General features: G+C 71.3%; 49 protein-coding genes (2 of these 49 running past the window's edge). 42 read left to right on the top strand and 7 right to left on the bottom strand.

Annotated features, from left to right (window positions below):
- The 13 genes from CLT74_RS11435 to CLT74_RS11375 form a co-directional block, all read left to right on the top strand.
- Positions 1-1,275: the 3' portion of a glycosyl hydrolase gene (locus tag CLT74_RS11435; RefSeq protein ID WP_099846508.1), read on the top strand. The gene continues 438 nt to the left of window position 1, outside the view; only the last 1,275 of its 1,713 coding nucleotides appear in the window; its start codon lies off the left edge, out of view; it ends in the stop codon at positions 1,273-1,275.
- Positions 1,276-1,455: 180 nt separating this feature from the next.
- Complete coding sequence (locus tag CLT74_RS11430; RefSeq protein ID WP_486582246.1) at positions 1,456-3,456, top strand: hypothetical protein; 2,001 nt, start codon at positions 1,456-1,458, stop codon at positions 3,454-3,456.
- A 93-nt stretch (positions 3,457-3,549) separates the two neighbouring features.
- The gene (locus CLT74_RS11425) at positions 3,550-4,092 is read left to right on the top strand and encodes an acyltransferase (protein ID WP_099851789.1); all 543 of its coding nucleotides are present in this window, start codon (positions 3,550-3,552) and stop codon (positions 4,090-4,092) included.
- Positions 4,085-5,692: a lipopolysaccharide biosynthesis protein gene (locus CLT74_RS11420; RefSeq protein WP_099846506.1), complete on the top strand. Its 1,608-nt coding sequence runs from the start codon at positions 4,085-4,087 to the stop codon at positions 5,690-5,692. The genes CLT74_RS11425 and CLT74_RS11420 overlap by 8 nt, the downstream gene beginning before the upstream one ends.
- A 3-nt stretch (positions 5,693-5,695) precedes the next feature.
- Positions 5,696-7,042, top strand: coding sequence for an O-antigen ligase family protein (locus CLT74_RS11415; RefSeq protein WP_486582244.1), 1,347 nt, complete (start codon positions 5,696-5,698; stop codon positions 7,040-7,042).
- A complete protein-coding gene (locus CLT74_RS11410; RefSeq protein ID WP_099851784.1) occupies positions 7,039-8,622 on the top strand; it encodes a lipopolysaccharide biosynthesis protein in 1,584 nt (527 codons plus the stop codon). The genes CLT74_RS11415 and CLT74_RS11410 overlap by 4 nt, the downstream gene beginning before the upstream one ends.
- Before the next feature lie 7 nt (positions 8,623-8,629).
- A complete protein-coding gene (locus CLT74_RS11405; RefSeq protein WP_099851782.1) occupies positions 8,630-9,532 on the top strand; it encodes a sulfotransferase domain-containing protein in 903 nt (300 codons plus the stop codon).
- Complete coding sequence (locus tag CLT74_RS11400) at positions 9,529-10,779, top strand: hypothetical protein (protein WP_099846505.1); 1,251 nt, start codon at positions 9,529-9,531, stop codon at positions 10,777-10,779. The genes CLT74_RS11405 and CLT74_RS11400 overlap by 4 nt, the downstream gene beginning before the upstream one ends.
- A 44-nt stretch (positions 10,780-10,823) precedes the next feature.
- On the top strand, positions 10,824-11,294 hold the full coding sequence (locus CLT74_RS11395) for a UDP-N-acetylglucosamine--LPS N-acetylglucosamine transferase (RefSeq protein WP_099851779.1): 471 nt from the start codon (positions 10,824-10,826) through the stop codon (positions 11,292-11,294).
- Between the two features lie 38 nt (positions 11,295-11,332).
- On the top strand, positions 11,333-11,989 hold the full coding sequence (locus CLT74_RS11390; protein ID WP_099851777.1) for a glycosyltransferase: 657 nt from the start codon (positions 11,333-11,335) through the stop codon (positions 11,987-11,989).
- The gene (locus tag CLT74_RS11385; protein ID WP_099851774.1) at positions 11,986-12,906 is read left to right on the top strand and encodes a glycosyltransferase family 2 protein; all 921 of its coding nucleotides are present in this window, start codon (positions 11,986-11,988) and stop codon (positions 12,904-12,906) included. The genes CLT74_RS11390 and CLT74_RS11385 overlap by 4 nt, the downstream gene beginning before the upstream one ends.
- A 121-nt stretch (positions 12,907-13,027) precedes the next feature.
- Positions 13,028-14,206 (top strand): chorismate synthase, encoded by a 1,179-nt coding sequence (aroC, locus tag CLT74_RS11380; RefSeq protein WP_099851772.1) that lies wholly within the window; start codon positions 13,028-13,030, stop codon positions 14,204-14,206.
- On the top strand, positions 14,203-14,718 hold the full coding sequence (locus CLT74_RS11375) for a shikimate kinase (RefSeq protein WP_099846504.1): 516 nt from the start codon (positions 14,203-14,205) through the stop codon (positions 14,716-14,718). Before aroC ends, CLT74_RS11375 begins: the two co-directional genes overlap by 4 nt.
- A 46-nt stretch (positions 14,719-14,764) precedes the next feature.
- Here the strand turns inward: CLT74_RS11375 and CLT74_RS11370 are convergent, their stop codons facing one another.
- The gene (locus CLT74_RS11370) at positions 14,765-15,583 is read right to left on the bottom strand and encodes a cytochrome c oxidase assembly protein (protein ID WP_486582243.1); all 819 of its coding nucleotides are present in this window, start codon (positions 15,581-15,583) and stop codon (positions 14,765-14,767) included.
- A 4-nt stretch (positions 15,584-15,587) separates the two neighbouring features.
- Positions 15,588-16,136: a DUF2243 domain-containing protein gene (locus CLT74_RS11365; protein WP_099846503.1), complete on the bottom strand. Its 549-nt coding sequence runs from the start codon at positions 16,134-16,136 to the stop codon at positions 15,588-15,590.
- A 131-nt stretch (positions 16,137-16,267) separates the two neighbouring features.
- Between CLT74_RS11365 and aroB the strand changes: the two genes are divergently transcribed.
- The 4 genes from aroB to nusB all read left to right on the top strand — a co-directional run bounded on the left by aroB (position 16,268) and on the right by nusB (position 19,300).
- The gene (gene aroB / locus CLT74_RS11360) at positions 16,268-17,344 is read left to right on the top strand and encodes a 3-dehydroquinate synthase (RefSeq protein ID WP_099846502.1); all 1,077 of its coding nucleotides are present in this window, start codon (positions 16,268-16,270) and stop codon (positions 17,342-17,344) included.
- Positions 17,345-17,406: 62 nt separating this feature from the next.
- A complete protein-coding gene (gene aroQ, locus CLT74_RS11355) occupies positions 17,407-17,847 on the top strand; it encodes a type II 3-dehydroquinate dehydratase (protein WP_099851766.1) in 441 nt (146 codons plus the stop codon).
- A gap of 461 nt (positions 17,848-18,308) precedes the next feature.
- The gene (gene efp, locus CLT74_RS11350) at positions 18,309-18,866 is read left to right on the top strand and encodes an elongation factor P (protein ID WP_099846501.1); all 558 of its coding nucleotides are present in this window, start codon (positions 18,309-18,311) and stop codon (positions 18,864-18,866) included.
- Positions 18,867-18,889: 23 nt separating this feature from the next.
- Complete coding sequence (gene nusB / locus CLT74_RS11345; protein WP_199172361.1) at positions 18,890-19,300, top strand: transcription antitermination factor NusB; 411 nt, start codon at positions 18,890-18,892, stop codon at positions 19,298-19,300.
- 86 nt (positions 19,301-19,386) lie between these two features.
- On the opposite strand, the gene bldD is transcribed toward nusB, so the two are convergent.
- Entirely contained in the window at positions 19,387-19,875 is a 489-nt protein-coding gene (bldD, locus tag CLT74_RS11340) for a transcriptional regulator BldD (RefSeq protein ID WP_007458348.1), read from the bottom strand.
- 316 nt (positions 19,876-20,191) lie between these two features.
- Between bldD and pyrR the strand changes: the two genes are divergently transcribed.
- The 20 genes from pyrR (at position 20,192) to CLT74_RS11245 (ending at position 42,729) form a co-directional block, all read left to right on the top strand.
- Positions 20,192-20,776 (top strand): bifunctional pyr operon transcriptional regulator/uracil phosphoribosyltransferase PyrR, encoded by a 585-nt coding sequence (gene pyrR / locus CLT74_RS11335; protein WP_099846499.1) that lies wholly within the window; start codon positions 20,192-20,194, stop codon positions 20,774-20,776.
- 58 nt (positions 20,777-20,834) lie between these two features.
- On the top strand, positions 20,835-21,761 hold the full coding sequence (locus CLT74_RS11330) for an aspartate carbamoyltransferase catalytic subunit (RefSeq protein WP_099846498.1): 927 nt from the start codon (positions 20,835-20,837) through the stop codon (positions 21,759-21,761).
- The gene (locus CLT74_RS11325; RefSeq protein WP_099846497.1) at positions 21,758-23,035 is read left to right on the top strand and encodes a dihydroorotase; all 1,278 of its coding nucleotides are present in this window, start codon (positions 21,758-21,760) and stop codon (positions 23,033-23,035) included. Before CLT74_RS11330 ends, CLT74_RS11325 begins: the two co-directional genes overlap by 4 nt.
- Before the next feature lie 43 nt (positions 23,036-23,078).
- Complete coding sequence (gene carA / locus CLT74_RS11320; RefSeq protein ID WP_099846496.1) at positions 23,079-24,242, top strand: glutamine-hydrolyzing carbamoyl-phosphate synthase small subunit; 1,164 nt, start codon at positions 23,079-23,081, stop codon at positions 24,240-24,242.
- On the top strand, positions 24,235-27,579 hold the full coding sequence (gene carB / locus CLT74_RS11315) for a carbamoyl-phosphate synthase large subunit (protein ID WP_099846495.1): 3,345 nt from the start codon (positions 24,235-24,237) through the stop codon (positions 27,577-27,579). The genes carA and carB overlap by 8 nt, the downstream gene beginning before the upstream one ends.
- A gap of 20 nt (positions 27,580-27,599) precedes the next feature.
- Positions 27,600-27,746, top strand: a complete 147-nt coding sequence (locus CLT74_RS30450) for a hypothetical protein (RefSeq protein WP_158240241.1) — start codon at positions 27,600-27,602, stop codon at positions 27,744-27,746.
- Positions 27,743-28,759 (top strand): quinone-dependent dihydroorotate dehydrogenase, encoded by a 1,017-nt coding sequence (locus CLT74_RS11310; protein ID WP_099846494.1) that lies wholly within the window; start codon positions 27,743-27,745, stop codon positions 28,757-28,759. Before CLT74_RS30450 ends, CLT74_RS11310 begins: the two co-directional genes overlap by 4 nt.
- Before the next feature lie 106 nt (positions 28,760-28,865).
- Complete coding sequence (locus tag CLT74_RS11305) at positions 28,866-30,140, top strand: adenosylmethionine--8-amino-7-oxononanoate transaminase (protein ID WP_099846493.1); 1,275 nt, start codon at positions 28,866-28,868, stop codon at positions 30,138-30,140.
- A gap of 157 nt (positions 30,141-30,297) precedes the next feature.
- The gene (gene pyrF, locus CLT74_RS11300; protein WP_099846492.1) at positions 30,298-31,134 is read left to right on the top strand and encodes an orotidine-5'-phosphate decarboxylase; all 837 of its coding nucleotides are present in this window, start codon (positions 30,298-30,300) and stop codon (positions 31,132-31,134) included.
- Between the two features lie 171 nt (positions 31,135-31,305).
- Positions 31,306-31,623 carry an integration host factor, actinobacterial type gene (gene mihF, locus CLT74_RS11295; protein WP_007458370.1) on the top strand — a complete coding sequence of 106 codons (318 nt, stop codon included), beginning with the start codon at positions 31,306-31,308 and terminating at the stop codon, positions 31,621-31,623.
- Between the two features lie 25 nt (positions 31,624-31,648).
- Complete coding sequence (locus tag CLT74_RS11290; protein ID WP_099846491.1) at positions 31,649-32,182, top strand: hypothetical protein; 534 nt, start codon at positions 31,649-31,651, stop codon at positions 32,180-32,182.
- 53 nt (positions 32,183-32,235) lie between these two features.
- The gene (rpoZ, locus tag CLT74_RS11285) at positions 32,236-32,499 is read left to right on the top strand and encodes a DNA-directed RNA polymerase subunit omega (RefSeq protein ID WP_007075826.1); all 264 of its coding nucleotides are present in this window, start codon (positions 32,236-32,238) and stop codon (positions 32,497-32,499) included.
- 14 nt (positions 32,500-32,513) lie between these two features.
- Positions 32,514-33,725: a bifunctional phosphopantothenoylcysteine decarboxylase/phosphopantothenate--cysteine ligase CoaBC gene (coaBC, locus tag CLT74_RS11280; RefSeq protein WP_099846490.1), complete on the top strand. Its 1,212-nt coding sequence runs from the start codon at positions 32,514-32,516 to the stop codon at positions 33,723-33,725.
- A gap of 88 nt (positions 33,726-33,813) precedes the next feature.
- Complete coding sequence (gene metK, locus CLT74_RS11275; protein WP_099846489.1) at positions 33,814-35,007, top strand: methionine adenosyltransferase; 1,194 nt, start codon at positions 33,814-33,816, stop codon at positions 35,005-35,007.
- 65 nt (positions 35,008-35,072) lie between these two features.
- On the top strand, positions 35,073-37,145 hold the full coding sequence (locus tag CLT74_RS11270; protein ID WP_158240240.1) for a primosomal protein N': 2,073 nt from the start codon (positions 35,073-35,075) through the stop codon (positions 37,143-37,145).
- 268 nt (positions 37,146-37,413) lie between these two features.
- Positions 37,414-38,394, top strand: coding sequence for an AAA family ATPase (locus CLT74_RS11265; RefSeq protein WP_099851760.1), 981 nt, complete (start codon positions 37,414-37,416; stop codon positions 38,392-38,394).
- Between the two features lie 119 nt (positions 38,395-38,513).
- Positions 38,514-39,782, top strand: coding sequence for a cytochrome P450 (locus CLT74_RS11260; RefSeq protein ID WP_099846488.1), 1,269 nt, complete (start codon positions 38,514-38,516; stop codon positions 39,780-39,782).
- 43 nt (positions 39,783-39,825) lie between these two features.
- A complete protein-coding gene (def, locus tag CLT74_RS11255) occupies positions 39,826-40,386 on the top strand; it encodes a peptide deformylase (protein WP_099851758.1) in 561 nt (186 codons plus the stop codon).
- A 4-nt stretch (positions 40,387-40,390) separates the two neighbouring features.
- Positions 40,391-41,317 carry a methionyl-tRNA formyltransferase gene (fmt, locus tag CLT74_RS11250; RefSeq protein ID WP_099846487.1) on the top strand — a complete coding sequence of 309 codons (927 nt, stop codon included), beginning with the start codon at positions 40,391-40,393 and terminating at the stop codon, positions 41,315-41,317.
- A complete protein-coding gene (locus CLT74_RS11245) occupies positions 41,272-42,729 on the top strand; it encodes a transcription antitermination factor NusB (RefSeq protein ID WP_099846486.1) in 1,458 nt (485 codons plus the stop codon). The genes fmt and CLT74_RS11245 overlap by 46 nt, the downstream gene beginning before the upstream one ends.
- 86 nt (positions 42,730-42,815) lie before the next feature.
- Here CLT74_RS11245 and CLT74_RS11240 read toward each other — a convergent pair whose 3' ends face one another.
- Both CLT74_RS11240 and CLT74_RS11235 read right to left on the bottom strand, forming a co-directional pair.
- The gene (locus tag CLT74_RS11240; protein WP_099846485.1) at positions 42,816-46,397 is read right to left on the bottom strand and encodes a caspase, EACC1-associated type; all 3,582 of its coding nucleotides are present in this window, start codon (positions 46,395-46,397) and stop codon (positions 42,816-42,818) included.
- A complete protein-coding gene (locus tag CLT74_RS11235) occupies positions 46,397-46,777 on the bottom strand; it encodes a hypothetical protein (RefSeq protein ID WP_099846484.1) in 381 nt (126 codons plus the stop codon). Before CLT74_RS11235 ends, CLT74_RS11240 begins: the two co-directional genes overlap by 1 nt.
- A gap of 243 nt (positions 46,778-47,020) precedes the next feature.
- Between CLT74_RS11235 and drmD the strand changes: the two genes are divergently transcribed.
- The 3 genes from drmD to CLT74_RS11220 are packed head-to-tail and all read left to right on the top strand — an operon-like array spanning position 47,021 to position 54,368.
- Positions 47,021-50,209, top strand: a complete 3,189-nt coding sequence (drmD, locus tag CLT74_RS11230; RefSeq protein ID WP_199172166.1) for a DISARM system SNF2-like helicase DrmD — start codon at positions 47,021-47,023, stop codon at positions 50,207-50,209.
- Positions 50,209-52,038: a hypothetical protein gene (locus CLT74_RS11225; protein ID WP_099846483.1), complete on the top strand. Its 1,830-nt coding sequence runs from the start codon at positions 50,209-50,211 to the stop codon at positions 52,036-52,038. Before drmD ends, CLT74_RS11225 begins: the two co-directional genes overlap by 1 nt.
- Positions 52,035-54,368, top strand: a complete 2,334-nt coding sequence (locus CLT74_RS11220; RefSeq protein WP_143697139.1) for an Eco57I restriction-modification methylase domain-containing protein — start codon at positions 52,035-52,037, stop codon at positions 54,366-54,368. Before CLT74_RS11225 ends, CLT74_RS11220 begins: the two co-directional genes overlap by 4 nt.
- An 803-nt stretch (positions 54,369-55,171) precedes the next feature.
- On the opposite strand, the gene CLT74_RS11215 is transcribed toward CLT74_RS11220, so the two are convergent.
- Positions 55,172-55,366 carry a DUF397 domain-containing protein gene (locus CLT74_RS11215; RefSeq protein ID WP_099846481.1) on the bottom strand — a complete coding sequence of 65 codons (195 nt, stop codon included), beginning with the start codon at positions 55,364-55,366 and terminating at the stop codon, positions 55,172-55,174.
- Positions 55,366-56,265, bottom strand: coding sequence for a Scr1 family TA system antitoxin-like transcriptional regulator (locus CLT74_RS11210; protein WP_099846480.1), 900 nt, complete (start codon positions 56,263-56,265; stop codon positions 55,366-55,368). The genes CLT74_RS11215 and CLT74_RS11210 overlap by 1 nt, the downstream gene beginning before the upstream one ends.
- A 137-nt stretch (positions 56,266-56,402) precedes the next feature.
- Between CLT74_RS11210 and CLT74_RS11205 the strand changes: the two genes are divergently transcribed.
- Positions 56,403-56,765, top strand: a complete 363-nt coding sequence (locus tag CLT74_RS11205) for a hypothetical protein (RefSeq protein WP_099846479.1) — start codon at positions 56,403-56,405, stop codon at positions 56,763-56,765.
- Between the two features lie 16 nt (positions 56,766-56,781).
- Positions 56,782-57,671 carry the 5' portion of a DNA-processing protein DprA gene (locus CLT74_RS11200; protein ID WP_486582240.1) on the top strand. 109 nt of this gene lie beyond the right edge of the window, so 890 of the gene's 999 nt are visible here — the first part of the coding sequence; it begins with the start codon at positions 56,782-56,784; the stop codon falls past the right edge of the window.

The raw sequence follows: 57,671 nt of genomic DNA, 5'->3' as shown, positions 1-57,671 counted from the left end.
ACCGGGGTCGCCAAGGGATTCAACGAGTGGGACGTTTCGGGGCTGGTCACCGGCAACGGCATCTGGACCCTGTCGCTGTCCCAGGCCGGCCTGGGCAGCCGGATCTACTGGGCCTCCGGCGATAACCGCAGCGCCGATCTCCGTCCCCGCCTGTCGATCAGCTACGACGGCGTGGGTAGCCGACCGCCGTCGGCCTCGCCAAGCGTCGCACCGACGCCGACGCCGACGGCCACCGCCAGTCGTCCGCCGGCCTCGCCGACCGTCTCCCCGAGCGTGAGCCCGTCGCCCGCGCGGCCCAGCCCCACCGCCCCGCCACCGCCGGACTCCGGCAAGTGCGGCACGGTCTCGGCGAAACTGGTCCCCGGCTGCGGTGCCTGGTGGGGGATGTACTCGCCGACGAGCGCCGCCGCCGGATGGGATCACGGCAAGGCGGTGACCGACGTGGAGAAGCAGGTCGGGCGGAAGTTCGACATCGTCCACCGTTACCACGACTTCTCCAACACCGGCAGCAACGGCGCCTTCCCCGACGAGTTCCAGCAGCAGCAGATGCGCGACGGGCGGCTCATGTTCTTCGCCTGGGAGAGCCGGGTCTTCTCCTCGGGCACGGTGCTGACCTGGAAGGACGTCTACAGCGGTAGGTACGACTCGACAATCGACGCGGTTGCCGCCCGGATCCGGGCGATCGGCCAGCCGGTCTTCATCGGCTTCGACCACGAGCCGGAGGACGAGCCGGCCAAGGGCAGCGACGCCGACTTCGTCCGCGCCTGGCGGTACGTGCACGACAGGTTCGCCGACGCCAAGGCGGACAACGCGGTCTGGGTCTGGACGATGATGGGCTGGTCCGGGCACTACGACAGGTACGCCGGGCTCTATCCCGGTGACAGCTACGTCGACTGGGTGGCCTGGGACCCGTACAACTTCCACGTCTGCAACGGCAGCACCGTCTGGAAGAGCCCCAGCACCACGGTCGGGTCCTTCTACCGGTGGCTCGACGAGAACGGCATCGGCGCGGGCAAGCCCCGGATGCTCGCCGAGTTCGGCACCAACATGAACGCCGCCGACCCGAACGCGAAACGCCGCTGGTTCGAGGAGTTCCCGGCGGCGCTGAAGGCCCACCCGAAGATCAAGGCGGCGATCTACTTCAACTCGGCGGGCATGACGAAGACGACCAGCACCTGCAACATGCTGATGAACCAGGATGCGGCGGCAGTGGCCGGCTTCGCCGCCGCCGGCCGGGACAGCTACCTGCGGCAACCGACCGGAGGGAGCCGTTGAGCTGAGGTGACCTGAGGTGAGCTGAGGCGTGGGAAACGGGCCGCCGCAACGGCTGTCGGAAATCCGACTGTCGGCGAGGTTGTCCGTTTCCTGATCCACCGTCCGTCCAATCGGCGGATGCCGCCCTCCAGCGTGGACCGGGCACGCTACGTGCATTCTCGTCCACTCTGGAGGCGTAGCGTGCCCAGATTCTCCTTGTCGTGGCGTTCCACCCGTCGGCATCGAACCCGGGCCGCGACGGTCGCATTGGTGACCGTCGCGGCTGTACTGGCCGTGCCCACCGCGGCGTCCGCAGCCGTGGTGCCGGTACCCGAGCCGGCGACCCTGGTCTCGACCAACCCGGCCGGCCAGACCCCACACGCCCGCGACGGCGAGGCTCGGGCCTTCGCTGAGATCGGAAACACGGTCTTCGTCGGGGGCAGCTTCACCCAGATCCGTCAGACGGCCAGCTCAGCCTGGACCGCCCGTAGCTACCTCTTCGCGTACGACCGGACCAGCGGGACGATCTCGACGGCGTTCCTGCCGGTACTCGACGGCGCGGTCAACTCGCTCATAGCCGGCCCGGGCGGGACGCTCATCGTCGGCGGAGCCTTCAAGAACGTCAACGGTGTGTCCCGCCGGAACCTGGTGGCGCTCGAACCCTCCACCGGCATGATCATCGACAGTTGGGTCGGTCGCTCCGACGGCGGCACCGTGCGGGACCTGGTGCTGCACGGCAACTGGCTCTACGTGGCCGGGGCGTTCAACTGGCTCAACGGCACCGCACACGCCGGACTCGGCAGGTTGAACGCGACCACCGGCGCCATCGATCCGACCTTCAACATCAACACCAGCGTCGGTCGGCACGGCACCAACATGTACGCCTGGACCATCGACGTCTCCCCGGACGGCGGCACCCTCGTCGTCGGCGGCAACTTCCTCTACGTCAACGACCTGCCGCGTAACCAGATCGCGCTTGTCGACGTGACCGGCACACCGAGCGTCATCGACTGGAGCTCGGAGCGGTTCGTGGCGCCATGCGCGAACCCCGCAACATTCGTGCACTACGTCCAGGACGTGCGCTTCGGCGGTGACGGCACCTGGTTCGTCGTGGGCACCAACGGCGGTTCGGGCTGGCCGAGCGCCTACTGCGACGCGCTGGTCCGCTTCGAGACCGCCCACCGGGGGTCGGGTCAGGTCGCCACCTGGGTCAACTTCACGGGTAACGACACCATCACCTCGGTGGAGGTGGCCGACAACATCATCTACCTCGGCGGACACTTCCGCTGGCTGAACAACCCGAACGCCAGCGACCGGGCCGGCAACGGCGCCATCGACAGGTTGGGCATCGGCGCGGTGACCCCGGCCACCGGCATGCCGGTGAACTGGAACCCCCGCCGCAGCGGTGGCTCCGCGTTGCCCTCCGGCGCCAGTTCCTGGGGTTCCTCCGTGCCGGTGCTGTGGCGGGGCAGCGACGGCCTCTACTTCGGGCACAACTCCGACGGCATGGGCAACGAGTACCACGGTCGGCTCGGCATGTTTCCGCTCAGCGGCGGGCGCACCATCACCCCGAAGAACCCGCCCATGGAGAGCAGTGGCCACCTCTATCTGAACGTCGGCCCCGGTGAGGTGGCGAAGGTGCCCTTCGACGGCAGTGTCCTGGACACCGCCAACGCCGCAGTGGTCAGCCAGCCGAACTACACAAGCGCCGGCGCCTCGTGGCGGGTCGACGACCGGATCTTCTGGTCCCATTCGGTCGCCGGGACACTGACCGGCAGCCGCATCGACATCTCACTGTTCAACGGTGCGACGATCGGTGAGCCCTGGGAGGCGTCCGGGTACAACGACTGGTACAACCCGGCCCTGTTGACAGGCGGGTTCTATCTCGACGGTCGGCTGTACTACACCCGCAGCGGCGCCAACAACCTGTACTACCGCTACTTCGAGATCGACGGCGGCTACCTGGGTGCCACCGAGTTCGTCCTGCCGACCACGGGCGTGACCTGGTCCGCGGTACGCGGTATGGCCTGGGTGGACGGGCAGATCGTCTACGGGGCGACGAACGGTTCGCTGCGCAGCGTGCCGTTCGACCCGACCCTGGCGCCCACCGCCGCGGTGGACGGTGCCGCGTCGACGCTCATCGCCGAGCAGACGCCGGAGCTGACCTGGTCGACCGCGTCGATGTTCTTTTCAGTGCAGTAGCGTTCACCGTTCGTAACGAATCCTCGGTACTTTGTTCACCTCGGGTCGGCGTCGGGTTTCCCGTCGTCGACCCGAGGAAGGTGGGGAGTGTCCTTGACTGGCATCCGACGTGGACTCGTCGTGCGTACCGTCTTCGCGGTCAAGCGTGGCTGGTACCGGCTGCGCTACCCGCGCCTGCACCTGGGCGAGGGGGTGGAGATCCGGGGCCGGATCCGGCTGCGACGCGGCGTACGGGTCAGCATCGGCGAGCACACCCGGGTGAACAAGCTGGTCCGCTTCGCCGGGCCCGGTGAGGTACGCGTCGGCGCGAACTGCCTGCTCAACGCGACCTGGATCGGCACCTGGACCTCGGTGACCATCGGCGACCGGTGCCTGCTGTCGGACTGCGAACTGCTCGACAACGACTTCCACAACCTGGCCCCCGACCGCCGTCACGATCCGCCCACAGCGGCCACCCGCGCCCCGATAACCGTCGAGGACAACGTGTGGATCGGCGCGCACGCGCTGGTCATGAAGGGTGTGCGGATCGGTCGGGACAGCGTCGTGGGTGCCGCGACCGTGGTCCGTGCCGATGTGCCGCCGGGGGCCGTGGTGATCGGCAATCCACAACAGATAGCGAAGAAGTTCCATGACTGATGCCGCGCCCAGCGCTTGGACCGGCGACGGCCAGGTCGCCACCTCCTCCACCCGCAGCGTCACGATCACCGACATGGTGCGGGTGCCGCTGCACCGGATCCGGTTGGTCGCGGCGGCGGCCCTCTGCGGACTGCTCGCCGCGCTCGGCTACGTGCTGCTGGCACCGGCCGCGGTGACGGCGAACGCGGTGGTGGCGGTCCGGCCGGTGGTCACCGACGCCTTCACGCCCAGCGGCGCCGCCGCCGACCGGGCGGTGAACATGAACGTGGAGAGCGGAATCGCCACCGGCACCGAGGTCGTGGCGAAGCTCGCCGACGCGTTCGACTCGGACCAGCGGACGGTCCGGGACGCCCTGGAGGTCGAGGTGCCGGCGGGCGGTCAGATCCTGCGCTTCATCTACCAGGCCGGTGACGCCGACCGGGCGGTGGCCGGCGCCAACCTGGCGGCGCAGAGCTACCTGGACATCCGGCGCGGGATGTACGAGAAGCAACGCGAGGAGATGCTGCGGTCGTACGACGAGAGCATCGAGAAGATCGTCGCCCAGCGGAACACCGTGCAACGCAGGATCAACAACGCCCGGGACAGCTCCGCCGCCGACGCCGCGGTCGCCGAACTCGCCGGAATCAACAACCAGCTCACCCAGCTCAGCTCCGCCCGCACCGAGATCGCCGCGGTCGACGTCAACCCGGGCTGGGTCACCCGCAGCGCCGAGCGGGCGCTGGCCACCACGGCTGGCAGCTCGACGCTGCTGCTGGCCGGTGGGCTGCTCGGCGGGACGGTGATCGGGCTGGTGCTCGCCTTCCTGTGGGAGTCGGTGGACCGGCGTATCCGCAGCGTGGCCGATGCCCGGGACACCACCGGCCTGCCGCTGCTGGGCACCGTGCGTCGCACCGGGCTGCGCGGCCGGGCGGTCGACGCCGACGTGCGCTACGTCGCGATGGCCGTGGCCGAACGGGTGCGCCAACCCGCCCGGGTCGCCGTGGTGACCGCCCGGGAGGACGCCACCGCGATCACCGCCGGGCTCGCCGTCGCCCTCGCCGTGGCCGGCCGGGAGGTGTTCGTCGCCGACGACAGCGGCCGGGCCGACCGGCTGCGGGCCGCGGTGCTCGCCGACCGGGAACGGCTGCCGGCGGGCATCGACCCGACCCGGCCGGTCGTACCGAAGCCCCGCACCGCCCCCACCGACGTCGACGCCGACGACGGTCCCACCGAGGTCATCACCCGACGTCCATCCCCACATCCGGTCGGCGCGCGACCCTCGACCGACCCGGAGGCCACCCTCACCCTGCCCCGCGTCGCCAAGTCCGTCGGCCGTACCGAGAACGGCCGGGCGACCGGTGACGAACAGGTGGTGGTGGGCGCCGGCACGGTGCGGTTCGGCACCTGGCGGCAGGGCGCCGACCAGCGCCTCGTGCTGTACAACGCCCCGCCGGCCGAGGCCGACGAGCGGGGTGTGGCGGTGGCCCGGCAGGGCACCGCCGTGGTGGTGGTCGAACGCGACCGCACCCGTCAGGCCGACCTGCGCCGACTCGCGGAGCGGCTGCGCGCGGCCGGGGTCAACCCGCTGGGGTTCGTGCTGTGCCGCAGCGGGCGGAGCTGACGCGTGCCGGTCACCCGTGCCCCGGCGACCACCGAGCCGCCGCTACCGGACAGCGCCGCCACCCGGCCCGCGCCGGCCGTGCCGCCCCGACTGCCGCTGTGGCCGTTGGCGGCGATGTTCGGGCTCGTCCCACTCTGGTGGGTGGCCGGTGGCTTCTACCTCGGCTGGCCGCTGCTGGGCGCCCTGCTGTTCACCTTGCTGGCCACCCGTGGTCGGGTGTCGCTGCCGCCCGCCACCGGGATCTGGTTGCTGTTCCTGGCCCTCGCGGTGGTCAGCGCCAGCCGGCTGGTGTCAGCCACCTCACTGCCGACCTTCGTGCTGCGGCTGGCGTTCTACCTCACCGCACTCGTCGTCGCGGTCTACGTCTACACCGTCGCCCGGGAACGCCCCGACCAGGCAGTCGTGCTGGTGCCGCTGTGCGCGTTCTGGTTCGGACTCGTCGCACTCGGGTGGCTCGGCGTGCTGATCCCACGCTTCGAGATGACCACCCCGGTCGAGGTGCTGCTGCCGCCGGGTGTGTCCGGGGTGCCGTTCATCAGCGACATGATCCACCTGAACACCGCGGAGTACAGCGAGCGGTCGCTCAACCCGATCTACCGGCCGGCGGCACCGTACGCGTACACCAACAACTACGGCAGCGCGTACGCGATGACGTTGCCGTGCGTGGTCGCGTACACCATGCTGCGGCGGCGTGGCCTGCTGCGCTGGGCGTTGCTGGCGTCGCTGCCGGTGTCGCTGGTCCCGGCGTTCCTCACGCTCAACCGCGCGATGTTCCTCAGCCTCGGCGTCGGCCTGGCCGTGCTCGGGGTGCGCGCGGCGCTGCGCGGCAACATCAGGGTGGCCGGGTCCATCGCCGGGATGGTGGTGCTCGGCGGTGTCGCCAGCCTGTTCATCCCGGTCGCCGAGTTGATCGGCAATCGGGTCGAGTCCAGCGACACCAACACCGACCGGCTCTCGCTCTACAGCGAGGTGCTGCGCCGGGTGGGTGATTCGCCCTGGCTGGGGTACGGCGCGCCGATGGAGGTGGACACCGTCTCCGCCGACGCCCCGATCGGCACCCAGGGGCAGCTGTGGATGGTGTTGTTCAGCCACGGCGTGCCGGCGCTGCTGTGCTTCCTGGCCTGGTTCGTCGCCGCCGCGCTGATCTGCGCCCGGGGCCGATCGGCCGCCGGTCAGTGGCTGTCCGTGGTCCCGGTGATCTGCCTGGTGCAGGTGCCCTTCTACGGGATGGCCAACCAGAACCTCTCGGTGGCCTTCTTCGCGGTCGCCGTCGCGTTCGCCCTCTCCGAACGGGAACGCCGCACCACGCCCGGCGGGTTGTCGTGGCCGGCGGCGGTGATGCCGGCATGACGGCGATCACCAGCCCTCCGACGGGGGAGGGACCGGGGCGTACGCCTGGTGTGGCGGCGGACGACGGGGCCGAGACCCGGCGCAGCACCCGCAGCGGAGTGGCCGGGCTGCTCGGCGCGGCGACAAGCGGCCTGTTCGGCTTCGTGCTCGCGGTGGTCATCACCCGTGGCTACGGCACCACCGGGGCGGGCGCGTTCTTCGCCGCGATCGGCGTGGTGACAGTCGCCGCCGCGATCTGCACCCTCGGCGCGGAGACCGGCCTGATCTGGGCGCTGCCCCGGCGACGGGCCGGTGCCACCGGCGACGGCGCCCGGGTGCTACCGGTCGCCCTGATCCCACCGTTGCTGGTCGCCGTGCTGGTCGCGGTGGGCGGGGCGCTGGTCGCCGGGCCGCTCGCCGGCCGGTTGCTGGGCCCGGCGGGCGAGCCGCTGCTGGTGGTGACCTTCGCGGCGGTGCCCGTGGTGGTCGCGATGAACCTGCTGCTGGCCGCCGTACGCTGCGTACGCCCGATGCGGGCCTACGTCTCGGTGCAGTTCCTGCTGCTGCCGATCGCCCGGCCGCTGCTCGTCGGTGCGGCGGTGCTCGCCGGCGGCGGGCTGCTGGCGGGGATGACCGGCTGGCTGGTGCCCGCCGCCGTGGCGCTGCTGGTGTGCCTGATCCTGGTCGCCGGGCCGCTCGGGATCGGCGCCGGCGCCGAACTGCGTCCACAGCCCGGTGACTGGTCCACGTTCTGGCGGTTCGCGCTGCCCCGCGCCGCGTCGGCGGCGATCGACGCGGGCAGCATGTGGATCGGCGTGCTGCTCACCTCGGCCCTGGCCAGCCCGGCCGACGCCGGTGTCTTCGGTGCCGTCGGCCGCTACGTCCTCGCCGGTCAACTCGCGATGCAGGGGCTGCGGGTGGCCGTCTCCCCGCAACTGTCGCGGCTGCTCGGCCGAGGCGAGCGGGCCGCCGCGGCGGCCGTGCACCGGCGGCTGACCAGCTGGGGGCTGGTCCTGTCCTGGCCGGTGTACCTGCTGCTCGCCGTCTTCGCACCGGCCTTCCTGGCGCTGTTCGGCCCGGAGTTCACCACCGGCGCCGCCGCGATGACGGTGCTCGCCGTGGCGATGCTCGTCAACACCGGGGTCGGCAACGTGCAGAGCCTGCTGCTGATGGGTGGGCGCAGCGGGCTGCACCTGGCGGCGGCGCTGGCCGGGCTGCTGGTCACCGTCGGTGGTGGGCTGGCGCTGATCCCCGAGCACGGGGCGACCGGCGCGGCGGTGGCCTGGGCCGCCGGCATCGTGACCGAGAACCTCGGCGCGGCCACCTTCGCCCGACTGGTGGTGCGCCAATCCCTGGTGGACACCCGGATGCTGGCCTCGGCGGCGGTCACCGTGGCGGGGGTCGGGCTGGCGGCGGTGGCCGGGCTGGCGGTGGCCGGACGCGGCATCACGGGACTCGTGCTCGCGGTGGCGACGCTCGCCATCGTCTGCGTCGGCTTGTTGACGTTGTCCCGGGTGCGACGTGGCATCCGGGTGACCATGGTGCAGATCCGTGGCGGGTCGCCGGCCGGCGACCCGCCACGGACGTCGAAGGGCAGGTGAGTTCGTCGTGTCGTCCATTCGCGACCGGGTGAAGCAGTTGGTGCCCACCCAGGTGACGAACCGGGTACGGGAAAGCCTCGTCGACTACGGGGTACGCACCAGCGACCGTCGGCCGTTGCCGGACTTCCTCATCATCGGCACCAAACGCGGCGGCACCACCTCGCTGTGGAACTACCTGATCCAGCACCCGCTGGTGCCCCGGCTCTTCCCGGCCTGGAACACGAAGTCCTCGCACTACTTCGAGGAGCACTGGAGTCGCGGCGAGGCGTGGTACCGCTCGCACTTCCCGACCCTGCGGCAGCGGGAGACGCTGGAGAACCGCCACGGCGGCCCGGTCCGCGTCGGTGAGGCCGCCCCGCTGTACATGTTCCACCCGCTCGCCGCCGAGCGGGTCTGCGCGCTGATGCCCTCGGTACGGCTGATCGTGCTGCTGCGCGACCCGGTGGAGCGGGCCTACTCGCACTGGAAGGAGCGGCGGACCAACGGGGTCGAGCCGCTCGACTTCGCCGCCGCGCTGGCCGCCGAGGCGGAGCGCACGGCGGGGGAGCGGGAACGGCTGATCGCCGAGCCGAACCACTTCAGCGAGCCCTACGACTGGTACACCTACCGGGCCCGGGGCCGGTACCTGGAGCACCTGCAACCGTGGCTGGAACGCTTCGACCGCAGCCAGATCCTCTTCCTGCCCAGCGAGGAGCTGTACGCCGACGCGCGGGCGACCTACCAGCGCACCCTGGACTTCCTCGGTCTGCCCCCGTTTGACCTGCCCGACTTCAAGGTCTACAACGACAGGCGTTCGGCACCGCTGGAGCCGGCGCTGCGCGCCGAGCTGACGGCGTACTACCGCCCGCACAACGAGGCGTTGCGGCAGCGGCTGGGGTTGCGGCTCGACTGGCCGGATCAGGTCGCGTGACCGCCTCGGCGACCACCGCGGACGACCCTCGGTGCCGCGACGACGGGCTGGGCTGGGTCACCCGGGCGGTCTTCTCCGACTCCCGGGTCGCGGTGACCGTGAACGCCGATCCTCCGGCCGGGCACACGGTGGTGGCCCGGTACGCGGTGGTGCCGTCGGTGGCCCGGGCCCGTTTCCTGCTGCCGCTGGGCTGCCCCCGGGTCGCCGCGGCGGCGCTGCTGTCGTACAACGCCCTGCGTCCGGCGAAACTGCGGGCGGTGCGGGCGGTGCTCGGCGTGGCGGCCCGGGCCGGCGCGGTGGACCGGGCCCCCTTTCCGGTGCTGACCGTGGCGGTGCCGGTCGGGCTCGACCCGGCGGAGGTGCTGCTCGCCGAGCGGGTCGGTGCCGAACTCGGCGCACCCGTGCACGCGGCCTGCGGGGTACGCCCACCGGACCCGAACCACAAGCCGACGCTGCAACTGTTCGACGGCCGAGGTGAGCCGCGCGGGTACGCGAAGATCGGCTGGAACGACGCGACCCGGGCGCTTGTCGCCGCCGAGGCCGCGGCGCTGCGGGAGGTGGCCGGGCTGGCCGGGACGGCCGGACACCCCGGCACCACCCGGCTGCTCACCACGTTCGCGTGGTCCGGGCAGACGGTGGCGGTGGTCGAGCCGCTGCCGGCCCGGATCCGCGGCGTTCCCGTCGACACACCGCCCGACCTCGCGGCGCTGCTCGCGGTGGCCCGACGCGGTCACCCACCGAACCGGCCCCGGCCGCTTGCCGACTCACCGTTCCTGACCCGGCTGACCGCGCAGGCGCGGCGCGCCGCCGACACCGTCGGTGACCGTGCGTCGGCGGCCGTCGCCGGTCTGGCCCGCCGGCACGGCGACGTCGCCGTCGAGTTCGGCCACTGGCACGGCGACTGGGTGCCGTGGAACCTCGGCCGGCACGGCGGGGACCTGATCGCCTGGGACTGGGAACACAGCGCGCCGGACGTGCCCGTCGGGTTCGACCTGGCCCACGACGCGTTCCAGCGCGCGCTCGTGCTGCGCGGTGAACCGGCCGCCGAGGCGGCGCGGCAGGTCGACACCTGGCTGGACCGGCACGGCGGCGCGCTGGGACTGGACCGGGCACGGCAGCGGCTGGTGGCCGATGCCTACCTGGTGGAGATGTGGCTGCGGACCTGGCGACTGGCGGACGCCGGTGCCGGCTGGAATCCGGCGCTGCATCCCGCCCTGTTGGACACCATCGAGAAACGACACAGCTGACCGACACGTCAAGCGGACTTGTGGGGAGTCGCGTGGACAACACCATGGAGGGAGCCGACCAGCAGCCGGTGTTGCTGCTCGTCGGTTCGAGCGGAGGGCACCTGGCGCAGTTGCTGGCGCTGCGGCCCTGGTACGAAACCTGGCGACGATGCTGGGTCACCTTCGACACGCCGGAGGCGCTGTCGCTGCTCGCCGGGGAGGACGTCGTTCCGGCGTACCATCCCACCACCCGCAACCTGGGCAACCTGCTGCGCAACGCGTGGCTGGCCGCCCGGGTGCTGCGTCGGCGGCGGGTCGCCGCGGTGGTCACCACCGGCGCGGGCGTGGCGGTGCCGTTCGTGGTGCTCGCCCGGCTGCGCCGCATCCCGACCGTCTACATCGAGGTCTACGACCGGATAGACACACCGACGCTCACCGCCCGGCTGTGCCGTCCGTTCCTGTCGGCGATGCTCGTGCAGTGGGACGAGCAGCGCCGGCAGTACCCGGAGGCCACAGTCGTGGGGACGCTGCTGTGAGCGGCGACGCGCCCGGCGACGGGCACCGGGCCACGCCGGTGCGGCCCCGCCCGGCCCCCGACGAGTCGACGGTACGCGTACCGGAGCCGCGCGAGCCGCGCCCCGACGGCCGGCCGCAGGTGCTGGTGGCCGTCGGCACCGACAAGCATCCGTTCGACCGGCTGGTCAGCTGGCTGACCCAGTGGCACGGCACGGTCGGCGGTGAGGTCGTGCTGACCGTGCAGCACGGACACACCCGCGCCGACGACCTGCCCGACGCGGTGCCGTTCCTCGGCCACGCCGAGTTGCAGGCCGCGATGGCCCGCGCCGACCTGGTGGTCTGCCACGGTGGACCGGCCACCATCCTGGAGGCCCGCCGGCACGGGCACCTGCCGATCGTGGTACCTCGCGACCCGGCCCGTGGTGAGCATGTCGACGACCATCAGCTGTTGTTCGCCCGTCGGCTCGGCTCGGCCGGCCTGGTGGCGCTCTGCGAGTCCCGGCAGGAGCTGCTGGACAGCCTGACCGCCGGTCTCGCGGACCGAGCCCGGTTCACCGTGGCGGTGGACGCCGCTGCGGCCGACGGGCGACGTGCCGCGGTGCGGCGGGTGGGAGTGATCGTCGAGGACCTGGTGGCCGCCGCCGCGCAACGGCACCACCGACCCTGGTGGCGGCCGTGGCGCGGACCCGGCCCGAACGGAAGGCGGAAGCCGTGACCCCGTACCCGAGCGTGAGCGCCGTCGTGCCCACCCGCAACCGGCCGGAGCTGCTGCGGGCTGCGGTACGGGCCATCGTGGCGCAGGACTATCCGGGGCGGGTCGAGGTGGTCGTGGTGTACGACCAGTCCGAACCGGACCCGTCGCTCACCGAACTGTCCACCCCGGACCGGCGGGTGCGGGTGGTCACGAACCTCCGCACCCCGGGCCTGGCCGGCGCCCGCAACACGGGCACCCTGGCCGCCGCCGGTGAGCTGATCGCCTTCTGCGACGACGACGACGAGTGGCTGCCCGGCAAGCTGCGCGCCCAGGTCGACGCCCTGAACGCGGTGCCCGGTGCGGAGTTCGTCAGCTGCGGCATCCGGGTCAGCTACGACGGGCACACCGTCGAGCGGGTGCTGGACCGCGACTCGATCAGCCTGTCCGACCTGTTGCGGGACCGGATGACCGAACTGCACCCGTCGACCTTCGTCATCCGGGCGGCGGCGCTGCGCGACGGGTTCGGGCTCGTCGACGAGGAGATCCCGGGCAGCTACGCCGAGGACTACGAGTTCCTGCTCCGGGCCGCCCGCAGCGCCCCACTTGTCAACCTGCGCACCCCGTACGTGACGGTGCGCTGGCACAAGCGGTCGTACTTCGCCCAGCGGTGGGACACCATCTCGGAGGCGTTGCAGTGGCTGCTGGACCGCTATCCCGAGTTCGCCAGCCAACCGGCCGGGCAGGCCCGGGTCACCGGACAGATCGCCTTCGCCCACGCCGCGTCGGGGGACTCCCGGGGCGCGGTGCGCTGGGCGCGGCGGACCATCCGGCGCAACCCGCGCGAACCCCGGGCGTACCTGGCCCTGGCGGTTGCCGGGCGGGTGGTCCGCGCCGACACGGTGCTGCGCACCCTGCACCGGCGCGGCCGGGGCATCTGACCGCCGCTCGCCCGGTTCCGGCCCGTGCCCGCTCGGGTCCGGGCCGGGTCGGCGCGTCCGTAGGGCGGGACGGGGCGGGCGGTGCGGGGTGGCCGACACCGGGCGTGACAGACTCATGGCTGTGTTGCGCTGGTTGACCGCAGGGGAATCACACGGGCCCGCTCTCGTCGCGTTGCTGGAGGGGGTGCCGGCCGGTGTCGAGGTGACCTCCACCGAGATCGCCGGGGAGTTGGCCCGCCGCCGGCTCGGCTACGGCCGGGGGGCCCGGATGGCCTTCGAGCAGGACGAGATCGAGATCATCGGTGGCCTGCGGCACGGGGTGACGCTGGGCAGCCCGGTCGCCGTCCGGGTCGGCAACTCCGAGTGGCCCAAGTGGCGCACCGTGATGGCCGCCGACCCGGTCGACCCCGACGAGTTGGCTCAGCAGGCCCGCAACGCGCCGCTGACCCGGCCCCGGCCCGGCCACGCCGACCTGGCCGGCATGCAGAAGTACGGCCACACCGACGCCCGGCCGATCCTGGAGCGGGCCAGCGCGCGGGAGACCGCCGCCCGGGTCGCCGTCGGCACGGTGGCCAAGGCGTTGGTGAAGCAGGCCCTCGGCATCGAGATCGTCTCGCACGTGGTGGAGCTGGGCCCGGTCGCCGTGAAACCAGGGCTGCGGCCACAGCCGGAGGACGCGGCGCGCATCGACGCCGACCCGCTGCGCTGCCTGGACCCGGAGGCCAGCGCCCGGATGGTCGCCGAGGTCGACGCCGCGAAGAAGGCCGCCGACACCCTCGGTGGCGTGGTCGAGGTGCTGGCGTACGGCGTACCGCCGGGTCTGGGCAGCCACGTGCAGTGGGACCGCAAGCTCGACGCCCGGCTGGCCACCGCGCTGATGTCGATTCAGGCGATCAAGGGTGTGGAGATCGGCGACGGCTGGCAGCAGGCCCGGTCCCGGGGGTCCGAGGCGCACGACGAGATCATGCCCACCGCCACCGGCGTCCGCCGGGTCACCGACCGGGCCGGCGGCCTGGAGGGTGGCATCACCACGGGTGAGCCGCTGCGGGTGAAGGCGGCGATGAAGCCGATCTCCTCGTTGAACCGGGCGCTGGCCACGGTGGACGTGACGACCGGCGAGCCGGCCACCGCCATCAACCAGCGCTCGGACGTCTGCGCGGTGCCGGCCGCCGCCGTGGTCGCCGAGGCGATGGTGGCGCTGGTGCTGGCGGAGGCGGCGGTGGAGAAGTTCGGCGGTGACTCGGTCGCCGAGATGCGCCGCAACCTGGCTGGCTACCTTGACGCGCTGGTGATCCGGTGACCGGTACGACCCGGCCGGTCTGTGTGCTCGTCGGCGCGCCCGGCTCGGGCAAGACCACGATCGGGCAGGGCCTGGCGGAGGCGCTCGGCGTCGAGTTCCGGGACACCGACGCCGACATCGAACGCCTCGCCGGCAAGCCGATCCCGGAGATCTTCGTCGACGAGGGGGAGGAGCACTTCCGTACCCTCGAACGGGCGGCGCTGGCCGCGGCGCTGGCCTCCTGCTCCGGCGTGCTCGCCCTCGGCGGCGGCGCGGTGCTGGCCGAGGAGAACCGGGCCGCGCTTGTCGGTCACCTGGTGGTGCACCTCTCCGTCGAGCTGCCGGACGCGGTCAAGCGGGTCGGTCTCGGCGCCGGCCGGCCGCTGCTGGCGATAAACCCCCGGGCCACCCTCAAGCACCTGATGGACCAGCGCCGACCGCTGTACGCCGAGGTCGCCACCGCCGCTGTGGTCACCGACGGCCGCACCCCGGACGAGATCGTCGCCGAGATCGTCGCCCTGCTGAAGTCGTAGGGCTGGGTTCCGGCGACGCCGAATGGTGGCGTAGGCCCGGCCCGGGTCAGAACCCGGCGGTGACGGCGGTGCCGGCCCTCCGGCGGCGTCGCGGTCGGGGACGCCAGGTGGTCAGCAGGGCGAGGGCGAGCAGGATCTCGGCGAGGTCGCCGCCGTAGTACATCACCGTCGCGCCGGCGCGCAGTTGCTCCGGGGTGGCCGGCACGTCGACCAGCAGGCCCGCGTACATCAGCTGGGCGAGGCTGGCGTGAGCGATCACCGCCGCACCCAGCACCACCAGGCGGACCGGTACCCGGGCCCGGTGCGGGTAGGGTTCCGGGCCGGCGATCGACCAGGTGAACAGCAGCCCGCTGAGCAGGAAGTGCAGGTTGACCAGATCGTGCAGGGCGGAGTTGGTGAGGGTGGCCCGGTACAGCGGGGTGAGGTAGACCAGCCACAGCCCGCCGGCGGTGAGCAGCAGTCCGGTGACCGGGTGGGTCAGTGGTCGCAACGCCGGATAACCCAAGATCCGCAGCGCCGCCCGTCCGGCCCGCCGGTCGACGCAGCGTAGCGCCAGGATGCCCGGGGCGCCGAGCACCAGCCCCAGCGGCGCCAGCATGCCGAGCAGCAGATGCTGCCACATGTGCGCGGCGAAGCCGTCCGCCGGAATGAGTAGGGCGGTGGCGAGCAGGGCGCATCCGACGGTGAAGGACGCGGTGCGCCAGTGGCTCCAGCCAGTCCGGTCGGGGGCGCGTTGCCGCAGTGCGCCGGCCAGGTAGAGCCACCCGGCCAGCAGCGGTAAGAGCAGTGCCGGACCGACTGTGGTGGCGTGCTCGGTCCCGTGCGTCGAGATCAGGTCCGGACTGACCACCAGCGGGGGACTCACGGACTCACCCCTGCCGACCCCGGGTCGGCGTCCGCCGCTCGTCGTCGCCCGCGTCGACGGCGGTGGCGCGGCGCTGCACGAGCCAGCCGACGACGATCAGCACCACGCCCAGGGCGAGGAAGCCGAGATCCCACCAGAGTTGGTGTTCGCCGGCGCGGACGTGGTGGATGCCCAGGATGTGGTGGTCGACGATGCCTTCGACCAGGTTGAACAGACCCCACCCGATCAACGCCCAGCCCCACAGCATGGGCGAGCGCCACAGCCGACCCCGGGAGCGGGTCACCCGCGAGTAGAGCATCGCGAGTCCGGTCAGTACGGCCACCCAGGTCACCACGTGGAACAGGCCGTCCCAGAGGGTGTTCATCTCCAGCCCCGCGATGGTGTCCACCGGGTACTCGCGTACGCCGATGTTGTCGCTGCCGGTGCTGCTGAGCATGTGGTGCCACTGAAAGACCTGATGCAGCAGGATGCCGTCGACGAAGCCGCCGAGACCGAGGCCGAGAATGGTGGCGGGCAGCCGGATATCGGCGCCGTCGATGGTCCGCCCGTTCATGTCGACTCCCTCTCGCCTGTGGCTCCCGGCTGCCCGTGCCCGCTACACGGAGCGCTAAACGTCGTTCCAACCTTCGGGCAGCCGGTGGCGGTGCGGGCCGGATCGGCGGTGGGTGGGCTAGGCTCCCCGCGATGGACGAGGTGACCCGGATCCCGGTCGGCGGCGAACGGCCGTACGACGTGCTGGTCGGGCGCGACCTGCTCGATGCGCTGCCCGGCCTGCTGCCCGACGCGACGCGGACGGCGGTGCTGTACGCGCCGCCGCTGAAGGCACTTGCCGACGCGATCGGCGCGGGCCTGGCAGCGGCGGGCGTGAAACCCCTGCCGATCGAGGTGCCCGACGCCGAGGCCGGCAAGCATGTCGATGTGGCGGCGCAGTGCTGGGACCGGCTCGGCGAGGCGGGTTTCACCCGTACCGACGCGGTGGTGGGTCTGGGCGGTGGTGCGGTCACCGACCTGGCCGGGTTCGTGGCGGCGTGCTGGTTGCGCGGGGTGCGCTGGGTGCCGGTGGCCACCTCGTTGCTCGGCATGGTCGACGCGGCGGTGGGTGGCAAGACCGGGATCAACACCGCCGCCGGCAAGAATCTCGTCGGTGCCTTCCACCCACCGGTCGGCGTGCTCGCCGACCTCGCCACGCTGGACAGCCTCCCCGCCGCCGACCTGGCCGCCGGTATGGCCGAGGTGGTCAAATGCGGGTTCATCGCCGATCCGGTCATCCTCGACCTGGTCGAGGACGACCCGGCCGCCGCGACCGATCCCGCCGGGCCGGTCACCCGGGAACTGATCGAGCGGGCCGTCCGGGTCAAGGCCGACGTGGTCGCGGGAGACCTGCGCGAGTCGGGCGTACGGGAGGTGCTCAACTACGGGCACACCCTGGCCCACGCGATCGAGAAGGTCGAGGGTTACCGCTGGCGGCACGGCCACGCCGTGTCGGTCGGCCTGGTGTACGCCGCCGAGTTGGCCCGCCTCTCCGGCCGGTTGGACCCGGCCACGGCGGCGCGGCACCGTGCGGTGCTGACGGCGCTGGATCTGCCGACGGAGTACGCCGCCGACGCGTGGCCGCGCCTGCTGGCCACCATGCGCGTCGACAAGAAGACCCGGGGCAGCCTGCTGCGCTTCGTGGTGCTCGACGGGTTGGCCAGACCGGCGATCCTCGCGGGTCCGGACGACGACCTGCTGCACGCCGCCTACGCCGCGGTGTCCCGGTGAGCGCGAGGAGTGAGCCGGGTTTGCGAGCCCCGCAGTCGCGAACGGAGAACGACTCGGTGACCATGAAGGTGTACGTGCTCAACGGGCCGAACCTGGGTCGGCTGGGCTCCCGCCAGGTCGACGTCTACGGGGTGACCAGCTATGCCGACCTGGTGAAACTCTGCGAGACGACCGGTCGTGACCTGGGCCTGGATGTCGACGTGCGGCAGACCGACGCCGAGCACGAGCTGCTCGGCTGGCTGCATGCCGCCGCTGACGAGGGTGCCGCGGTGGTGCTCAACCCGGCGGCCTGGTCGCACTACTCGATCGCGGTACGGGACGCCTGCGCGATGCTGCGCGGACCGCTGGTGGAGGTGCACATCTCCAACATCCACGCGCGGGAGGAGTTCCGGCACCACTCGGTCGTCTCCGCGGTGGCCACCGGCGTGATCTGCGGCCTGGGCGTGGACGGCTACCGCCTGGCCCTGCACCACCTGGCCAACCGCCGCGACCAGCCCGCCTGAGCCCAGCCCGCCTCGCGTCCGGCCCGCCTCTCGCCGGCCTTGCCCTCCGTGCCGCCTGGCGTTCGACAGCGTGCCGGCCCCTGCCGTTACGTTCGGTGTGGCCTACCCTCCGTGAAGGACCGGCCGCCCTGCCCCACACCCCCCTTTCCATCCTTTGCTCTGCTTCAACCCACGCACCAGCGGCCGACCAGGGCCTTCGCGACGAGGGCGGGCGGCGATGCGCGGCGAATCCGTCACAGAACGTGACTGTTGCGTGGGTTGAAGCAGAGCAAAGGGAGCACATGAGGGTGAGGGCCCGGGGTGGAGCGATACTGACCGTGCCGGGTTCGGTGGCGTGGGAGTGGCGTGCCGGTCGCGCCGGGCCGGGCTGGGCCGGGTGGGCGACCGACGGCGGTCGGCGGGTCGCGAAGCGGCTAGTAGACTTGCCAGGTCTGTCCGCCAAATGATGATCAAGGCAGGAAATGGCCACCACCAACGACCTGAAGAACGGCCTGGTACTCAACCTCGACGGGGAGCTCTGGGCCGTCGTTGAGTTCCAGCACGTCAAGCCCGGTAAGGGTGGTGCGTTCGTGCGTACCACGTTGAAGAACGTGCTCTCCGGCAAGGTGGTCGACAAGACCTTCAACGCGGGCACCAAGGTTGAGACCGCGACCGTCGACAAGCGCACGATGCAGTATCTCTACGCCGACGGCGACGACTACGTCTTCATGGACATGGAGACGTTCGACCAGATCACGGTGCTCGGCGGGACGGTCGGCGAGGCGGCGAACTACCTGCTGCCCGAGGCCGAGGCGACCGTGGCCACCCACGAGGGCGTGCCGCTCTACATCGAGCTGCCGACCTCAGTGGTGCTGGAGGTCACGTACACCGAGCCGGGCCTGCAGGGTGACCGCTCGACCGGCGGCAACAAGCCGGCGACTGTGGAGACGGGCGCGACCGTCCAGGTCCCGCTCTTCGTGACCACCGGTGAGAAGATCAAGGTCGACACTCGCGACGGCCGTTACCTCGGCCGCGCCTGATGGCCGAGGGTCCGAAGCAGCAGATGCCGGCGCGTCGCAAGGCGCGCAAGCGGGCGTTGGACGTGCTCTTCGAGGCCGACCTGCGTGATCGTCCGCCGGCCGAGGTGCTGGCGGGCTACGTCGAGCGGATCGAGAAACCGCGTCCCGACCACCTGGGGTACGCGGTCGGCCTGGTCGAGGGGGTGGCTGGGCACCTGGACCGGATCGATGAGCTGATCTCCAGCTACGCCGAGGGCTGGACGCTGGACCGGATGCCCGTGGTCGACCGCAACCTGGCCCGGATCGCGGTCTACGAGTTGTTGTACCTCGACGAGATCGACGACGCGGTGGCGATCAGCGAGGCGGTGGAGTTGGCCCGGCAGATGTCGACCGACGACTCGCCCCGCTTCCTCAACGGTCTGCTCGGCCGGATCGCCGAGTACGCCACCCGCTGAATCGGGCGCACCCGACCGGGGAGGTCGACGCACCCGCGACGAAAAGGGCCCGTGCCGAACGGCACGGGCCCTTTCGGAGGTCGGGCTCAGGAAGCGAAGAAGGCCCGCGGGTCGGCGACCAGCACGCCGTGCTCGGTCAGCCGCTCGATCAGGCCGGACGGCGAGGCGTCGTAGACGATGGCGAGGGCGCGCAGGTCGTCGGCACGGATCGACAGCACCCGGCCGTTGTAGTCACCGCGCTGCTGCTGGATGGCGCGTGCGTACCGGGCCACGTAGGCGAGATCCTCGCTGGCCTCGTCGTACAGACGCTCCAGGTCCAGAACGATCTTGCTGGTGGGTTCGTGCCGAACCCCGCTGCCGTCGGGCAGCAGCTCCGAGACCGGTACGCGGTAGAACTCGGCCAGCTCGGCCAGACGGGACACCGTGACGGCCCGGTCGCCGCGCTCGTACGAGCCGACCACCACCGCCTTCCAGCGCCCGTTCGACTTCTCCTCCACCCCCTGCAGGGACAGGCCCTGCTGCTGGCGGATGGAGCGCAGGCGGGCGCCCAGAGACTTGGCGTATTCAGAGGGCATTCGGACACTCCCAGTGCTGCTCGGGGTTCTCCCAGCGATTCGCTACGGAGCGTGACGGTACGGGGATTCGTACACGTGGTCAAGTGGCCGCGATCTTCCCGTTGTGTACCCCGGGTGAGTTGTCCCGTTTCGCCAGGCTGACCGGTCAGTCAGTCAACGGCGGCGGGTGACGCCGTCGTCGCTGGTGCCCGCGCGTCGAGGCGGCAGCGACCACTGGTAACGTTGCCGAAGCCCCTCTGCCGGCCGTCCCCGGCCGGCCGGGAGGATCCGACGTCCTTTAACGACCCGTCCCGTGAGGCGGGGAAGGAGGTCCGCCGTGGCCTACCCACCGGCTGCCCAGTCGTCGCCGCCGCGACAACCCTCGGTGAAGGTGATTCTGACAAGCGCCGACCTGCAACGGGTCGTCGACCGCATCGCTCACCAGATCCTCGAGAAGACCCAGGGCGCGGCTGACACCGTGTTGCTCGGCATTCCCACCAGGGGTGCCCCGCTCGCTCGTCGCCTTGCTGCCCGGATCAGCGCCTTCGAGGAGATTTCCGTGCCGGTCGGCGTGCTCGACATCACTCTCTACCGCGATGACCTGCGCCGACACGCCACCCGGGCGGTCGGCCCCACGGAACTGCCGGCCGGCGGCATCGATGGCCGGCGCGTGGTCCTCGTCGACGACGTCCTCTTCTCCGGTCGGACGGTCCGGGCCGCCCTGGACGCGCTCGGCGACCTGGGCCGGCCCGCGTCGGTGCAGCTCGCCGTGCTTGTCGACCGGGGGCACCGTCAGCTACCGATCCGCGCCGACTATGTCGGCAAGAACATCCCGACCGCCCTGGCCGAGAGCGTCAAGGTGACGCTTGCCGAGACCGACGGCACGGACGAGGTCCGGCTCTACGGCGAGGAGGCCCGGTGAGCGCGAGGAGTGCAGCGCAGCGGAGCCCCGCGGTCGCGAACGAAAGGCGGCGCTGCTCATGATCAGGCACCTGCTCTCCGGCGCAGACCTCGACGCGGACACCGCCATCCAGATCCTGGACACCGCAGCCGAGATGGCCGCGGTGGCCGGTCGCGAGGTCAAGAAGCTGCCCGCGTTGCGCGGTCGGACCGTCGTCAATCTCTTCTACGAGGATTCGACCCGGACCCGGATCTCGTTCGAGGCGGCGGCGAAACGACTCAGCGCCGACGTGATCAACTTTTCGGCGAAGGGTTCCAGCGTCGCCAAGGGCGAGAGCCTGAAGGACACCGCGCTGACCCTGCAGGCGATGGGCGCCGACGCGGTGGTGGTCCGCCATCCCGCCTCAGGCGCCCCGCACCGCCTCGCCGACTGGGTCGAGGGTTGCGTGGTCAATGCCGGCGACGGCACCCACGAGCATCCCACCCAGGCGCTGCTCGACGCGTACACGATGCGGTCCCGGCTGGGCCGGCTGGCCGGCCTGTCGGTGGCGGTGGTGGGCGACGTGCTGCACTCCCGGGTGGCCCGCTCCAACGTGCTGCTGCTGTCCACCCTCGGCGCGAAGGTCACCCTGGTCGGGCCGCCCACGCTGATCCCGGTCGACATCGCCGCCGCTCTCGCGCCGGGCACCGACGTCTGCTACGACCTCGACGCGGTACTGCCCTCGTCCGATGTGGTGATGATGCTGCGGGTGCAGCGGGAGCGGATGAACGACTCCTACTTCCCGTCCGCTCGCGAGTACGCCCGCCGCTACGGCCTGGACGGTCCGCGCATGGGTCGACTGCCGGAACACGCGATCGTCATGCATCCCGGCCCGATGAACCGGGGCATGGAGATCACACCGGAGGTCGCGGACTCGCCCCGCTCCACAATCGTCGAACAGGTCGCCAACGGTGTCTCCGTCCGGATGGCCGTCCTCTACCTGCTGCTCGGGGGGAACAACCGGTGAACTCGTACCTGCTCAGGAACGTCAGCGTCCTCGGCGCCGCACCCACCGACCTGCTGATCCGCGACGGCGTCGTGGCCGAGACCGGCGCGGGGCTCTCCGCGCCGGACGCCACGGTGATCGACGCCGCCGGGCTGGTCGCCCTGCCCGGCCTGGTCGACCTGCACACCCATCTGCGCGAGCCCGGCCGGGAGGATGCCGAGACCGTCGAGACCGGTTCCCGGGCCGCGGCGCTCGGCGGCTACACGGCGGTCTGCGCGATGGCGAACACCTCGCCGGTGGCGGACACCGCGGGTGTGGTGGAGCAGGTGTGGCGGCTCGGTCGGGAGGCCGGGCTCGTCGACGTGCAGCCGATCGGCGCGGTCACCGTCGGGCTGGCCGGTGAGCGCCTCGCCGAGCTGGGCGCGATGGCCGACTCGGCGGCCCGGGTACGGATCTTCTCCGACGACGGGCACTGTGTCGCCGACCCCCGGCTGATGCGCCGGGCGCTGGAGTACGTGAAGGCGTTCGACGGCATCATCGCCCAGCACGCCGAGGAGCCCCGGCTCACCGAGGGCGCGCAGATGCACGAGGGTGAGGTCTCCACCCGGCTGGGCCTGACCGGTTGGCCGGCGGTGGCCGAGGAGGCGATCATCGCGCGGGACGTGCTGCTGGCCGAGCATGTCGGCAGCCGACTGCACGTCTGCCACGTCTCCACCGCCGGCAGCGTCGAGGTGCTGCGCCACGCCAAGGCCCGGGGGGTACGCGTCACCGCTGAGGTGACCCCGCACCACCTGCTGCTCACCGACGCACGTGCCGAGACCTACGACCCCGTTTTCAAGGTCAACCCGCCGCTGCGTACCGCCACCGACATCGCCGCGTTGCGGGCCGCGCTCGCCGACGGGGTGATCGACATCATCGCCACCGACCACGCCCCGCACGCCATGGAGGACAAGGAGTGCGAGTGGGCGTACGCCCGGCCGGGCATGCTCGGGCTGGAGACGGCGCTGTCCATCGCGCTCGACGTGCTGGGACCGGAGTGGGACCTGATCGCCGAGCGGATGTCGCGTACGCCGGCCCGGATCGCCGGGCTCACCGAACACGGCCACGACCCGGCCCCCGGCGCGCCGGCCAACCTCACCCTCGTCGACCCGGCGGCCCGTCGGTTGATCGAGCCGGCGGAGCAGGCCAGCCGTAGCCGCAACACCCCGTACGCCCGGATGACGCTGCCGGGTCGCATCGTGGCGACCTTCCTGCGTGGCGAGGCGACGGTGCTCGACGGAAAGGCAGTCAAGTGAGTGCAGCGCAGCGGAGCACCGCAGTCCGGATCGGAGGCGCGGCATGAGTCGTAGGCGTCAGGCGATTCTCGTCCTTGAGGACGGGCGTACCTTCCACGGCGAGGCGTACGGCAGCGTCGGGGAGACCTTCGGCGAGGCGGTCTTCAACACCGGGATGACCGGTTACCAGGAGACGCTCACCGACCCGTCGTACCACCGCCAGGTGGTGGTGCAGACCGCTCCGCACATCGGGAACACCGGCGTCAACGCCGAGGACGACGAGTCGCGCCGGATCTGGGTGGCCGGATACGTGGTGCGTGACCCGGCCCGGGTCAGCTCCAACTGGCGGGCCACCGGCGGTCTGGAGGACCGGCTGGCCACCGAGGGGGTGGTCGGCATCAGCGGCGTGGACACCCGGGCGCTGACCCGGCACCTGCGTGAGCGTGGCGCGATGCGGGTGGGTGTCTCAAGTGTCGAGGACGACCCCCGGGCACTGCTCGAACGGGTTCGTCAGTCGCCGCAGATGGTCGGCGCGGACCTCTCCGCCGAGGTGACCACCGCGACGCCGTACGTGGTCGAAGCCGAGGGAGAGCACCGGTTCACGGTGGCCGCGCTGGACCTGGGCATCAAGCGCAACGTGCCGCGTCGGCTCGCCGCGCGTGGCGTGACCACCCATGTGCTGCCGGCCGGGTCGAGCATCGAGGACCTGCTGGCCACCGGTGCCGACGCGGTCTTCTTCTCGCCCGGGCCCGGTGATCCGGCGACCGCCGACGCCCCTGTCGCGTTGGCCCGGGAGGTGCTGCGCCGCGAGATGCCACTGTTCGGTATCTGCTTCGGCAGCCAGATCCTCGGCCGGGCGCTCGGCTTCGGCACCTACAAGCTCGGCTACGGCCACCGGGGCATCAACCAGCCGGTGCTCGACCGGGTCACCGGCAAGGTGGAGGTGACCAGCCACAACCACGGCTTCGCGGTGGAGGTGCCCGGGGTACGGCCGGGCGCGGTGGTGCCGGACCAGGTGATCGAGACCGAGTTCGGCGGCGTCCAGGTGTCACACGTCTGCCTCAACGACAACGTGGTCGAGGGGCTGCGGGCGCGCGACGTGCCCGCCTTCACCGTCCAGTACCACCCGGAGGCGGCGGCCGGCCCGCACGACGCGGACTATCTCTTCGACCGCTTCGCCGAGCTGATCGACGGCCGGGCTCTCAGTGGGGGGCGTACCAATGCCTAAGCGCACCGATCTCAAGCACATCCTGGTGATCGGCTCGGGGCCGATCGTCATCGGGCAGGCCTGCGAGTTCGACTACTCCGGTACCCAGGCGTGCCGGGTGCTGCGCGCCGAGGGGATCCGGGTCAGCCTGGTCAACTCCAACCCGGCCACCATCATGACCGACCCGGAGTTCGCCGACGCGACGTACGTCGAGCCGATCACCCCGGAGTTCGTGGAGCTGGTCATCGCGAAGGAACGTCCCGACGCGGTGCTGCCCACCCTGGGCGGGCAGACCGCCCTGAACACCGCCGTGGCGTTGCACGAGGCCGGGGTACTGGAGAAGTACGGCGTCGAGTTGATCGGCGCGAACATCGACGCCATCCGGCGCGGCGAGGACCGGCAGCTGTTCAAGGAAATCGTGGCGAAGGCCGGCGTACGCCTCGGCGTGGCCGACCCGGCGGCGCTGGTGCCGCGTTCGCGGGTCTGCCACTCGATGGACGAGGTCCGCGAGACGGTGGCCGAGCTGGGCCTGCCGGTGGTGATCCGGCCGTCGTTCACCATGGGTGGCCTCGGCTCGGGCATGGCGCACACCGACGCCGACCTGGAGCGCATCGCCGGCACCGGGTTGGCCGCCAGCCCGGTGCACGAGGTGCTCATCGAGGAGAGCGTGCTCGGCTGGAAGGAGTACGAGCTCGAACTCATGCGGGACCGCCACGACAACGTGGTGGTGGTCTGCTCGATCGAGAACCTCGATCCGATGGGCGTGCACACGGGTGACAGCGTGACCGTGGCACCGGCCATGACCTTGACCGACCGGGAGTACCAGCACCTGCGCGACCTGGGTATCGCGGTGCTGCGGGAGGTCGGGGTGGACACCGGTGGCTGCAACATCCAGTTCGCGGTGAACCCGGCCGACGGCCGCATCGTCGTGATCGAGATGAACCCTCGGGTCTCCCGCTCCTCGGCGCTGGCGTCGAAGGCGACAGGCTTCCCGATCGCGAAGATCGCCGCGAAGCTGGCCATCGGTTACACCCTCGACGAGATCCCGAACGACATCACCCTCAAGACGCCTGCCGCGTTCGAGCCGACGCTCGACTACGTGGTGGTGAAGATCCCCCGGTTCGCGTTCGAGAAGTTCCCCGGCGCGGACCCGGAGCTGACCACCACCATGAAGTCGGTGGGCGAGGCGATGAGCCTGGGGCGGAACTTCACCGAGGCGCTCAACAAGGCGATGCGCTCGATGGAAACCAAGGCCGCCGGTTTCTGGACGGTCTCCGACCCGGTGGGGGCGACCCGGGAGAACACCCTCGCCGCCCTGGGCACGCCGCACGACGGGCGGCTCTACACCGTGGAGCGGGCGCTGCGGCTGGGTGCCTCGATCGCCGAGGTCAGCGCCGCCTCCGGCAGCATCGACCCGTGGTTCCTGGACCAGATCGCCGCCCTTGTCGAGTTGCGGGCCGAGATCGTGGCGGCCCCGGTGCTGGACGCGGAGTTGCTGCGCCAGGCGAAGCGGGCCGGCCTGTCCGACCGGCAGTTGGCCGCGCTGCGCCCCGAACTGGCCGCCGAGGACGGGGTGCGTACGCTGCGGCACCGCCTCGACATCCGGCCGGTCTACAAGACGGTGGACACCTGCGCCGCCGAGTTCGAGGCCACCACCCCGTACCACTACTCCTCGTACGACGCGGAGACCGAGGTGGCCGGCTCGGCGCGGCCGAAGGTGCTGATCCTGGGTTCCGGGCCGAACCGGATCGGGCAGGGCATCGAGTTCGACTACTCCTGTGTGCACGCGGTCATGGCCTTGAAGGGGGCCTACGAGACCGTGATGGTCAACTGCAACCCGGAGACGGTCTCCACCGACTACGACACCGCTGACCGGCTCTACTTCGAGCCGCTGACCTTCGAGGACGTGCTGGAGGTCTGGCACGCGGAGGACTCGTCCGGCCGGGCGGCCGGCGGGCCGGGCGTGGTCGGCGTGATCGTGCAGCTCGGCGGGCAGACCCCGCTCGGGTTGGCCCAACGGCTCAAGGATGCCGGCGTGCCGGTGGTGGGTACCTCCCCGGAGTCGATCCACCTCGCCGAGGAGCGGGGCGCCTTCGGGTCGCTGCTGGCCCGGGCCGGCCTGCGCGCACCGGCGCACGGCACCGCCACCTCGTACGACGAGGCGAAGGAGATCGCCGACGAGATCGGCTATCCGGTGCTGGTCCGGCCGTCGTACGTGCTGGGCGGGCGTGGCATGGAGATCGTCTACGACGACGCCACGCTGCGCGACTACATCGGTCGGGCCACCGACATCTCGCCGGACCACCCGGTGCTTGTCGACAGGTTCCTCGACGACGCCATCGAGATCGACGTGGACGCGCTCTGCGACGCCGACGGTGAGGTCTACCTCGGCGGGATCATGGAGCACATCGAGGAGGCGGGCATCCACTCCGGCGACTCCTCCTGCGCCCTGCCCCCGATCACCCTGGCCAGCTCGCACGTGGCCCAGGTCCGCCGGTACACCGAGGCGATCGCCCGCAACATCGGCGTACGCGGGCTGCTCAACGTGCAGTACGCGTTGAAGGACGACGCGCTGTACGTGCTGGAGGCCAACCCGCGTGCCTCGCGTACCGTGCCGTTCGTCTCGAAGGCCACGGCGGTGCCGCTGGCGAAGGCGGCGGCCCGGATCGCTCTCGGCGCGACCCTGGCCGAGCTGCGCGCCGAGGGCATGTTGCCGGCGACCGGGGACGGCGGTTCGTTGCCGCCGGACGCTCCGATCGCGGTGAAGGAGGCGGTGCTGCCGTTCAAGCGGTTCCGTACCCCGGCCGGTAAGGGCGTGGATTCGCTGCTCGGCCCGGAGATGAAGTCGACGGGCGAGGTGATGGGGATCGACACCGCCTTCGGGCACGCCTTCGCCAAGTCGCAGTCGGCGGCGTACGGGTCGCTGCCGACCGAGGGCAGGATCTTCGTCTCGGTGGCCAACCGGGACAAGCGCGGCATGATCTTCCCGATCAAGCGGCTGGCCGATCTCGGCTTCGACATCGTCGCGACAAGCGGTACGGCCGAGGTGCTGCGCCGCCACGGCATCGCCTGTGAGGAGGTCCCGAAGCACTACGAGGCCGGGTCCGAGGACGACGCGGTGTCGCTGATCCTCGGTGGTCACGTCGCCCTGGTGGTCAACACGCCGCAGGGTTCGGGTGCCAGCGCCCGCTCGGACGGTTACGAGATCCGCAGTGCCGCCGTGACTGCCGACATCCCCTGCATCACCACGGTCCCCGGCGCCGCCGCCGCCGTCATGGGCATCGAAGCCCGGATCCGGGGCGACATGCAGGTCCGCCCCCTCCAGGCCCTCCACGCCGCCCTCCGGCCCGCCCAGTGACCCCCCAACTCTCCTCGATCATGCCCACCCTCCCAGCCGCCCCAGCCGCCCCAGCCACCCCGGCGGCCGCGATGCGCGAGTCGATCATGAAGTTGTTGTCGGCCGCCTCGGCGTGCCATGGCAACAACTTCACGGTCGACGCCGGGGTTCGGGGAGGGGTGGCGTGATCTTCGAGCGGACGGTGCGGCGGGGGTTGTTCCGGGTCGGGGGTGGGGACGCGGAGGCGGCGCACGAGTTCACCCTGCGGCGGTTGGCCGCACTGTCCCGGATGCCTGTGGCGTTGGCGGCGGTGCGGGCCCGGTACGCGGTGTCGGCGCCGCGCACGGTGTTCGGGGTGCGGTTCCCCAACCCGGTCGGGCTGGCCGCCGGCATGGACAAGGACGGGGTGGCGCTGCCGGCGTGGCCGGCGCTCGGCTTCGGCTTCGTCGAGGTCGGCACCGTGACGGCGCGCCCGCAGCCGGGCAATCCCCGGCCCCGGCTGTTCCGGCTGCCCGACAGCGAGGCCGTGATCAACAGGATGGGCTTCAACAACGCCGGTGCGCAGGCGCTGGCGGACCGGCTGGCGGCGTTGCCGCGACCGCTCGGCGTACCGCTGGGCATCTCGCTGGGCAAGTCGAAGGTGACGGCCCTGGCGGACGCGGTGGAGGACTACCGCGAGTCGTACCGCGCGCTGCGCGACCACGGGGACTACTTCGCGGTCAACGTCTCCTCGCCGAACACCCCGGGGCTGCGCGAGTTGCAGGACCGTGGGCATCTGGACGCGTTGCTGGCGGCGTTGGTGGGGGAGAAGCCGGTGCTGGTGAAGATCGCCCCTGACCTGACCGAGCCGGCCATCGCCGAGTTGCTGGAGGTGTGCCTGGCCCGGGGCGCGGCCGGGGTGATCGCCACGAACACGACCCTCGGCCGGGACGGCTTGGCCCCGGCCGACCGCTGGCGCTCCGGCGAGGCCGGCGGACTGTCCGGTCGCCCCCTGGCCGACCGGGCGCGACAGGTGGTCGCCTTCGTCCACGCCGAGACGGGCGGGCGGCTGCCGGTCATCGGCGTCGGTGGCATCGTCGACCCCGACGACGCCACCCGGATGTTCGACGCCGGCGCGAGCCTGGTCCAGCTCTACACCGGCTTCATCTACCGTGGCCCGGCGCTGCCCCGCGCCGTCGCCCGCGCCGTACCACCCCGATGACGCCCACCCACCTCCCCCGCGATCTTGCACTTTCTGTCGGGGCGGATGGGGCGAATGGGACGCCACGGCGACCGAAAGTGCAAGATCGCGGGGAGGTGGGGGTGGGGTGACGCCGGAGGAGGTTCTTGCGGCTGACGCGGCGCACGTGTGGCATCCGTACTCGGTGGTGCCGCCGGCGGTGGCGCCGTATGTGGTGGAGGGTGCGGCGGGGGTGCGGTTGCGGCTGGCCGACGGTCGCGAGCTGGTCGACGGGATGTCCTCGTGGTGGGCGGCGATCCACGGGTACCGGCATCCGGTGCTGGACGCGGCGGTGACCGACCAGTTGGGGCGGATGAGCCACGTCATGTTCGGCGGGCTCACCCACGCTCCGGCCGTGGAGCTGGCCCGCACCCTGGTCGAGGTGACCCCCGACGGGCTGGAGCACGTGTTCCTCGCCGACTCCGGTTCGGTGAGTGTCGAGGTCGCGGTGAAGATGTGCCTGCAGTACCAGCGGGCCACCGGCCGGCCGCGGCGACGCCGGTTGGGCACCTGGCGGGGCGGCTACCACGGCGACACGTTCCATCCGATGAGCGTCTGCGACCCCGAGGGCGGCATGCACCACCTCTGGGGCGACGTGCTGCCGCGACAGGTGTTCGCCCCGGCACCGCCCGGCGGCTTCGACAGCCCACCGGACCCGGCGTACGAGGCGGCGCTTGTCGACGCGGTCGAGCGGCACGCCCACGAGCTGGCCGCGGTGATCGTGGAACCGGTGGTGCAGGGCGCCGGCGGAATGCGCTTCCACCATCCGCACTATCTGCGGGTGCTGCGCGAGGTGACGAGCGCGCACGGGGTGCTGCTGATCTTCGACGAGATCGCCACCGGCTTCGGGCGTACCGGCACGATGTTCGCCGCCGAGCACGCGGGGGTGACGCCGGACGTGATGTGTGTCGGCAAGGCGCTCACCGGCGGGTACCTCACCCTGGCCGCGGCGCTCTGCACGGCGGAGGTCGCGCGGGGCATCCGGACCGGCGGTGTGCTCGCGCACGGCCCGACGTTCATGGGCAACCCGCTGGCCTGCGCGGTCGCCAACGCGTCGCTGGGCCTGTTGCGGGCCGGGGACTGGGCCGGGCAGGTGGCCCGACTTCAGCGGGGTCTGCGGTCCGGGCTGGAGCCGCTGCGCGGTACGCCGGGCGTGACCGACGTGCGGGTACTCGGCGGCATCGGTGTGGTCCAGTTGGACCACGAGGTGGATCTGGGCGCGGCGACCGCCGCCGCGGTGGCGCAGGGGGTGTGGCTGCGTCCGTTCCGGGATCTGGTCTACACGATGCCGCCGTACGTCACCACGGACGCCGACCTGGCGGTCGTGGTCTCGGGTATCGCAGCAGCGGTCGCGGCGGGCTGAGTAGGCGAGTTATAACGCTCGACTCGATTTGAGTAAGCGTGATCGACAGGTGGCGCGAATTGGAGTAACCCGGTGACGCCCCTGATCGAACCTGCTGAGTAGGCGACGGCCGGTGCAATCCCGGACCGGCGGAGAACGAGAGAAAGGCACTGCCGTTATGGAGAGCTTCGGCGCCCGGCTGTACCGGGCCATGGACGAACGCGGTCCGCTCTGCGTGGGGATCGACCCGCATCCGGAGCTGCTGGCCCGGTGGGGCCTTGACGACGACGTGGACGGCCTCGACCGCTTCGCCCGGACCGTCGTGGACGCCCTCGGTGACCGGGTTGCGGTGGTCAAGCCTCAGTCGGCGTTCTTCGAGCGATTCGGTTCTCAAGGGATGGCGGTGCTTGAGTCAACTATCCGACAGTTACGAAATCTCGGCTCGCTCGTTCTGCTCGACGTCAAGCGCGGCGACATCGGTTCGACGGTTCGCGCGTACGCGTCGGCCTACCTTGATCCATCCAGCTCCATGTATGTCGACGCGGTGACGGCGAGCCCCTTCCTGGGCGTCGGCTCGCTGGCCCCGATGTTCGAGCTGGCCGCCGAGCACGGCGGCGGTGTGTTCGTCCTGGCGCTCACCTCCAACCCCGAGGGCGCCTCGGTGCAGCGGGCTCGCGGCGCCGACGGACGCACTGTGGCGCAGACGGTCCTCGACGAGATTTCCCAGCTCAACGCGGGTGCGGAGCCGCTCGGCAGCATTGGCGCCGTGATCGGCGCGACGGTCGGTGACACCGGCTGCGACCTGTCGGCGGTGAACGGCCCGCTGCTCGCCCCGGGGCTCGGGGCGCAGGGCGCCACGGCTGCGGATCTGCGGGTCGTCTTCGGTTCCGCGGTGCCCGCCGTGCTGCCCGCGTACTCCCGTGAGGTGCTGGCCGCCGGTCCCGATCCGGCGGCGTTGCGGGCCGCCGCCGAGCGCGCTGTGGCTGAGTGTCGGGCGGTTCTGGCGATGTCGTGACTGACTGATGGCTCGGTCACTTTGTGGTGATCATCGCGTGCCCACGTTGCCGAAAGCTCCGTTGACCGCTAGTTTTCCCCGCGCTGGGAACCCCTTGGTTCACAGCGACACCACGTTTCACAGATGCGGCGGTGCGTCCCGCCCGTCGCGATAGGGACCTGAGGAGAACTGGTGCCGCTCCCGTCATTGACCCCCGAGCAGCGCGCAGCCGCGCTGGAGAAGGCTGCGGAGATCCGCAAAGCCCGTGCCGAGCTGAAGGAGCAGCTCAAGCAGGGCAAGACCACCCTCGGAGCCGTTCTTGAGCGGGCCGAGTCCGACGATGTCGTCGGCAAGCTCAAGGTGTCGGCCGTGCTGCAGGCCATGCCGGGCATCGGCAAGATCCGGGCTACTCAGATCATGGAGAAGCTCAAGATCGCCGACAGCCGTCGCCTGCGTGGCCTCGGCGAGCAGCAGCGCAAGGCCCTGCTTGGGGAGTTCGCCGCCAACTGAGCACGACTGCGTGTAGAAACAAGCAGTGAGCTTGGATGACGAGGCGCGCCCGGCGGCTCGGCTCACTGTCCTGGCTGGCCCATCCGGCGCCGGCAGGGCGAGTGTCGTCGAGCTGATCCGGGCGCGTTCTCCGTCAGTGTGGACGCCGGTCGCGGTCACCACCCGGCCTCGCCGGGCCGGCGAACGGGACGGCGTCCACCGGCACTTCGTCACGCCCGAGGAGTTCGACCGCCGGCTCGCCGCCGGCGAGCTGCTGGAGTGGAGTCGACTCGGTACTCACCGGCGCGGCACGGAGATCAGCCCGCTGCGCCGCCGGCTCGCCGCCGGGCAGCCGGTCCTGCTCGCGCTGGACCTCGACGGGGCGTTGCTGGTCCGGGCCGGGTGGCCGCGAGCGCGACTCGTCCTGCTCCACCCGCCCGGTCGACTGCCGGGTCCGCCCGTCGTGGCCGCCTTCGATCTCAGCGTGTCGCACGACCGCATCGAGCGGGTCGTGGACGAACTGGTAGGATTCATCGGTTCTTCCTTCCTGGCTCCGGCCCGACCGCGTCCGCGCGGTTGAGCGCCGGCACCGCGCTCAGGCGCGGTCCGTGCGAAAGACGCAGAGGTTCATCCGTGGGATCCATCGCCAACCCCGAAGGCATCACCAACCCGCCGATCGACGAGCTCCTGGAGAAGACGACGTCGAAGTACGCGCTGGTCATCTTCGCGGCCAAGCGCGCCCGCCAGGTCAACGCCTACTACAGCCAGCTCGGTGAGGGCCTGCTGGAGTACGTCGGGCCGCTCGTCGAGACCACTCCCCAGGAGAAGCCGCTCTCCATCGCGATGCGCGAGATCAACGCGGGCCTGCTCACCGCTGAGCCGACCGACCAGCCGTAACCCCCCGTGCGTCGATGAGCGCCCGGATCATCCTCGGCGTCGGCGGCGGTATCGCCGCGTACAAGGCGTGCGAGTTGCTGCGGCTGTTCACCGAGTCGGGCCACCAGGTCCGGGTGGTGCCGACCGCTGCCGCGTTGCGTTTCGTCGGCGCGCCGACCTGGGCGGCGCTGTCCGGGCAACCCGTGGCCGAGGACGTCTGGTCCGACGTGCACGAGGTGCCGCACGTGCGACTCGGTCAGCAGGCCGACCTGGTGGTGGTCGCGCCGACCACCGCCGACCTGCTGGCCCGAGCCGCCCACGGCCTCGCCGATGATCTACTCAGCAACACCCTGCTCACCGCTCGCTGTCCGGTGCTGCTGGCACCGGCGATGCACACCGAGATGTGGGAGCACCCGGCGACCGTCGCCAACGTCGCGACGCTGCGGGCCCGGGGCGTCCGGGTCATCGAGCCGGCCGTCGGGCGACTCACCGGCGTCGACACCGGCAAGGGCCGGTTGCCGGAGCCGGCGGAGATCTTCGCCGTGGCCCGCCGCATCCTGGCCCGTGGCGTCGACGCGCCGGCCGACCTGACCGGCCGCCGGGTGGTGGTCACCGCCGGTGGCACCCGGGAACCGCTGGACCCGGTGCGCTTCCTGGGTAACAGGTCCTCGGGCAAGCAGGGTTACGCGTTCGCCCGGGCCGCCCTCGCCCGTGGCGCCCAGGTCACGCTGATCTCGGCGAACGTCGCACTGCCCGATCCGGCCGGTGCGGACCTGGTCCGGGTGGGCACCACCGGGGACCTGCGTGAGGCCACCCTGAAGGCGGCGGTGGACGCCGACGTGGTGGTGATGGCGGCGGCTCCTGCCGATTTCCGACCGGCGACGTACGCGCCTGGCAAAATCAAGAAATCGGACGACGGCACGGCGCCCACAATCGAACTCGTGACCAACCCGGACATCGCCGCCGAGCTGGGTCAGCGTCGTCGGCCGGAGCAGGTGCTGGTGGTGTTCGCCGCCGAGACCGGCGACGCCGAGGCCAACGGACGGGCCAAGCTGGCCCGGAAGCGGGCCGACCTCATCGTCATCAACGAGGTGGGGCCGGACAAGGTCTTCGGCGCCGAGACCAACGCGGCCACCGTCATCAGCGTGGACGGCTCGGTCACCCGGATACCCGAGCGGTCCAAGGAGGATCTCGCCGACGGGGTGTGGGACCTGGTGGTCGCCCGGTGGGCCGGTGACTCCTCCTGACGGCTGGACCCAAGACGACCGTCGACGGCGTCGTGGACGGTTGGTGACTACACTGCCGCGGAACGACGTCCAAGAACTTAGGAGTACCGTGACACGCCGCCTCTTCACGTCCGAATCGGTCACGGAAGGCCACCCGGACAAGATCGCCGATCAGATCAGCGACGGCATCCTCGATGCCCTTCTGACCCAGGATCCGCACAGCCGGGTGGCTGTGGAGACCCTGATCACCACCGGCCAGGTGCACGTCGCCGGTGAGGTGACGACGAAGGCGTACGCCGACATTCCGACGATCGTGCGCGAGACGATCCTGGGCATCGGGTACGACTCGTCGAAGAAGGGTTTCGACGGGGCGTCGTGCGGGGTGAGCGTCTCTATCGGTTCCCAGTCGCCGGACATCGCGCAGGGCGTGGACAACGCGTTCGAGCTGCGTACCGGGGCGTCGGAGAGCGCATTGGACGCGCAGGGCGCCGGTGACCAGGGCATGATGTTCGGGTTCGCCTGCTCCGAGACGCCCGAGCTGATGCCGCTGCCGATCGCGCTCGCGCACCGGCTGGCCCGCCGGCTCTCCGCGGTACGCAAGGACGGCACGGTGCCCTACCTGCGCCCGGACGGCAAGACGCAGGTCACCATCGAGTACGACGGGCTGCGGCCGGTACGCCTGAACACGGTGGTGGTCTCCAGCCAGCACGCCGCCGACATCTCCCTGGAGTCGCTGCTCACCCCGGACGTGCGGGACCACGTCATCGCCCCCGAGTTGGAGAGCCTGGGCCTGGACACCGAGGGTTACCGGCTGCTCGTCAACCCGACCGGCCGGTTCGAGATCGGTGGTCCGATGGGCGACGCGGGCCTGACCGGGCGGAAGATCATCGTGGACACCTACGGCGGCTACGCCCGCCACGGTGGTGGGGCGTTCTCCGGCAAGGACCCGTCGAAGGTCGACAGGTCGGCCGCGTACGCGATGCGGTGGGTGGCCAAGAACGTGGTGGCCGCCGGGCTCGCGGAGCGGTGCGAGGTGCAGGTCGCGTACGCGATCGGTAAGGCACACCCGGTGAGCCTGTTCATCGAGACCTTCGGTACCGAGACGGTGCCGGTGGCCTCGATCGAGAAGGCGGTCACCGAGATCTTCGACCTGCGCCCGGCCGCCATCATCCGGGACCTGCACCTGCTGCGGCCGATCTACGCCCAGACGGCCGCCTACGGCCACTTCGGTCGCGAACTGCCCGACCTGACCTGGGAGTCCACCGACCGCGCCGCCGACCTCAAGTCGGCCGCGGGAGCCTGACAACCACCCGGCGTGACGACCGGCGGCCCGCTGACGGGTCGCCGGTCGCCCGGGTCTGCGTCGACGTGCCGCTGGCCCATCTGGACCGCCCCTTCGACTACCTGGTCCCGCAGACCCTCTCGGCCGACGCCGTGCCCGGCGTACGGGTGAAGGTGCGCTTCGCCGGCCAACTTGTCGACGGGTGGCTGCTGGAGCGGACCGAACGATCCGACCATCCCCGGCTCGCCTACCTGGACAAGGTGGTCTCTCCGGTGCCGGTGCTCGCCCCGGAGGTGGCCCGGCTGGCCCGGGTCGTCGCCGACAGGTACGCCGGCAGTCTGGCCGACGTGCTGCGGCTGGCGGTGCCACCCCGGCACGCCCGGGTGGAAAAGGAGATCATCACCAACGCCCCGCCCGCCGAGGTCACATCGGCCGGCCCGGGAACACCGGCGGATCCGGAGGCACCGTCCGACCCGGAAGCACCGTCGGGTCCGGATGCGTCGTCCGACCCGGGTGCACCGGCCGACCTGGCGGGTCCGGGTGAGCCGGCGGGATCGGCTGAGCCTGGGGCAGCGGCTGTGCCGGGCGCGGCGGCCGTGCCGGTGCCGGAGCCCGAAGGATGGCGCGACTACCCGGCCGGGCCGGCGTTGCTGCGGGCCCTTGCCGACGGGCGTTCCCCCCGGGCGGTGTGGTCGGCGTTGCCGGGGGAGGACTGGGCGGCCCGCTACGCCACAGCCGTCGCCGCTACGGTGTCCGCCGGCCGGGGCGCACTTGTGGTGGTCGCCGACGGGCGGGATCTCGACCGGCTCGACGCCGCGCTCACCGCGCGGCTCGGCGTGGGCCGGCACGTGTGCCTGTCGGCCGCGCTCGGCCCCGCGCGGCGCTACCGCGCCTTCCTGACCGCCCGGCGTGCCGAAGCCCCGGTGGTGATCGGCACCCGCGCCGCCATGTTCGCCCCGGTCGACCGGCTGGGACTGGTGGCCATCTGGGACGACGGTGACGACCTGCACGCCGAGCCGCGAGCGCCCTACCCGCACGCCCGGGAGGTGCTGCTCACCCGCGCCCAGTTGGCGGAGGCGGGCGCACTTGTCGGCGGCTACGCCCGTACCGCCGAGGCGCAGCTGCTCGTGGAGACCGGCTGGGCCCGCGAGGTGATCGCCGACCGGGCGGTGCTGCGGGCGCGTACCCCCGCGATCGTGCCGACCGGCGACGACCCGCAACTGGCCCGCGATCCCGGCGCGGCGACGGCCCGGCTGCCGAGCCTGGCCTGGACGGCCGCCCGGGAGGCGCTCCGCGCCGAGCTGCCGGTCCTGGTCCAGGTACCCCGGCGTGGCTACCTGCCCTCGGTGGCCTGCGCCGAATGTCGGACGCCGGCCCGCTGTCCGCACTGCGCCGGCCCGCTCGCGTTGCCGTCGGCAGGTGGGTCGCCGGCCTGCCGCTGGTGCGCCCGGATCGCCGCCGCGTACGCCTGCCCGCAGTGTGGCGGGCGGCGGCTGCGGGCCTCGGTCACCGGTGCCCGCCGGACCGCCGAGGAACTGGGGCGGGCCTTTCCGGGGGTGCCGGTGCGGACCTCCGGGCGGGAGGAGGTGCTGACCGACGTCCCCGGCGGCGCGGGCCTGGTGATCGCCACCCCGGGCGCCGAGCCGGTGGCGGCCGGCGGCTACGGCGCGGTGCTGCTGCTGGACTCCTGGGCCCTGCTCACCCGGGCCGACCTGCGGGCCGGGGAGGAGGCGCTGCGCCGGTGGACGGCCGCTGCGGCACTGGCCCGGCCGGCGGCCGAGGGGGGCCGGGTGGTGGTGGTCGCCGACGGGGCGCTCGCGCCGGTGCAGGCCCTGCTGCGCTGGGACGCCGGCTGGTTCGCCGCCCGGGAACTGGCCGAACGGCGGGAGCTGGGTTTTCCCCCGGCGATGCGGATGGCAAGCGTGACCGGCCTGCCCGACGCGGTCGCCGATCTGTTGGCGCAGGCGCGCCTGCCCGACGGGACGGAACTGCTCGGTCCGGTGCCGGCCGACGGCGAGCGGGAACGGATGCTGGTGCGGGTGCCGAGGGCCCGCGCCGCCGCGATGGCCGACGCGCTGCACGCGGCGGCCGGGGTCCGAAGCGCCCGCAAGGCGGCCGACCCGGTACGCCTCCAGGTCGACCCGCTCGCCTTGTTCTGACCGGCCCGGTGACGGTGCGTGCCGACCGATGCCCCAATCGGTGCGATATGTCACGTGATCATGACGCTACGTGTCGGCGCGCCCGCTCAAGGCCGCGTAGTCGGGTCCGGCCCGCGAGAGGTGGTAGCATCGCCCGTCATGCCGGTGCGTACGGCGACTCCAGGTCGAGCTGGAGGTGTCCGAGGGCGGCGCGACGACTGCGGAACCGCGTCGGCCCGGCGCGGAAATCGATGACCTCAACCAGCCGGTGATCAGGGGTGGACCAGTCGTGACCGTTCGTCAGTCGATCGTCTTCAACGGTGACCTCGGCAGCGGCAAGAGCACCGTTTCGGTCGAGATCGCCAAGCGGCTCGGCCTGCGCCGGGTCAGCGTCGGCGACCTCTACCGGCAGATGGCCCAGGAGCGGCAGATGACAGCGCTCCAGCTGAACCTGCACGCTGAGCTGGACCAGGCCGTCGACGGCTATGTCGACCAGCTCCAGCGGGACATCGCCGCCTCCGGTGAGAGCCTGGTCATGGACTCCCGGCTGGCCTGGCACTTCTTCACCGACGCGCTCAAGGTGCACATGATCACCGAGCCGGCTGAGGCAGCCCGCCGCGTCCTGCTGCGTCCCTCCGGGCCGGCCGAGAGCTACACCTCGCTGGAGGAGGCGAAGGCCAGGCTCCGGGAACGCAGCGAGAGCGAGCGCGGCCGGTTCCTGATCCGCTACGGCGTGGACAAGGCCAGGTTGCGCAACTACGACCTGATCTGCGACACCACCCGGGCACCCGCCGACGAGGTGATCGAGCGCATCGTCGACGCGTACGAGGGACGGCTCGCGCCGGAGGTGCTGCGCGGCGCCCCGCCGCTGCTGCTGCTCGACCCGGGTCGGGTCTACCCGACCGAGGACGTCGCCGGCCTGCGCGGCCTGTGGGACTCGACCTTCACCGCCGAGGTCGCCGCCGCCGGTGAGACCGGCCTGGAGCCACTGGAGATCGGGTACACCGGCGAGTACTTCTTCGTGGTCAACGGGCACCGCCGACTCAGCGCCGCGCTGCGCAACGGCTTCCGGCTGGTGCCGGGCCGGCTGGTCGCCGAGGTCGAGGAGCCGGTGGTCGGCGGGGTGAGCGCGATGGACTACTTCGTCGCGCAGACCCACCCCAGCCTGATCCACGACTGGGCGGCGGCCCACGACATCCACCTGCCGCTGCCCGAGCACGCCCTGCTCGCCGGCGACGCGGTGCTGGCCGGGGAGAGCCCCGCCGGCTGAGCCCGCCGCCGGCTGAGCCCGCCGGGCCGGCTGCGCGGCGTCGGGTGCCCGGCGTCGGGTGCCGCCCGCGATGGCACCGCCCGGGCATGATGGAGCCTCCGGGACACCCAGGAGGCCAGATGGACGCCGCTGAGGCGCTCGCGTCGCTCATGTCACCCGAAGGACGGGTCGACCCGTATCCGGCGTACGAGCGGTTACGGGCCCACGGGCCGATCGTGCCGGCCGGTCCGGGCCTGTACGCGGTCACCGGCCACGCCGAGGCCGACGAACTGCTCCGGGACGCCCGGGTCCGGGTGCTCGACGACCATCTGCGCGACGGCCTCCTGCCCACCTGGCGGGAGAGCCCGGCGGTGTCCTCGATCGCCCGGTCCATGCTGCGGACCAACCCGCCCGACCACAGCCGGATGCGCCGGCTCGCCGCCGGAGCCTTCACCCCACGCCGGATCGGCGCCATGCGCGACGTGGTCACGGCGCAGACCGACGAGCTGATCGACGCGATGGCGGCGACCGGCCGGGGCGGCGCTCCGGTGGACTTCATGGCCGAGTTCGCCTACCCGTTGCCGGTCGGGGTGATCTGCGAACTGCTCGGCGTGCCCGCCGCCGACCGTCCGCTGTTCCGGCGTTGGACGGCCGACCTGACCGGGGTGCTGGAGCCCGAGATCACCCCGGCGGAGCTGGCCGTGGCCGACACCGGCGCCGCCGAGCTGCGCGACTACTTCACCGAACTGGTGGCCGCCCGTCGGCGGCGGCCCGCCGACGACCTGACCACCGCCCTGGTGCAGGCGCACGACGCCGGTGACCGGCTCTCCGGTGAGGAACTGCTGGCGAACCTGGTGATCCTGCTCGTCGCGGGCTTCGAGACCACCACCAACCTGCTCGGCAACGGGCTGGCGGTGCTGCTGGCCCACAGCCGGGCCGCCGACGTGCTGCGGCAGCACCCGCAGCACGCCCCGGCGTACGTGGACGAGCTGCTCCGCTTCGACTCGCCGGTGCAGCTGACCACCCGCACCACAGGCGAGGCCGTACGGGTCGACGGGGTCGAGGTGCCCGCCGGCAGTTGGATCCTGTTGCTGCTGGGCGCGGCCAACCGCGACCCCCGGCGGTACCCACGGCCGGAGCGGTTCGACCCGTGGCGGGCGCAGCTGAACCCGCTCTCCTTCGGTGCCGGGCCGCACTACTGCCTGGGCGCGGGGCTGGCCCGGCTGGAGGCTCAGGTCGCCTTCCCGGCGCTGCTGCGTCGGCTGCCCGAAATGGCGCCGGCCGGGCCGGCCCGGCGTCGGATCCGGTTGACCCTGCGCGGCTACGACCACCTGCCGGTCACCGTGGGTGAACCGCTGCCGGCGGCGCAGGGTGGTGCGCCGGCCGGCACGGCCACCGGCAGTCCGTAGACTGGTACGGCACTCCCGTCCCGCCGTGAAGGAGCCCACCCGCGTGACCGTCCAGCCCATCCGTCTGTTCGGGGATCCGGTGCTGCGCACGCCGGCCGATCCGGTTGTCGACTTCGACGTCGAGCTGCGAAAGCTCATCGAGGACCTGACCGACACCATGCGTGAGCAGGGCGGTGCCGGCCTCGCCGCGCCGCAACTCGGTGTGAGCCTGCGGGTGTTCACCTTCGACGTCGACGACGTGGTCGGCCACCTGGTGAACCCGGTGCTGGAGTTTCCCGACGAGGAGGAGCAGGACGGCCCGGAGGGGTGCCTGTCCATCCCGGGGCTGTACTTCGACACCAAGCGCCGGCAGAACGTCATCGCCAAGGGCTTCAACGGCTACGGCGACCCCATGCAGATCGTCGGCACCGGGCTGATGGCCCGCTGCGTGCAGCACGAGACCGACCACCTCGACGGGGTGCTCTTCCTCGACCGGCTGGATCCGGCCGGCCGCAAGGAGGCGATGAAGGCGATCCGTCAGGCCGAGTGGTACGACGCCGCCGCCCCGCCGACGGTCAAGCTGAGCCCGCACGCCGCCGGCAGCCCCTTCGGTCTGGGGCGGTGACCGGGTGCGTGTGATCTTCGCCGGTACGCCGGCCGTCGCTGTTCCGGCCCTGGCCGCCGTGGCCGCCTCCCGGCATGAGGTGCTCGCCGTGGTGACCCGCCCGGACGCCCCTGCGGGGCGCGGCCGGGGGCTGGTCCGCTCCCCGGTCGGGGCCTGGGCCGACGAGCACGGTGTCGAGGTGCTGACCCCGGCCCGCCCGCGTGAGCCGGAGTTCCTGGACCGGCTGCGTGAGCTGGCTCCCGACTGCGTGCCGGTGGTCGCCTACGGCGCGCTGGTGCCGCCGGTGGCGCTGGAGATTCCCCGGCACGGCTGGGTCAATCTGCACTTCTCGCTGCTGCCGGCCTGGCGGGGCGCCGCGCCGGTGCAGCACGCCGTGCTGCACGGCGACGAGCTGACCGGGGCCAGCGTCTTCCACCTGGAGGAGGGGCTGGACACCGGCCCGGTCTACGGCACGCTCACCGACGAGATCAGCCCGGCGGACACCTCCGGTGACCTGCTGGAGCGGTTGGCGCACAGCGGCGCCGGGCTGCTGGTGGCAGTGCTGGACGCGCTGGAGGACGGCACCGCCCGGGCCGAGCCGCAGCCCGCCGACGGCGTCTCGCTGGCCCCGAAGCTGACCGTCGAGGACGCCCGGGTGCGCTGGGGCGACCCCGCCTTCGCGGTGGACCGGCGCATCCGCGCCTGCACCCCGGCGCCCGGCCCGTGGACGACCTTCCGGGACGAACGGGTGAAGCTCGGCCCGGTCACCCCGGCACCGGACGCGCCCGACCTCAAGCCCGGTGAGCTGCTCGTGGAGAAGGCGCGGGTGCTGGCCGGCACGGCGACCGTCCCGGTCCGTCTCGGTGAGGTGCGCGCCGCCGGCAAGCGGGCCATGCCGGCGACCGACTGGGCGCGCGGCGCCCGGGTCGGCGCCGGGGAGGTGTTCGCGTGAGGGAGACCGCCGCTCGTGGCGGCGCGGAGCGACGCGGGTCCCGTCCCAGCCGGCCGGTCGTCGACCGGGCGCGCTACGCGGCGTACGAGGCGGTCGCGGCGGTGCACCGTGATGACGCGTACGCCAATCTGGTGCTGCCGGCGATCCTGACCGACTCGGGACTGTTCGGCCGGGACGCCGCCTTCGCCACCGAACTGACCTACGGCACCCTGCGCCATCTGGGCACGCTCGACACGATCCTGACCGCCGCGGCCGGGCGCGACGTGCAACGGATCGACCCGCCGGTGCGCGACGCGCTGCGCATCGGCGCGTACCAGCTGCTGCACACCCGGGTGCCCCCGCACGCGGCGGTCTCCTCCACCGTCGACCTGGTCCGGGTGGTGGGTCAGGGAGCCACCGGGTTCGCCAACGCGGTGCTGCGCGAGGTCGCCACCCGCGATGCCGACGAGTGGGTCGCCCGACTGGCGCCGTCGATCGAGGCGGATCCGATCGGTCACCTATCGGTGGCCTACAGCCATCCACAGTGGATCGTGCGGGCGTTCAACGAGGCGCTCGGTGGTGATCTCGGCGAGACCACCCGCCTGCTGATCGAGGACAATGAGCGTCCTCCGGTGCACCTGTGCGCCCGGCCCGGCCTGGTCGACCCGGTCGATCTCGCCGACGAGGTGGGCGGCGCCCCCGGTGCCTTCTCGCCGTACGCGGTCTATCTGGCCGGTGGCGCGCCGGGCGAGCTGGCGGCGGTGGCGGATGGTCGCGCCCACGTCCAGGACGAGGGTTCCCAACTGGTCGCCAACGCGCTCGCGCTGGCACCTGTGGACGGTCCGGACGGCCGGTGGCTCGACCTGTGCGCCGGGCCGGGCGGCAAGTCGGGGCTGCTCGGGGCCATCGCCGCGCAGCGGAACGCCCGGCTGACCGCAGTCGAGGTGGCCGAACACCGGGCCCGGTTGGTCGCCGGTGCCACCCGAGGTCTGCCGGTGACCGTGCTGAACACCGACGGTCGGTTGGTGGGCACCGAGGAGAAGCTGCCGGCGGAACACTTCGACCGGGTGCTCGTCGACGCGCCGTGCACCGGGCTCGGTTCGTTGCGCCGCCGGCCGGAGTCGCGCTGGCGGCGTCAGCCGTCCGACCTGTCGGCCCTGACCCGGTTGCAGCGCGAGCTGCTCGCCGCCGGGCTGCGGGCGGCCCGCCCGGGTGGGGTGGTGGCCTACGTGACCTGTTCACCGCACACGGTGGAGACCCATGTGACGGTGACCGAGGCGGCACGCCGCAGCGGCGTGCCTGTCGACTTCGTCGACGCGCGTAGGGTGCTGCCGGCCGGGATGCCGGGGCTGGGCGACGGACCGACGGTGCAGTTGTGGCCGCACCGGCACGGCACCGACGCCATGTTCCTCGCCCTGCTCCGCCGCACCTGACCGATGGTCGGGAAGGACGCTCCAATCCGCCTCGTGGTACAGCTGGTGTGCCATAGCAGCACGACGTCGATCCATCTGCCGTGCTGCTACAGCGCGGAGCGGCGCAGGTAGTCAATCAACTCTGCCGCCACCTGCTCGGGCTCGGACAGGCAGCGCCAGGCGGGCACCCGGCGGACAGGTGTGGAACCACGTGTGACATCGAGCCGAGCGAGCACCCGGCGCAGCCCTCGGCCGTCGGGGTCGCCCATGGGATCGTCCACGACGACGGCCAGTTCGACGTTCCCGCGCCCCACCACGAAGTCGACAGCCCGCCCGGCCACGGGCACGTCGCGCCGCACGGTGAGACCGGTGCCCCGAAGTGCAAGGTGCAATCGATCCGCCGGCGCGGTCGCGGCATCCGGTGAGGCGTCGGCGACCTCATGGGCCACCGCCAAGGCGGTCAGCAGGCCGCGTTGGCCCGACCACCACGATCGATCACCGACCACGACGAGCTGAGATTTAGCCCGGGTGATGGCGACATTCCACAAGTTGGTCTGGTGCACCAGCCAGCCTCGGGTGCGGTCCGGAGTGCCATGCGCCCCGACCGGCGAGATGACCATGATGTCTCGTTCGCTGCCCTGAAACTTGTGGATCGTCGCGCAGAGCAGGTTGTCGGTAAGGCCGGCGTTGGCGAGGGCCGCGGCCAGGCGCCGTTGGTGCGCGGCAAGCGGCGTGACCACCCCGATCGAGATATCGGGGTACGCGGAGCGCAGGTCTGTCACCTCGGCGACGACTGCGTCGATCTCGATCTGGTTGAACCCGGACCCGGTGGTGCCACGGCTGAACTGTCCGGGCACGTCACGCCAACGGACCGCGGGATCGGCTGGAGCGGCCAACCGGTTCGGATCTGTCAGCACGGTGAGCCGGCCCTGATAGACCTCACGGTTCGGCACGTCCACGATGTCCGGGTGGCACCGGTAGTGCTCGTCGAGGAGATGCGTGGCACCCGCAGCAGTGGCGAAGGCGTCGTACGCGGAGTGGGCCGTGTAGGTCAGTCGGCGGGTGGTGAGCCAGCCGGTACTCAGTTCCGCGCAGGCACGTTCGGTGATGTCGTCGCTCTCCGACAGGTCCACGACGGGTGCGAGCTGACGCGGGTCGCCGATGAGCAGGGCACGCTTGGCGCGATAGAGCATGGGCAGGATCGCGGGGATGGTGCACTGTGCCGCCTCGTCGATCACCACGAGGTCGAACATCGCCGGGCTTCTCTTCAATCGTCGGGCGGACAGGGCGGTCACTGCCCAGCCTGGCAGCACCCGGAGCAACTCGGGGAAGTAAGCCCAGCTGTCTGATTGTGGCTTGGCCATCTCGTCGGCTCGGTCCTGTAGCAGGCGTGCCCCAGCCGCCACCCGCCGGGCGATCTGGGACCGCAGCAGATCGATGCTGAGCGCGGGCCGTTCGGTGCCGGTCAGGTCGACCAGTCGCCGCCAGGTGACGTCGGCGTCGGGCAGCTCAGCGAGGCGTCGCCGGCATTCCCGCCAACGCAGCTCGATCACCGCCCGTTCGGCGAGCGCCTTGACGGCGTCTCGATCCGCAACCTGATACGACCGCAGCCGCCACCGGTACCACCAACCGAACCACCTGCTGCCGAGGGCCCGATCGGTCAGCCGGACGAGCTGCACCAGCGCCGTGTCGTCGACGGGCAACGATGCTGCGCCGGTTCCTGGGTCGACCTCACGCTCAACGGCCAGCTCTGCGAGGTCACGTTCGAGCTGGCGCCGTTCGTCCAGAACCCTACGGAGACCAGCGGCCTCGTCACCCAGGAGCCGCAGCTCATGCAGGGGTGTCCGGTCCTCCGGCGTGCTGGGCCGTTCCGCCGGTGGGTACGCCGCCAGGATGTCGGCGAGGTGTTTCGGTTCCTGCATGCGGTGGTCTTTGTTGCCCGTACGCAGCAGCAGGCCCGGGCCGATCAGGTCGGTCACCCGGTCGAGCACGGAGTCGACGGCCTGGTTGCTGGTCGAGCCGATCAGCACGCTCTGGCCGGCGGCGGTGGCGGTGGCCAGCAGGGCTGTGACGAGTTGACTCTTGCCGGTGCCCGGCGGCCCCTGGGCCACGGTCAACGGCTGTGACATCGCCGCCTGGATAATCTCTTCCTGGGCCTCGTTCGTCGGGCTCATCGCCACCGTCGTGACCGGCGCCGCAGCTGCCTCGTCCGGGCGGACCGCCAGGGCAGCCAGCGCCGTCCGCTCGATGAGCCGAGGATTTTTGATCATGCCCCGCAGGTCGTCGACGAGCTGCCGCTGTGGTGACTCGGCGGCGTCGACGGTGTACAGGATCGCGGCGTTCTGTACCCCGTTCACCGGCCCCGGGCGGATGGTGCCGCCGAGCTTGGCCGGATCCAAGTCCGTAACCGGGCTCAACCCGAACGTCTTCACGAGTACGTCGACGGTGGCGGCGAGGGAGGCGGGGTCTCCCGGCGCGAATGCCTGTTCGACGCGGAGCCGGAGTTCGTCGCCTTCCACCTCGGACAGTTGGAACAGGTCGACGAGCGCGGCACTGGGCCGGGGCGGAAAGGAGGCGTGCAGGACGGCGTCCTGGCCGACGGTGACATCACAGACCAGCAGTGGAGCGAGCCGGAGTGGCTTCTGCCGAGCCGGCCGAACCGCGACGACGGGATAGCCGTACTGGATCTCCCTGCCGTCGGCGCGTGCCCGCGCGGCGAGTCTGGCCGCCGCACCGCCGAGCTGGACGGGCGTTTCCGAGGTGAAGACGGCCTCGGCGCCCGGCGGTGCCGCGACGTACGTCGTGCTTGCCTGCGGATCGATGAACGATTGCAGCACGGTCGACCGCTGCATGCAGTTGATGTAGTAGGTCACCAGACGCCGCCACTGGTCCGCGTCGAACGGCGCCTCGTCCCTCGGACTGGCGGTGACGGCGGTGACCTGCCGTGCGGCGGCGGCGGAACCCGAGGCCGTCACCAGCCGGATCGGCTCGGTGACGCCCTCACTCGACTCGACTGGCGTGTGCTGGCGACGTCGGGCCATCTCGGCCGGGGCGTATCGGGAAAGGTCGTTGGTGGTGATCCACCCATCGTCGGAAGGCCCCTCGGCGGCACCGCGCAGACCGTCAAGAAGCACCTCGGTGAAGACCGATGGACGGTCCGGACCCTGTGCCTTCGACGCCTTCTGGTGGGTGCTGGAGGTCAGGATGAAGGTGCCACGCTGCCGTTTGAGGCGGCGTGGCTCTTCGCGCACACCGCCCCGGAACCGGTGCCGGGCCGTGAACGCGCCGGAGAAACAGCAATCGAGAAGGACGACTTTCTGGCTGGCTTTGGAGTCGTTGAGCAGATGACGCAGCATGCCGTCGGTGTCGAAGGCGGTAGCGTGCAGTTGCCCGCTGACCGTGTCGGTCGCCGCGAGAAACAGCGACTGACCGTCAGGGTGCATCACCCCGTGGCCCGAGTAGTAGAGCAGGGCCAGGTCGCCGGTGCGCCGCACCCCGTAGAACTCCTCGACGATCTGCCGTAGGCGCGCTGCTGGCAGGTCGAGTTCGGCGCGGACGCTGTCGAACTCGCCCGCGCTGTCCAGCACCGCCTTGAGCTGCGCAACGTCCTGTCGTACCGAGGGGAGGGGCGCGAGCGCTCGGTCGACGTGGCAGGTGGCCGTGCCGAGCAGCAGGGCGTGCCGGCCCATCAGGGACGGGACCGGTCGATCGCGGCCCGCACCGTGCTGATCAGTTCGTCGGTCTGTGCGTGGGTGGGCTGGTCGATGGTCAGCTCGATGTCACCGACCCGCAGATGCACCCGGCGGCCTGTGTGGCGTTGCAGGAAGGCCAGGACAACGTCGACCAACGCCTGCACGTAGCCGGGCTCGGTGCCCGCCAGCACGGTGACGACGCCGAGCGTCAGCTCTGCGACGCCCTTGGCAGCCGGGTCGACGGTGGCTCGTTCGACGCGAGAAACATCGCCGACCTCGCGGAGGTCGTCCGCCAGCTCGTCGGTCAGCTCACCGAGGACGAATTCGTCGTCGTCGGCGAGCGGCGTGAACGCGATCCGGATGCGGACGTGAGACATCCAACCTCCTGACTGAGCGGCGCGAACCAACCTACGGAAAAGGCACCGTCAAAACCTGCTTCTGTCAACTTATTGATCGAAAGCCCGTTGCTGACAAGGTTTTTGCGCTCCTACATGGAGCATGGGTTATTCCGATGTGGAGTCGTGTACTAACCTTCACGCCTGCTGTCCGGACGCCGCCTGCCCACCTGTGGCGTTCGATGACTCAGCGGCGACGCCCCACGGGCTTGAAGGAGCACCCGGATGACCATGGCGACCGACAATCCTCCGGTGCCGGGCCAGCTCGTCACGGTACGCAACCGGCGTTGGGTCGTCGCCGACGTGGTCCGCAGTGACGTGACCAGCGGCGACCCACATGTCTTCACCGGCCGCACCCCGCACCTGGCCACCCTGGTCAGCATCGAGGACGACGCCCGCGACGAGGAGTTGCGGGTGGTCTGGGAGCTGGAGCCGGGCCGGCGGGTGCACGACAACGCCACGCTGCCGGACCCCCGCAACGGGTTCGACGACCCCGGGCAGTTGGACGCGTTCCTGGACGCCGTGCGCTGGGGCGCGATCGCCTCGGCCGACCGCACCGCCCTCCAGGCACCCTTCCGCTCCGGCATCGAGATCGAGGATTACCAACTCGACCCTGTGGTCCGGGCGTTGTCGATGCCGCGGACGAATCTGCTCATCGCCGACGACGTCGGCCTCGGCAAGACCATCGAGGCCGGGTTGGTGATGCAGGAACTGATGCTGCGGCATCGGGCCCGCACCATGATGATCGTCTGTCCGGCCGGGCTGACCCGGCAGTGGCGCGACGAGATGCGCGACAAGTTCGGCCTCGACTTCCGCATCGTCGACGCGGCCCTGCTCCGGGAGCTGCGCCGGGCCCGCGGGCTCTACACCAACCCGTGGACGCACTACCCCCGGTTGATCGTCAGCGTGGACTGGCTGAAGCGGGACCGGCCGATGCGGCTGCTCCGCGAGGTGCTGCCGGCAACGCCGCGCTATCCGCGCGCCGTCGACCTGCTGGTGGTGGACGAGGTGCACACCTGCGCACCGTCCGGCCGGGGCCGGTACGCGGTGGACTCGCACCGCACGAAGGCGATCCGGGCCCTGGCCCCGCACTGCGAGCACCGGCTCTTTCTCTCCGCCACCCCGCACAACGGTTTCACCGAGTCTTTCACCGCGCTGCTGGAGCTGCTCGACGACCAGCGGTTCGCCCGGGGCGTCAAGCCGACCGACGAGCAGTTGGCCCGGGTGATGGTGCGGCGGCTCAAGAGCGAACTACCGCCGAGATGGGACGGCACACCCCGGTTTCCGACACGGCACCTGAGCTACCTGGAGGTCGACTACTCGGCTGCCGAACGGCACGCCCACGACCTGCTCAGCCGGTACGCGGCGAGTCGCCGGGCCAACGCCGACGGGCGGGCCGGACAGATCGCCGCCGACTTCGTCACCACTCTGCTCAAACGTCGACTTTTCTCCTCGCCGAAGGCGTTCGCCGAGACCGTGGAAACCCACCTGGCGACGATGACCGCCCGGGACCACACCACCGACGACAGGGCGGTGCGCAAGGCGGAGCGGGCGGCCGGCGAGAAGGTCCTGCAACCGGTGATCGACCGGCTGGCCGAGACAGCCGAGGACGACGCCGCCTACGGCAGCGCCGAGGCCGATGCCCTGACCGCTGTCCGGCATTACGCTGCGCCGCTCTCCGCCGAGGAACGGGCACTGCTGGGCGAGCTGCGCACCTGGGCCCGCTCGGCGCAGGACCGACCGGACGCCAAGCTGGCAGCGCTGCACCGCTGGCTGGACCCGATCGTGCGGCCCGACGGTGAGTGGCAGTCCGAACGGGTGATCATCTTCACCGAGTACCGCGACACCCAGCGTTGGCTGCACGACCGCCTGCTCAGCGCCGGGTACCCACCGGAGCGGATCGCTCTGCTCTACGGCGGGCAGGATCCGGACGAGCGCGAACACGTCAAGAACGTCTTCACCGAGCACCCCGACCTCGACGACGTCAGGATTCTGCTCGCCACCGACGCCGCCAGCGAGGGCATCAACCTGCAACGGTACTGCCATCGGCTGCTGCACTGGGAAATTCCGTGGAACCCCAACCGCCTTGAGCAGCGCAACGGCCGAATCGACCGGCACGGTCAGCGGACCGCCCGGGTGGAGGTGCTGCACTTCGTGCCGGCCGGTTGGCAGCAGGTCGACTACACCACCGGTTCGCTGGAGGACGAGCTGGCGTTCCTGCGGTTGGCGGTGGAGAAGGTCGAGGCGATCCGCACCGACCTGGGCAGCGCCGGTGAGGTGATCGCTGCCCAGGTCGAGCAGAAGATGACCGGCAAGCAGACCGACTGGCGGGTCACTGACGTCGAGATCGACCGACGGGCGAGCCGCGCCCGGCTTCGGGTGGAGCGCGACCTGGCCCGGGACCTGCACCGGCTCACCGAGACGCTGAAGGGCAGCCGGGCGGAACTGAACCTCACCCCGGCCACCGTGGAACGGGTGGTCCGCACCGGGTTGCGTCTGGCCCACCGCCGGGACCTGATCGACGCGCCCACCCCGGCGAGCGCGTCCGGTGACTGGTTCCGGCTGCCTGAGCTGCCCGGCGCGTGGGCCGCCGCCCGCAACGACGGGCTGCTGCACCCGGTCACCGGGCGGGAACGATCGATCACCTTCGATCCGGACGCGGCGGCGGGGCGGACGGACGTGGTGCTGCTGCACCTCGGGCACCGGTTGGTGCAGATGTGCCTGCGCCTGCTGCGGGCCGAACTGTGGGCGCAGGCCCGGGGCGACGCCGGGTCTGCCGGTGCGAAGCTCAGCCGGGTCACCGCCCGGGTGGTCCCCGGTGACCTGCTGCGTACCCCGGCCCTGGTCGCCCACGGCCGGGTGGTGCTCACCGGCGCGGAGGGCACCCGACTGCACGAGGAGATCGTCACCGCCGGCGGCCTGATCGAGGGCGGGAAGCTCGTCCGGGCCCGCCAGGAGGACCTGGAGGCGCTGCTCGCTGCCGCGACCGACCAGGTCCCCGCCGAGCAGGTCCGGCAGAGCCTGACTGAGCTGTGGCCGACGCTGACCGGGCCACTGGGTCGCGCCCTCGGCACCCGCGCCGACCAGCGCGCCCGCAGCCTGCACGGGCTGCTCGCCCGCCGCTGCGAGGAGGAGGTGACCGCGATCGGCGCGGTCCTGACCGAGCTGGAGACCTCGATCCGCGGCAAGCTCGCTGACGAGCCGCACTGGGAGCAGCCGACCCTGTTCGCCATCGAGCGCGAGCAGTTGCACGCCGACCGGGACGCGCTGCACGCCCGGCTGCGCGACATCCCGGCCCAGCGCGAACGGGAGAGCAACGCGCTGCGCCGCCGTTACGCCGACCCGACGGCCCGCTGGTTCCCGGCCGCCGTCACCTTCCTGGTCCCCGCGTCCCTGGCCCGAGGTGCCCGCTGATGCCCGCCATCCCCCGCCAGTCCCGAGGAACGTCCCGCGCGGCCGGCTCGAACCGCGCGGCCGGCCCCAACCGTCGGGCCACCGGTCGGCCGGCCGGGACGCCCGCACAGCGCATCGACGAGCAGCACGCCGAGTGGCTCGGCCTGCTGCGCCCGGAGGGGCCGTTCCTGACGGTGCCGGTGCTCGTCGAGACGCTGCCGCACGGGCTGGACACCGTGCCGACCGACGTGCGGGACCGGATCCGCCAGGGCTGGGCGGAGGTGCAGGATGCCCCGGATCTGCTCGGCCCGGCTTGGGTGGAGCTGATCCTCGGGGAGTTGTTGCGCTACCCGGCGAGTGCGCGCACCGACGGTGCGGTCGGGGTCACCGGCGCGGACGGCTTCCGGCCGGACGTGGTGCTCTCCGGTCCGCAACCCGGCGGCGGCAGTGCGGCCCGGCTGCACGTGCATCGGCTGCCCTTCGACACGTCGCTCACCGCTGCCCGGGGCGACCGCCCGGCCCCCGTCGAACAGGCCTCCCAGCTCTGTCGGGACACCGGCGTGCCGCTGGCGCTGGTGACCAACGGGCAGCACTGGGCGCTGGTGCACGCCCGCCGAGGCGAGCCGACCGGCGTGGGTGTCTTCGACGCCGACCTCTGGTTGGAGGAGCCAACGCTGCTGCGCGCCTTCGCCACCCTGCTCGCCGCGGCCCGGGTGCTCACCCCGCCGACCGGTGCCGACGGCCGTCCGTCGAGCAGCCTCGCTGCGCTGTTCGCCCGCAGCGCGGAGGCGTTCACCCAGATCACCACCACCCTGGGCGACCAGGTGCGCCGGGCGGTGGAACTCTTCGTCGGCGAGCTGGCCCGGCTGGACCGGGAGTCCGAGGGCCTGCTGCTCGGCAAGGTCAGCGACCGGGAGATCTACCGGGGTGCGCTGACCGTGATGATGCGTCTGGTCTTCCTGCTCTACGCCGAGGAGCAGCGGCTGCTGCCGGTGGCCGACCCGCTCTACGCGCAGGCGTACGCGGCGTCCACCCTGCACGGTCAGCTCGGTGCGGCCCGGGACCTGCACGGCGAGGAGGTCGGCGATCGGCGTACCGCCGCCTGGCCTCGGCTGCTCGCCCTCTTCGCCGCGGTGCACGGCGGCTGCGAGCACCCCGACCTGCGGATTCCCGCCCACGGCGGGTCGCTGTTCGACCCTGAACGGTTCGGATGGCTGGTCGACGCGGCGGTCACCGACCGGGTCGTGCACGAGATGCTGGACGCCCTGCTGGTGCTGCGGCACCGGGGCAGGGCCGCCGAGCAGCTCAGCTACTCCAGCCTCGGCGTGGAGCAGCTCGGCCACGTCTACGAGGGCCTGCTGGAGTTCTCCTGCGCCCGCGTGCAGGAGCCGTACGTCGGGCTGCTCGGCAAACGCGAGCCGGAGCTGCCGCTGGCCGAGTTGGAGGCCGCCGCCGCCCGGGGCGAGGCGGAGCTGCGCGTCTGGCTGGTCGCCCGCTGCGACCTCACCGCCCGGCAGGTGGAGAAGGCCCTGGCCGCGACGCCCGCGCCGCACCAACTCGCCGCGCTGCACGCGGCCTGCGACAACGACGCCGACCTGACCGAGCGGGTACGCCCGTACTGGGGGCTGCTCCGCACCGACCTGCGCGACCTGCCCACGGTCTTCCCCGCCGGCTCGGTGCTGTTCACCCAGTTCGGCGACCGGCGGAACACCGGCACCCACTACACCCCTCGGGAACTGGCCGAGGAAGTCGTCCGGCACACCCTCGCCCCGCTCTGCTTCGCCCCCGGTCCGGCGCAGGGCGTCACCGACGAGGGGTATGGCGGGCCAAGACCGCCGACGAGCTGTTGACGTTGAAGGTGCTCGACCCGGCGATGGGTTCCGGCGCGTTCCTGGTGGCGGCTTGCCGCTACCTCGCCGAGGTGCTGGTGCGGGCCTGGCACCGCGACGGGCTCCCCGCCGAGCTGTCGGAGCTGGCGAACGGCAACCCGGACCAGGAGGACCTGCTGCTCGCGGCCCGTCGCCTGGTCGCCGCCCGATGCCTGTACGGGGTGGACCGCGACGACATGGCGGTGGAGCTGGCCAAGCTGTCGCTCTGGCTGGTCACCCTGGCCAAGGGCAAGCCGTTCGGCTTCCTCGACCACGCGCTGCGCTGCGGCGACTCGCTGGTCGGCATCACCAACCTCGATCAGCTCACCGCCTTCCACCTGGACCCCGGCATGGGGCGTTACCAACACAGCCGCCTCTTCGGCGACCTGGTCGACCGGCTACACCGGACGGTCGACGAGATGACCGCGCTGCGCGAGTCGATCGGCGCGACCGTGGTCGAGGACACCCGCGACGCCGCCGACAAGGCCGCCAAGCTCGCCGAGGTCGAACATCTCGGCGAGGGCCTACGGCTGGCCGCCGACGCGGTGGTCGGCGCCGCGCTCTCCACCGCTGTCCGCCCCCAGCGCCGCCCATGGGACCCGGAAGACGACACCGACGACACCGAGACGAAGTACGACGACCGCCTGCTCAGCATCAGCGACGACGTGTACCGCCTGCTCGACGGGCCGCACGACGCGGAGTTGGCCCAGCGAGTCTCGATCACCGTAGCCGGCTGGCTGCGCGGCTCCCGCCCGGAACCGATCCGACCGCTGCACTGGCCGCTGGAGTTCCCCGAGGTGGTCAAACGCACCGGCTTCGACGCCGTCATCGGCAACCCCCCGTTCGTCGGCGGCCAGCGCCTGACCGGGGCGATCGGGCCGGACGTACGCGAATACCTGGTCGAGCGGATCGGCCGGGGGAAGCGGGGAAGCGCCGACCTGTGCTCCTACTTCCTGCTGCGCAAGCTCAGCGTCACCGGCAAGGGGCGAGTGGGCATCATCGCCACCAACACGATCGCCCAGGGCGACACCCGGGAGGTTGGTCTCGACCAGGTCGTGGACATGGGCTGGACGGTCTACCGGGCGAACAAGTCCCAGCCCTGGCCGGGCACCGCCTCGCTGGAAGTCTCGCTGCTCTGGGTCGGCCATGCCGCCACCGACGAAAAGCCGATCCTCGACGGACATCCGGTTCCGGGAATCACCCCGTCGCTGGACGCCCGCTCGCGAGTCACCGGCAACCCATACCGCCTGGCCGCCAACGCCGGCCAGGCGTTCCAGGGATCGAACATCCTGGGCACCGGCTTTCTGCTGGAGCCGGAGCAGGCGCAGGCGCTGATCGCCAAGGACCCGCGCAACGAGGAGGTGCTCTTTCCCTACCTCAACGGGGAGGACCTCAACGGTCGCCCCGACTGCTCCGCCCGCCGCTGGGTCATCAACTTCCACAACTGGCCTCTCGAACGAGCCCAGCAATACCCCGACTGCTTCGCCATAGTCGAACGGGAAGTCAAACCCTTTCGGGCTACCAATAATGATCGCAGACGCCGCGAGATCTGGTGGCGATTCACGAGACCAGCCCCGGAACTCTATTCAGCAATTGACGGGCTCGATCGCGTGCTAGTCATTGCCCTCGTCAGCAAGACCGGCTTGCCCGTCTTCGTGTCGACCGGTCAGGTCTTCTCTCACATGCTTGGCGTTTTCGCTACTGATCGAGCGGAGGACCTTGCCTCGCTTTCCAGCAGCTTCCACTTCTCGTGGTGGACGACGAAGGGTGAGTCGAGCCTGCGGTCGGACCCCCGCTACACGCCGTCGGATGGTTTTGAGAAGTTTCCGCAGCCGGAGCTGACCGAGCGGATGGGGCGGATCGGGGCGGAGTTGGACTCGTACCGGCGGTCGGTGATGTTGGGGCGGGAGTTGGGGCTGACGAAGCTCTACAACCTGATCCACGACGAGCAGGTGACCAGCGCGGACATCCAACGGCTGCGGGAGATCCACGTCGAGATCGACGAGGCGGTGGCCGAGGCGTACGGCTTCGACCTCACGCTCGGGCACGGGTTCCACCGGACCCGGCAGGGCACCCGGTTCACCATCGACCCGACCGTTCAGGTCGACATACTGGACCTGCTGCTCGAACTCAACCATCAGCGCTACGGTCAAGAGAAGGACCGAGGTCCGCAGTCCAGGACTCGACGCAAGCCACGGAAGCCGGCCCGGGACGCGCCGCGCCCCGAGTCCTCCAAGTCCCCCGAATCGTCGGCTGAGATGCCGCCCGCTCTCGATGGCGGCCTCTTCCCCCTCCCAGACGCCCTGTTCTGAACTACGACGGCAATAAGTGCCAATGAGGCGACGAGGTGTGCGAGATGCCCGAGACCACGAAGGCGCAGGCCGAGCGGCCGGCACCGGCCCGTAAGGCCGCAGATGATCTAGCGGCGGAGATTCGACGGTGGAAGGTCTCTGGATGGGCGCTGCTACGAGTTCAGCCCCGATTACTGCATCGACCCCACCCGGTCAGAAGACAAAGAACGATGTGTGGCCTGTCACTGACTCCTGAAGACGGGATCTTCGGTAAGTTGCCCGATGCCGGCGGACGGGCCCGGTGTGCCGCCTGCAATAACGTCCGCGCGATCCATCTGCAGTCCCTTGGCTACGTTACTGCTGCCAGGGAGCATGCAAGGAAATCGCGATTGCGTGCCGCGCGACGGGAGCAAGCGGCCCAGAAAGCTCGGCGGAAAGTTGAGCAAAATGCGAAGTGGGTCGACTTGGTCAGCGGTGGCCTACGCAAGGGGCATCGCCTTGATCGCCGATTCGCGGCACGGACCCTTTGTGGAATTCACGTTCCTGAGGGTGCGTCGAAATCCCGTCCTCCCATCGCAGGCATCCCAAATTGCGATCCGTGCATCGAGGCGCTGCGCGCACTGCGTAACGTCGCAAAATCCGCTCCACCGAAGCCTCCACCCCGCGTAAGCAAGCACGATCGAAAGCTTCTCGACGGCGACAACCACGACCGGAAGCAGACGCGCGGAGTGTCGATCAGGGCCACACAGGGCGGGCTGCCCACCCTCGGCCGACGAACCTGAGCTCCTGTCTGAGCTGGATTCGGCCAGTCCGACTTGAGGCGTCTAGCTGACCACTCCATCCTTGAGGCTGGTCAGGAAGGTGGTCCAGGAGTGGCCGTCGAAGGCGAGGATCGGGCCGGTGCGGTCCTTGGTGTCGCGGATGTCCACCGCGCCGTCGACGAACCGCACCTCGACGCAGGCCGCGTTATTGGCGCTGCGGGAGGACTTGAACCAGCCGCGATCGGGGCGAGGGGCCATCACGTCATCTCCTTGGCGATCTGCCGGATCAGCACCAGCGACTCCGCCGAGCCTAACGCCCGCTCCCGCGCCTCGGCGAAGGTCACGGCGTAGTCCGCGACCCGGCTGGATTGGTCGATGATGTCGCTGGAGGTGAGCACCTCCTGCCAGACCAGGTCGGGCAGGCGGGGCGACGGGAACGACAGGATCTGGAACGGACTGCCGAGCGCGGGGTGCGCCCCTGCGGTGAAGGGCACCACCCGGATCTCGAACTGCTCCGGGCGCTCGGTGAGCAGTCGGTCGAGGTGGTCGAGCTGGGCGCTCATCACCGCCGCGCCGCCCACCTGCTGCCGCAGCGCGCCCTCGGCGATGACGGTGGTCAGTCGCAGCGGGTGGTCGCCGACGAGCCGCTGCTGCCGGGCCATCCGCACGGCGACCCGCCGGTCCATCTCGGTCAGCCGGACGTAGGTGTTGCCGCCCCGGATGACCGCGCGGGCATAATCCTCGGTCTGCAACAGCCCGTCGATCAGCTCGTTGTGGTAGCTGCGGACGTGCTCAGCGCCCGCCTCGTAGCCGAGGAAGCGGAGGAACTCCGCCGGGAAGAGCTGCGAATACTGGTGCCACCAGGCCCGCCGCATGGCCGCGACGCGCAGTGCCTCCAGCTCGGCGGCGTCGGCCGGGTCGATCTCGTACACCGTGACGAGCTGGGCCAACCGGTCGGCCGGCAGCTTGACCCGCCCGGACTCCACCCCCGAGATGTACGCCTGTGTGATGCCACTGGCGCGGCCCGCTGCAGCCGCGGTCATCCCCACCTCCTCGCGGCGTTCCCGCAGCCGTAGCCCAAGCTCCCACGCCTGAACGGTAGGCGACTCAAGTGGCGGCGAAGACTTGCGGCGCGTCCTTGCGGCGTTGGACGTCATCTCTGATCCATCCTGTGAGCGTCACCGATACCTGAAAGACCATACTCAATGAAAACTCCTGAAACCATACCCTTGATATAAGCGAACAAGTGAGTGATGCTGCCTTTACGGGATTCACGCCGATGCGAGGAGGCAGGATGGCTGGCGAGGTCAGATGGATCGAGCAGAAGCAGCAGGTGCGGCACGCGTTCTCGCTATCCCGGGTCGTGGACGCCGGCACCTGCGACGAGTGGCACGACCTGCTCGGGGTCCTCCGGGTGCCGGTCGACCGGCGGACGCCGGACAAGCTGTGCGACCACTTGCGCCCGTGGGCGCTGGCCACCCTGGCGGCCGGTGGCTACGGCTTCGGCCGTTACTACGCGTGCTACTCGACGCTCGACGATGACGACGAACCGGACAAGGCCATCGCGGACGAGGACATCGACTGGTCCGGCGCGGCCGTCCTGATCCCCGCCGAGCCGCCCGCCGGCCCGGTTCACACTTGCCCTTCGCCTGAATAGAACATACGTTCGGATCGTGGCGTCGTTCGAGCAACCCCAGCAGCGACACCGACCGGGATGGCCGGGCCAGGATGGCAGGCCAGGGCCTACGATCGTGCGCATGGACACGGCGACGATTGAACGGGCAGCCCTGGTCGCCCTACTTCGCCGCCCGCAGACGAGCTGGTCGGAGACGGCCCTGGAGATTCAGGAGAACGGCAGTGCCAAGGCCGTCCTCGAACGATCCGTCGGTCACTCCGACACGCTCTTCCCGGACCTGGAATCGATCTCCGACCTGATCGACGGTGCCGCTGACGAGATAGCCGGCTGGCAAGCGGAAGGGATCGGCGTTCACGCCTTCTTCGACGCCACCTACCCGGCTCAGCTTCTCGGCATCCGGGAGATGCCTCCGCTCCTGTTCAGTCGGGGCAATTTACAGGTTCATGATCGAGCAGTGGCGGTTGTCGGCAGCCGTAAGGCAAGCGCCGACGGGTTACGGATCGCCCAGGCGGTTGCCACCACCCTCGCCAGGCGTGGCGTGACCGTGGTCAGCGGGCTCGCCAGCGGCATTGACACCGCCGCTCACACCGCCGCGCTGGAGGCGGGCGGACGCACCGTCGCGGTCATCGGCACCGGGATCCGCCGGTACTACCCGGCAGAAAACCGACGTCTACAGGACCACATCTCCGACGTCGGTCTGCTGATCTCCCAGTTCTGGCCCGATGCCCCGCCGAGCCGGCAGAGCTTTCCCACGCGCAACGCCGTGATGAGCGGGTACGCAGTCGCAACCGTCGTCGTCGAAGCAGGCGAAACCAGCGGAGCGCGGATTCAGGCCAGGCTCGCCCTTCAACACGGCCGCCCCGTCGTCCTGACCAGTCAAGTCATGCGCTGCGACTGGGCCAGGGCGTTCGCCGAGAATCCCGGCGT

It is taken from the genome of Verrucosispora sp. CNZ293 (assembly GCF_002754655.1).
Note: the sequence above shows the minus strand (reverse complement) of the source record. Positions and strands in the feature narration are given on the sequence as shown.

Bases quoted from the DNA above. Each gene is read 5' to 3' on its own strand.
- carB (WP_099846495.1), top strand. From the start codon at position 24,235: ATGCCTAAGCGCACCGATCTCAAGCACATCCTGGTGATCGGCTCGGGG.
- efp (WP_099846501.1), top strand. From the start codon at position 18,309: ATGGCCACCACCAACGACCTGAAGAACGGCCTGGTACTCAACCTCGAC.
- bldD (WP_007458348.1), bottom strand. From the start codon at position 19,875: ATGCCCTCTGAATACGCCAAGTCTCTGGGCGCCCGCCTGCGCTCCATC.
- aroB (WP_099846502.1), top strand. From the start codon at position 16,268: ATGGACGAGGTGACCCGGATCCCGGTCGGCGGCGAACGGCCGTACGAC.
- CLT74_RS11235 (WP_099846484.1), bottom strand. From the start codon at position 46,777: ATGTCTCACGTCCGCATCCGGATCGCGTTCACGCCGCTCGCCGACGAC.
- CLT74_RS11240 (WP_099846485.1), bottom strand. From the start codon at position 46,397: ATGGGCCGGCACGCCCTGCTGCTCGGCACGGCCACCTGCCACGTCGAC.
- drmD (WP_199172166.1), top strand. From the start codon at position 47,021: ATGACCATGGCGACCGACAATCCTCCGGTGCCGGGCCAGCTCGTCACG.
- carA (WP_099846496.1), top strand. From the start codon at position 23,079: ATGAGTCGTAGGCGTCAGGCGATTCTCGTCCTTGAGGACGGGCGTACC.
- CLT74_RS11210 (WP_099846480.1), bottom strand. From the start codon at position 56,265: ATGACGTCCAACGCCGCAAGGACGCGCCGCAAGTCTTCGCCGCCACTT.
- CLT74_RS11225 (WP_099846483.1), top strand. From the start codon at position 50,209: ATGCCCGCCATCCCCCGCCAGTCCCGAGGAACGTCCCGCGCGGCCGGC.
- pyrF (WP_099846492.1), top strand. From the start codon at position 30,298: ATGGAGAGCTTCGGCGCCCGGCTGTACCGGGCCATGGACGAACGCGGT.
- aroQ (WP_099851766.1), top strand. From the start codon at position 17,407: ATGAAGGTGTACGTGCTCAACGGGCCGAACCTGGGTCGGCTGGGCTCC.
- coaBC (WP_099846490.1), top strand. From the start codon at position 32,514: ATGAGCGCCCGGATCATCCTCGGCGTCGGCGGCGGTATCGCCGCGTAC.
- CLT74_RS30450 (WP_158240241.1), top strand. From the start codon at position 27,600: ATGCCCACCCTCCCAGCCGCCCCAGCCGCCCCAGCCACCCCGGCGGCC.
- CLT74_RS11365 (WP_099846503.1), bottom strand. From the start codon at position 16,136: ATGAACGGGCGGACCATCGACGGCGCCGATATCCGGCTGCCCGCCACC.
- CLT74_RS11215 (WP_099846481.1), bottom strand. From the start codon at position 55,366: ATGGCCCCTCGCCCCGATCGCGGCTGGTTCAAGTCCTCCCGCAGCGCC.
- nusB (WP_199172361.1), top strand. From the start codon at position 18,890: ATGCCGGCGCGTCGCAAGGCGCGCAAGCGGGCGTTGGACGTGCTCTTC.
- CLT74_RS11205 (WP_099846479.1), top strand. From the start codon at position 56,403: ATGGCTGGCGAGGTCAGATGGATCGAGCAGAAGCAGCAGGTGCGGCAC.
- CLT74_RS11260 (WP_099846488.1), top strand. From the start codon at position 38,514: ATGGACGCCGCTGAGGCGCTCGCGTCGCTCATGTCACCCGAAGGACGG.
- CLT74_RS11410 (WP_099851784.1), top strand. From the start codon at position 7,039: ATGACGGCGATCACCAGCCCTCCGACGGGGGAGGGACCGGGGCGTACG.
- CLT74_RS11395 (WP_099851779.1), top strand. From the start codon at position 10,824: ATGGAGGGAGCCGACCAGCAGCCGGTGTTGCTGCTCGTCGGTTCGAGC.
- CLT74_RS11330 (WP_099846498.1), top strand. From the start codon at position 20,835: ATGATCAGGCACCTGCTCTCCGGCGCAGACCTCGACGCGGACACCGCC.
- CLT74_RS11420 (WP_099846506.1), top strand. From the start codon at position 4,085: ATGACTGATGCCGCGCCCAGCGCTTGGACCGGCGACGGCCAGGTCGCC.